Source organism: Actinomadura rugatobispora (assembly GCF_042656285.1).
Lineage (GTDB): Bacteria > Actinomycetota > Actinomycetes > Streptosporangiales > Streptosporangiaceae > Spirillospora > Spirillospora rugatobispora.
In genome coordinates, this window is sequence record NZ_JBHSON010000067.1 from 1 (window position 1) to 57,352 (window position 57,352).

The window sequence follows — 57,352 nt, forward strand, 5'->3', positions numbered from 1 at the left end:
GGTGATGCCGAGTTCGTCGGCTGCGATCTTGGCGAGGACCTTGGCGGCATTGGCGATGCGGGCCTGGGCGCCGGCGACGCGGGCGCGCATGGCGGCCGCCGCGGCCTCGAGAAGCTGGGCTCGGACCTCGGCGGCGGAGGGACCGGAGCTGCGCCTGGGGGCATAGAACCCGGGGGCCCAGCCGTTCGGGCGGCCGACGACCCTGTAGCCCTTGCCGTCCTTGGTGGGCTGGCGGTTGACGCCGTCGCCGTTGAAACATTCGATCTTGCCTTCGATCGAATGGCACATCAGCCCGTCGGGATCGGTGTTGGTGGCCGGGCTGTTGTTGGCGTAGGCGTAGCCGTTCAGTGATTGGGGGTCGCCGGCGTTGAGGATGGGGTCGACGGAGGCGAAGCGCCCGGTTTCGGGGTCGTATTCTCGGGCTCCGAGGTGGAGCATCGAGGTGTTGGGGTCGGGTGTGCCGCCGACGAACGCCTTGTTGCCCGGCCAGTCGGTCGGCGCGGTTCGCAGTTGTCCGAAGGGCAGGTAGCGGCGGCGGGTGATCTCCTGGGTCTTGGCGTCGATGGCGATCTGGGCGCTGCCCTGGCGTTCGGGGATGAGCCAGGACAGTCCTTTGGCGGTACGGACGGCGATGATGGAGTCGCCGTGGCTGTAGTAGCGCGTGCCGGTGACGGTCCCGGAGGCGTCGAGTTCGAGTTCCTGGCCGTCCAGGAAGAGGGTCCTGCTGCCGTCGGCGTCGCGGCGGATGAGCAGATTGCCGTTGGCGTCGTAGAGGTAGCTGCTGGTCTTGCCGTCGGGGTCGGTGACTTTGGCCAGGCGGCCCTCAGCGTCCCAGCTCAGGGTCTGGTCGTCTCCGCCGCGTTGGCGCAGGGTGGTGTTGCCGGTCTTGTCGTATTCGTAGGTGTTCTGCGCGGTGCCGCTCTCGGGGACGCCGGGTCCGCCCCAGGTGGTGGTGACCGAGGTGAGGGTGTGCGGCTGTCCCTTGCCGTTGCCGTCGTAGGTGTAGGTGCTGGTGTGGTCCTTGGTGGTGTCACCGGCCACGTCGTGGTTGGTGCTCTTGGTGCGATTGCCGGTGAGGTCGTAGGAGAAGGACTGCCAGTACGGCTGCGGGCCGCCGACGATCTGACCGGCGTTGTCCTTGGTGGGTTTCTGCCGGCAGTCGTCGGTGGCGGTCCAGGCCTGGGTGAGGCGTGTCAGGTAGTCGTGGTCGAAGCACTGGACGTCGGCGGGCGCGTTCGCGGGCGTGTCGGCGATCTTGGTGACGTTGCCGGCCGGGTCGTAGGTGTAGTTGACGTCGTCGTCGCCCGCGCCGATGTTCTCGCGGTCGGTGCGCGAGCGGGTGAGCCGGCGGGTGGCGTCGTCGTAGTAGTTGGTGAGCCAGGCCCATTTGGAGGTGTGGGTGCCCAGCGACAGCTGGGAGAGTTCGCCGAAGTCGGTGTAGGTGGCGCCTTGGGCGTAGGCGTCCAGGCCGTCGACGGTGGTGAGCTGGCCGAGGCCGTTGTAGCCGTGGTATATCGTCTCGCCGGCGAGGTTGCCGGCGGCGGGCATGCCGAGGGTGTCGATGCTGCCGTCGGCGTTGTAGGTGAGCTTGGTCTGGTAGGTCTTGGCCAGGCCGCCTTCGGCGGCGGGGATGGTGACCTGGCTCTCCAGCGGCCGGTAGGCGGCGTCGTACTTGGTGATCTCCTGCTTGTACGGCTGGTCGCCCACCCAGCGGATGGAGGCGGAAGGCTTGCCGAGGGCGCCGACGACCTTGTCGTAGGTCCATTCGGCGAGCTTGGTCTCGGTGCCGTCGTCGCGGACCTGGTGCTCGAAGGTGCGCCGGCCGAGCGCGTCGTAGGTGAACTTCAGGACGCGGCCCTCGGCGTCGGTGCTCTTGGTCAGGCCCCCTGCGGCGTTGTACTCGAACTGCGCCGGTCCGCGGTCAGGGTCGTCGACCGTCTTGAGGCGGCCGTGCAGGTCGTAGTCGTACTTCCACTGGTTCCCGGCCGGATCGGTGAGGGTCTTCGGCTCACCGGCCGGGGTGTAGGTGTATTTGGTGGCGTCGTAGTCAGCGGGATTGTCGCTGACGACGCCGTTCTTGTACTGGCGTAGCTCGGTCTTCTTGCCACGCGCGTCGGTGAGCGTGGTGGACAGGACGCCGCCCTGCGGTGGCGTGGCGGTGGTGCGGTCGCCGCCGTAGGCGGTGGTGGTCGCCCACTTGCGGGTGGCGAAGCTGTAGAGGGTGCTGGCAGTGGGACGTGCAGCGCCGTCGTAGGTCACCAGGGTTTGGCTTGGGACGGCGTTGTCCTGTACGGGGGTGAGCAGCGTGGTCCCGGGGGCGCCGGTGGTGTCCAGGTACGGAGCGTTGGTCTTCCAGGCCAGGCCACGGCTGTCGTAGTAGGTGTCGGTGAGGACTCGGCCTGAGCCGCTGGCCGGTCCTTGGGTCTGCCGTGCGCGCAGTTGGCCGTCGAAGAGTTGGTAGCCGGCCTTCTGCTGCCCGTTGGGCATCAGTTGTTTCGTGGTGATGACCGTGGGCGCGGTGGTGCTGATCTGGTAGGCGAACTCGGCGTTGGGTGTCTTGTCGGTTGTGCGGCCAGGTCCCCAGGCCTTCACCAGACGCCCGAGGGCGTCGTACTGCATGGTGCTGGTGTTGCCGTTGGCGTCCTTGGTCTGCGTGGGCAGGCCCCATGCGGGTTCGAGCGTCTGGGTGGCGGCATGGTTGAGCGCGTTGGTGACCGTCCGCCCTGTGACCACGCCGCCGGTGGCCGTGTACGTGGTGGTGGTCTTGTTGTTCAGCGCGTCGTAGGTTTCGCTGACGCGGCCGAGGCCGTCGTAGACCGTTCGCGAGGTGGTGGTGTAGGCCGGGGTTCCGTTGGTGTAGGAATCGACCTCTTCTGTCTTGAGTTGCTCGCCGTAGGCCAGGTCGTAGGTGGTCTTGACGTCGGAGACGGCGTCGGTGGGCAGGGACGGGGTCTCGCCGCAGGGTTTGGCGACCGTCCACGACCTGTCGACCAGGCCCCAGATTCCCTTCGCGTCGTTGCCTGTGTAGGTGGTCTTGGTGCACAGGTCGTCCCCGTCACCGACGGTGGTGCCGATGTCCCCCTTGTCCCACTGCTGTTTGACCGTGCCGTCGTCGTTGAAGTCTTTGACGAGTTCGGTACGGCGGTAGGAGCCGGGCGTGCTCAGCGCGGTGCGCGTGCGGATCTTGGCGGTATCGATCCGCCAGGCCTTGTTGCCACCGCGTTCGGCGGTCGGGCCGTGTTCCCAGGGGCTGTTGATCGTGGCGGACAACTCTCCGCCGGACGCCTGCTGGTAGCTGATCTGCTCGCGCAGGAACCCCTGCAACTGGTCGCGGTCGCCGATCTCGGTGCCTTCGGAGTCGGTGACCTTGACCGTTCGGGTCTCCGAGCCGTCGGCCTTGGTACGGTCGCCGTCCATGCCGCGGAAGTACAGCGAGTCGGTACGGGTCTGCATCGTGCCCGGAGCTCCGTGCAGGGTGCGGACCTTGGAGTGGCCGCGCCATTCCGACCAGGTCTTGTAGCGGGCCGGGACCAGGGCGTCGTCGTCGGCGTAGTGCCAGGCGGGCTGGTCGAGGTACTGGTACTGGGTGACCTCGGCGGGCGCGCCGCCGACGTAGTCGGCGTTGTTGACCTCTTTGACCACGTACTTGTGCATCCAGTCCGTGATCAGGTCGTTGGGATCGGTCGCCCCCGGGCGGGTGACGCGCTGCGGGAAGCACAGCCGGGTGTTGCTCGCGGGTGCGGGCAGCGACGAACCCGCGCAGTCGACGTCCGAGTAGGTGACGTTGGTGGCGCCGCCGTGCTCGTTCTCGATGCCGGTGAGGCGCCACTTGATGAACGCGGGCAGGCCGTCGCCGATGCCGTCCACCCGGTTGGGCATCTGGCTGTAGCCGAACTTGATCTTCGGCAGGCTGACGGCACCGCCCGTCACGCCGGCGCCGGTCGCCTTGCCGGTGTGGGTGATGCCGTTCAACCGGAGGGACGGGTCCGAGGTGTCCCCGGCGGCGACGATGGACTGGTCGAAGGTCCAGGTGTCGACCGGCTTGTAGGTGGTGCCGTTCAGCACCTGGGTGGTGATTGCGGCCAGGCGCTTGCGCGTCCAGAATGTGGGTGCGAACTTGTTGGTGCACGTGGCGTCCTTGGCGCAATGCTGGTCGACCGGGACGTCGGGCCAGTTCGCCTTGTTGGCCTCGGTGAACTTGCTGTCGACGCATTCGGTCGCCGCCTTGAAACAGCGCTCCTGGACATCGAAGACGATCTGCTGGGGGGCCTTCGCCGAGAAGATGGTGTCGCTGCGCTGACCGTAGTCGATCCGGGAGAGGTATCCACCGCGGATGTAGAGGGTTCCGGGCTTGGTGACCTTGTTCTTGGCGTAGTAGTTGGTTTCCGTGCCGTACCACAGCGACATCGCGTTGCCTCGCGGGTCGACCACGTAGTCCAGGTTCCAACGCCAGCCCTGGTCGCAGAACGAGTCGGCGAACCCGGAAGACCTGTTGCACGGCTCGTCGGTGTCGTCACCGGAGACGGGGACGGTCCAGGTGGATTTGGTCTCGGGGCTGTTGAGGGCCCATTTGGGGAGCCGGTTCAGGCCGAAGTAGTACTGGGTGCCGTCGGCGACGGTCACCCGCCAGTGTTCGCCGTTGTCGTCCCCGTTGGTGGCCCCGGTGAGCAGTTCGATCTTGGAGCCGTCATCGAGTTTCGGCCGCCAGACCCCGGTGTCCTCGTCCTTGATCAGTTCGGTGGCGGAGCCGTTGAGCGACATGGTCGCGTTGTCGCCGCCCCAGCACTGGTCGCCCGGCGGCGGGTTGCCGGTGTGACCGTCGTCCGGGCACGCCTTGTACTTGCGTTCGATGTAGCCGGGCCAGTAGTCGAAGCCCTCACCCAGCCAGGAGGTCTGGTTGTTGGTCGACGACGTGCGCCCATCGACCGCGGACGAGGAGTACGAAAGGCCGATCTTGGGTGTCGGACCGGACAACGACGGAGGCGTCCGCACCGGGTAGGACCAGGAGAACGCTCCGGACTGGGGAGACACCTGCCAGGTCGCCGACGCTGACAGCGGCGTGGCGGAGAAGTCGCCCGCCGCCCCGGACACCGAGGCGACAGCCGCCAGCAGCACGGGTGCCCCGCCCGCGGGGGCGAGTTCAACGTCCGCGCTCAGCCGGTTGGAATGCGCGTCGTTGCGGGACCGCGGGAGTGCTTGCGGCTGGCACTGCGGGTGGTCGGGCGTGGTCAGCGCACAGTCCGGCATCTTGACCAGCCGGAGGCGCTGTGCCCAGCCTGCGCCTCCCATGCTGCGGAATCCGGAGTAGTCGAGCTGCAACGAGATCGAACTTGCGCCTGAGGATGTGGTGGTGGACAGCGCGGTCGCGGAGGCACCCACTTTGATGAGAGCGCCTTGCACGCCCGCTCGGTCCGCGGTCTTCCGGTCGAGGACCTCGACGTCCACTTTCTCCGGCCGCGCTCCGGGAGCAGGTGTGCCGGCGCGCTGCCCGGCCGGTGGCTGCCCAGGGCCGATCCAGACAGGGAGGTCACCGGCCTGCACCACGGGAGTCGTCCGCTGGGCCGTCGGCTGCCGGTCAGCCTCGGCGGCCTCGGGTATCTCGACGACGGCCTTGCCGGCTTTCGGTCCCCGATCGGTCACCACCGGTCGATGGCCGTTCGAGGTCTTCATCCTGGATGACTTCGCCGGTACCTTGCGCGTCTTGACCGGACGTTGCTGCTGCGTCTTGGGACGCTGGTCACCGCGCGGTGTGGGATAGGCCGAGGCGGGCGTCGTCGCCAGCAACTCCGCGAGCAACGCAAGCGCGATAACCGAGGCCAGGAGGACCTTACGCCACCCCGACCACCAGGCACTGCTCAGCCAGCCACGCACGTTTCCTCCGAGGAAAATCCACGCATCGAGAACGCTGAACGGGACACGGTCGTGCTATCGGCGGTGCGGGCCGGGCATCCCTACCGACCCCGCCGTCCGTTACGGCTGACAATCAGGAGCCGGTCGGCGGAAGCCGCACGTTGGGATTGGCGTCCGCTCTCACCAGGCCCGCGAGCGTCCCGTTGAACGCTCCTGGGTATATGTGGACGTCCTGGATATAGCCGTCCAGGTAGTCGGTGTACTTGTCGTTGTACCAATTGCGCCCGACCTGAACGCTGCCGACAGCGTTCCAGTTCGGGCGGAACCCGTTCGGGTCGACGACATCGGTTTCTCCGACGTTCCTGCCGTTGACGTACAGGCTGAGCGTGCCCTCGTTGGAGTCATAGACCCCGGTGAGATGGGTCCACACTCCCTGTTGCGCCGGATACTCGCCATTGGATATCGACCGGCGCGCCTCGTAGTTCGGATCGGACGGCAGCGCATCGGTCTTGGTCATGAGGAATGACCAGTACCTCTCGGTGTCACTGATGTACTTGTAGTACAGCGAGAACCCGGGGCCATGGTTGCCGGACTGGCTCACCACGACCATGTTGTGCCGGGGCAGGCTCTTCAGATTGACCCACGCCGAGACCGTGAAACTCTGGTCGGTGCGGATCACGGGAACTTTGGCGCTTGGGTTGTTCGGGCAGGAGATGACCTGGGTGCTGGTGTTACCGCATGCGGCAAGGCCGTCGAAGCCGATCGCCTTGCCGAAGCCGGGCCGGCCCTCCGCCCAGAAGGCCGGAGCGCCGAACATGAGCGGACGGTTCTTGCCGGACATGTCCTGGCTCACCCCGCCGCTCCCCTCCCCCATCGTCCAGAAACCGGCGCTCATCTGCGGGCACGGCCGGTAAGCGCCCTCACCACAATCGGGGGCCTGCACATTGAAGGTGTAGGAGAACAGCGAGTGCCCAGTGTTGCCGGCCTGGCTGTATGCCTTCACGTACAGAACGGCAGGGCCGAACTGCGCGGGCGTCACACTGATCCGGGCGGTGCGGTCGGTGTCGGTGCCCGCGGTGACCCGGTTGGTCGGCTGGTCGCTGCCCAGTGACCACTGGTAATAGGCCACGTCGTTGGTCGTCCCGACCTGCGGAGCCTTGATCTCGAACCATCCCGCCCGGTTGATACCGCCGCCCCAGGTGTCCGCCCCGTACACAGGCGCCGTCTCCCCCTCGCCGGCGACCGGAGTGATGGTGACGACCTCGTCGGGCACCGCGGTGTCGACCTTGAAGTAACAGGGGTTGCTCCAGTAGCTGACGCCCTGCTCATCGGTCTGCCAGGTGTCGTACGAGCGAGCCTTGACGTAGTACGTCCCGTCGCTCAGGCTCTTCGACAGATCCTGAGGAATCGCGGTCTGCCACGTTCGGCCCGAGTCGTCATCATGCGTGTCGTGCGGGGCACCGACCTTCGTCATGATCTTGGTGGCGGGGTCGTAGGTTCCCCACTCGAACTCCATTGCCGTCAGCTTCTGCCCCTTGGCGCCGTCAGGATCGGTGCCGATGGCCGACACCACCGGAGCCTGACGCCCCGACATCTTCCCGATCAGCGGCCACGTGGTCGCCGAACACGTTTTGCCATTGACCTTGAGCTGGGACGGCTGGTTCGGGCGCTGGTTGTAGTAGACGGTCAGCTTCGGGTCGAGCTTGAAACGCATCCAGGAACTGTTGCTGTCCTCGCTGCCACTGGGTGCCTTGAGCCCCAGCGCCAGATTGTTCCATCCACCCGCCGCCGCGCGCCGGGTCGCGGCCAGCGCGTTGAACTCCAGCGACTTCGATCCGCAGTTGTCATGGCCCAGCGACGCGTTCTGCACGTCTTGCCTGACCAGCCAATGGTCGGATCCGGTGAAGTTGTTCCAGGTCTCGTTCCCGTTGACGGTGTAGGTCTGCCACAGTTCCACGTCGGGCTTGGCCGTGCAGGACCAGTCCGGAGTCCAGGTACCGGTGATGGAGAAGACCGCCTGCCCGACGAAGGAGCCCTTGGGCAGTGGGTCGACATCCATGAGGAACAGCGAGCGGATCGGCCCCGCGCCGTTATAGCTGCCCGACCTGGGCGGGATCGGGTCCCCGTCGCTGTACTTGCAGGAGTTGTCCCAGCAGACATTGCTGGGATATGCCTTGTCGATGTAGCCCCAGTGATTCCGGCCCTCGGTGAAGTCGGGGTCGATGTAGACGGGGAACCTGGTGGCCGGGTCCGTGAGCATCCGCTGATCCGGAGCGATGCTGATCGAGTCCGGCCCGATCTTCGTGGGCATCTCGACCGCGGGCTCGTCCGAGGCCGACACCGTGGTGCCCGACCGTTGCGCCGGTGCCGCACCACCGGAGTCCCACATCCTCGGCGATCCGGCGTGGAAAATCCGCCGGCCTGCCTCGTCGACGGCGTCGACGCCGTTGTGGCCGTCCGAACGCAGCGACACACCCTGTGTCCGCGTGCTGAAACGGATCTCGGCGAGCGCTGCGTTCTTGGCGGCCTCGGCGGTCTTGACGACCAGAACCTCGCTGTAGCCGAACACGGTCGCCGTGACCTTCAGGTCCACGTCCGGAAGCACTGACGCATAGGTGGCGGTCGCGCCGTTCACGGTCGGCTCGGGCAGCTCTCTCGTCCAGCCGAGCTGGATCGAACGAAGCCCGCTGCGGTCCGTGAAGGAGATGAGGGGCCCGCTGCCTCCTCCGGAGAATGCCACCTTCGCCGGACTCGCGACCGGCTCCAACGCGCCGTCGGAGCGCCGCTTGAGCGTGAGGTCGATTCCAGTCCACGACCCATCCGCGCGCCGTACACGCTGAGGAAGGCCTGTCACCTCCAGCTTGGCGCTGCCATCCGGGTTGACCCAGGTCGTCGAGGTTTCCGTGCGCAGTGCCGTCGCCTCAACGGGCTTCCCCGTTCTCGCCGCCTCAAGGCCGGCCGCCGCCTCCGAACCCTCGGGCGGCGCCGGAGGACCTGCTTCGGCGAATGCCGGAACTGTGGCGGCGGCCTGCAAGAAGGCGCCAGCAATACCGGCGACGAGCAGGAAGGCGACCGACCTGCGGCTAGTCCGGCGAGTGCGTGCGAAGCGACTCGGGATCCCATCGACTGCGGACACTGCACCCCCACCAAGGAGAACAGAACATGAAGCCCAAGCGACAGGATCCGACTTGAGCAGCGTGAACGTATCAAGCAGTGATCAAGTTCCCCAGAGGGCGATCTTGTGACATAGGCCACATGACCAATCGTGTGTCCACCGGTAAACCAAGTTGCCGATCAAGGAGTCAGGAAAAGAGGTATGCCATCCCGGCTGTCGGCTCGATAACAATTCAAACCGGCCGGTGCCGGCCACCCTTGAACTGGAGCCACCGGCTTACACTCCACGTTCGTGCGCCTCACATCCGTTGCGGTCGTCGCCGCCTGCCTGTCACCCCTGCTGGTCGTCGCCCAAAGCACTGACGGAAACGCATCCGCGTACACCCGGGCACGCATCAATGAACTCCCGCAACGCTTCGTGATCGCACACCGGGGATCAGGCGCTTTTCTCGCCCCGGAGAACACCACGGCAGCATTCGACCGGGGCGTGGCCGACCCCGACTCGCACATGCTGGAATTCGACGTCCAGGTACTCAAGGACGGCGCCGGGGCCGTCTGGCACGACCCCACCGTCGACCGCATCTCCACATCCACCGGCCCGGTCACCGATCTCGACAGCGCCGCGTTCAAGAAACTGGTGATCGACCCGCGTTCCTGGTTCGGCGGCACCGCCGCCGACACCCATCCTCTGCTGCTGAACGAACTCCTGGACCGTTACGCCGGCCTCAAGCCGCTGCTCGCCCACCCCAAGGACACCGCCGCCATGCGGCTCACCATCGACACGCTCACACGACGCGGTCTGCAGAACACGGTCCAGGTCCAGACCTTCTCCCGCTCCGACGCCGTCCTGGCACGCCGGGCCGGATTCACCGTCCAGGTCATCGTCGGAAACGCGCAGCAGGCCGCCATTGACACCCCGGAAGCCATCAAGGCCGACGGCATCGACCGCGTCTCCCTGTGGCAGGGCCTGCCCGACAGCACCATCAAGCAGTACGTGACCGCCGGACTCGTCGTCACCTGCTACGACGTCAACCGCCATTACCGCCGCGACCAGCTCTACGCCCTCGGCGTCCGCGGCATCGACAGCGACGACCCCACCTACGCCCGCGGTGACCATGCCCGCTACCGCCGTGCCGGCGACCCGTTCGCCACCCAGAACTGGTGGTACGGCCACCTCGGCCAGGTGCAGGCCGCCAACCGGCTCGCCGCCGCCCATCCCGACCGCGGCTCCTTCACCGCCCCCGACTGGTGGGGCGTGCCCCGCGGCAGCTACCCGATGTTCGTCCGCCAGGGCTGGGCCTCACCGGTTCCCAAAACCTACGAGCTGCGCGTCTGGATGAAGTTCACCGCTCTCGGAGCCGACAAGACACGTGGGGGCGGTGTCTACTTCTCCGCCGACCGCGACCACGCCTTCACCGACGCCGCCGCGGATCCCCACAACGCCGGATACAACCTCATCCTCCGCCAGAACGGCCAACTCCAGCTCTACCGCAAGGAGCCGAGCAGGACCGTCCTGCTGAAGAGCATCAACACCAAGGCCCCCGTCACCGGCACCTTGGCCAAACTGCAGATCAAGGTCACCGGAACCGGCATCTACATCCGCCGCTACGACGTCACCTCACCCGGTGCCACCGTCAACGACGCCAAATACCGCGGCCCCTACCTCTACCTCGGCCGATCCGCCTACGCGGGTCAACAAGGCCCTGGCCTCACCTTCAAAGCCGTCTACAAGTAGCCCCTCCCCGGCAGGTGGGAATCGTTCGGCGGCCGTGGCCGGCGCCGGGCCCCCCGAACGTCGGGTCAGGTTCCACTGAGCCGTACAACCGCCGAACGTCATGAAAGGACGTGGCTTGTATCAGGTCAAGGGGTTGCGGAGCCTCATCCGGACCGCGATCGTTGCACTCGTCATCGGATACCCCGGTCTCATAATGCCGGCCAATGCCGAGATGCGGGGATCGCCTGCTTGCCATCCGGCACTCGTCGGCCTGGAGTTGCCGAGCGAGAAAGTGCACTCGGGCGCTGCGGCACAAGGCAAGGTACGGCTGGATTGCGCGTCGCGCCGGGCCGTCACCGTGGCACTGGCCTCCGCGGACCCGACATGGGTGAGCGTGCCGCACAGCGTCACCGTCCCGGCCGGTGCCACCGAGGCCACCGTTCCCATCGGCACGCATCAACCGGACTACATCTACGGACCGTTCAACGTCGCCGTCACCGCGACCTTGCATGGCCAGGAACTCAGCCGACCGCTTGAACTCCAGCCCGGCCTGAAGTTCCTGTCGACCTCCAGTTCCGTCATAAGCGGCGATGCCGTCTGGCTCGACGTGGGCCTGAACGGCACCGCCCCTGAAGGCGGCATCACCATCACGCTGGAAAGCGACAACGACGCGCTCCAACTGCCCACGTCCATCACCATAAAAAGCGGAACTCTGGGGACTGCAGGCTCCTTCGGCAGGACCGTCCGTATTCCACAGGACGCCAACGTCACCGTCACCGCCAAACTACCGGGCCAGAACAGGTCCTCCGTAATCGCACTACGGGCGTGGACCTACGACCCTGGCGACTGGAGTCTGACCGGTCCGCAGGAGATGTACGGGAGCGGCGCATACGGTATGACCCTCAACCTACCCAACCCCGTCCCGCACGGGGGCGTGGAAGTCACTTTCTCCTCGGACAACCCGCGGCTCGACCTTCCCAGTTCCCGGACGCTGAACGAAGGGGTCGGCGGCACACTGAACTTCCAGTTTTCAGCGCCCTACGATATTGACGGCAATGCCACTGTCACCGCAGACATCGAGGGCGTCGGAAGCCGCAGTTTCAACGTTCGCGTACGGCCGGGTATCAAGGACGTCGAAATACCCTGGCCGCTGTACGGAGGTCAGACGTTCCAAGGGACAATCCATTTGGGCACCACTACCGATGTGCCCCTCACCATCAAGCTGAGCAGCGACAACCAGGTGCTGCAGGTCCCCGCGGAAGTGGTCGTTCCGGCAGGTAGCGCTTCAGCCGTCTTCACCGGCACGACCGCCGCTGTGGACGCGTTCGATTTCGCCACCCTGACCGCCCAACTGGACAGGTCACGCCTTGACCGGGACGTCTTCATCGATCCCCCGCCCTCCTAGGAGCCGTCACCTAACGCTTGTGATATCGCGCCCGGGGCGGGTGTGGGGGCAGCCATCCCCCGTGTAACTCCATGGCCACTCGGCTGGAGGAGCACCTCGCGACTCCGGTCATCCTCCCTGCGGCCGCGGCCGGCCTACGTTCTCGATCATGAATACACCGCCCTGCATTCACTGAACGGCTTGGCGTCGACGGCATCCGCGTCCTGCGCCGTGCTCGACTCGGCGGACTCATCCAGGCATGGGGTGACAGAGTCATCGGCACCGGCAGGCCCGGCCGGAGTCCGGTGCCGGACCTCTCTGGAAGCGCGGCGTCGGCGCCCCGGGCCTCAGGCCAGCAGCTCGCGCGCGGCACGGATGACGGCCTCGTCGACGAGGCGGCCGTCGTCGCCGACGAAGACGGCGGAGCCGGCGGCCAGCGCGGCCTCGTAGCCGGCCAGCATGGCGCGGGCCCGATCCAGCTCGGCGGACGAGGGGGTGAAGACCTCCGCGACGACCGGAAGCTGGGCGGGGTGAACGCAGGCACGGCCACGGAATCCGAGCCGTTTGAGGCGCAGCGTGGTCACGCGGAACGCCTCCAGGTCACGGAACTCGGTGGAGACCGGGGCGATCGGGGGGCGCAGGCCGGCCGCGGCGGACGCCGCGACCACCTGGGACCGGGCCCACAGCAGTTCGGACTCGTCCGGCCCGGGCGTGACACCGAGGTCGGCGGCGAGATCGGCCTCGCCGAGCTGGAGCCGGGCGACCCGCGGCGCGGCCGCGATCTCCGGCGCCGCCAGGACCGCCGCCGCCGACTCCAGCAGCGGGACGACCGGAAGGCCGGGCATGCCCGCGCCGGTGAGGACGATGTCCAGGGTACGCAGTTCGCCGGCACTCTCGACTTTGGCGACGCACAGGCCGTCGAGGCCGGCACCGGCGATCGCCCGGACGTCGGCGTGGCCGAGCTCCCCGGGGTTGACGCGGACGGTGACGGCCGGCCGGTCGGCGGGCAGCGAGCGGAGCCAGCCGGCGACCGACTCCCGGGTGCGTTCCTTCGCGGCGACGGGAACCGCGTCCTCCAGGTCGACGATCAGCTCGTCGGCACCGGTGCGCAGGGCCTTGGCGAGCCGGTCCGGGCGGTCGCCCGGCACGTAGAGCCAGGTGGTCGTCACCCGACCGTCTCCTTGCCGGAGGTCAGCGCCTTGGCGATCACGGTGCGCATGATGTCGTTGGTGCCCTCGCCGATGCTCATCAGCGGCGCGTCGCGGTAGAGGCGCTCGACGGCGAACTCCTTGGAGTACCCGTAGCCGCCGTGGACCTGCATCGAGGTCAGGGCGCACTCGATCGCGGCCTCGCTGGCGAAGGTCTTGGCCATTCCGGCCTGCATGTCGACGCGGTCGCCGGCGTCGGCCCGGGACGCGGCCCAGTAGACCAGGAGACGGGCGGCCTGGACCTTGATCGCCATTTCCGCGATCTTGAGCTGGATCGCCTGGAAGTCGTGGATCGGCCGGCCGAACGCCTCCCGCCGCGCCGCGTACCGCAGGGCTTCGTCGTAGGCCGCCTGCGCGATGCCGAGGGACCTGGCGGCGACGTTGATGCGGCCGGTCTCCAAGCCGGATAGCACCTGCTGCATGCCGCGTCCCTCGACCCCTCCGAGCAGGTTCCCCGCCGGGACGCGGACGGCGTCGAACACGATCTCGCAGGACTCGGTGCCCTTGTAGCCCAGCTTGGGCAGGTCGCGCAGCACCTCGAAGCCGTCCTCGACCAGCAGGACGGACATTCCCCGGTGCGCCGGGTAGGTCGCCGGGTCCGTCTTGACCAGGACGGGCAGCGGGCTGGCATGGCGCGCGTTGGTGATCCACGTCTTGCGTCCGTCGATCACGTAGTGGTCGCCGTCGCGGCGGGCGGTGGTGGTGATGCCCTGCAGGTCGGTGCCGCAGCCCGGCTCGGTGAGGCCGATGCCGGTACGGCGGCGGCCGGCGGCCAGGTCGGGCAGGAAGCGGTCCCGCTGCTCGGCGGTGCCGTGCCTGGCGATCATCCAGCAGGACAGCGAGTGGCTGCCGAGGATCCCGGCGATGCCCATCCAGCCCTTGGAGATCTCCTCGAAGACCAGGGCGAAGGAGACCATGTCGACGCCGAGACCGCCGTACTCCTCGGGAACGGTGAGCCCGAACAGCCCGAGCTCCTTCATCGTCTCGACGATCTCGGCGGGGTACCGGTCCGCGGCCTCCCATTCCCGGACCACCGGACGGATCTCGCGGTTCACGAAGTCGCGGAGGGTGTCGCGGAAGAGCCGCTGCTCCTCGGTCAGTTCGAAGTCCATCGGGCTTCCTTCATGAAGACGGGGAGGTTCCGGCCGTCCGGGAGCGGCCGCCAGCCGAGCCGGACGGGCTCGTCGCAGGTCCACGGCCCGGGGCCGTCCAGATGGGTGAGGATGATCGGGCCCTCGGCGAGCCGGACCCGCGCCACGGTGTACGGCACGTCCAGGTCGGGCGCGGGCGCGCGGTGCACGACGGTGAAGGAGTCGACGGTGCCGTGCCCCGAGGTGTCGGCGAAGGTGAGGGAGGTACCGCCGCAGCCGGTGCAGAGTTCGCGCGGGTAGTGCTGCACATGCCCGCACGGGCATCGCTGGACGACCAGGCGGCGCTCCCGGGTGGCGTCCCACCACTCGTCTTCGATCATCGGTCCGCTCCCAGCAGGACGGTGGCGTGGCTGGACAGGATGCCGCCGGTACCGTGCGCGAGCGCGATCTCGGCGCCGGGGACCTGCCGGTCACCGGACTCGCCGCGCAGTTGCCGGACGGCCTCGACGAGCAGCAGCAGCCCGTACTGGCCCGGATGGCAGTAGGACAGGCCGCCCCCGTTGGTGTTGAGCGGGAAGTCGCCGCCGGGACGGATCCGGCCGCCGGCGACGAACCCGGCGGCCTCGCCCGGTGCGCAGAAGCCGAGACCCTCCAGCGTCAGCAGGACGGTGATCGTGAACGAGTCGTAGACCTCGGCGACGTCCACGTCGGACGGCGTCAGCCCGGCCATCGCGAACGCCCGGCGCCCCGAGTCGAACGAGCCCGGCCGCAGCAGGTCGTCGGCGGTGGTCATGCCGGTGTTGGTCGTGGACTCGCCGTAGCCGAGCACGAGCGCGGGACGCCGGCGCAGGTCGCGCGCCCGTTCCAGGGAGGTGAGCACGATCGCGCCACCGCCGTCGGTGACCAGGCAGCAGTCGGCGGTGGTCAGCGGTGTGGAGATCATCGGCGCGGCGAGGACGTCCGCCGCGCTGATCGGCCCCTTGCCGTACCGGAACGCCTTGGGGTTGAGCAGCGCCCATGCGCGGGCGGCGACGGCGACCTCGGCGAGCTGCTCGCGGGCGGCGCCGTAGGTGTGCAGGTACCGCTGGGCGGCCATCGCGTAGTACGAGATCGGGTACAGCGGCGCGTACGGCGACTCGAAGATCGCTTCGGGGGTGTGCGCCTCGACGGCACCGCTCAGCGAACGCGACCGCGCGGATCGCTGGTCGGAGGCGAACGTGATGAGGACGGTACGGCACTGCCCCGCCTCGATCGCCTGGGCGGCCCGCGCCACGAACATCTCGAACGCGGATCCGCCGGCGAACGTCGAGTCCGTCCAGGACGGCCGGATCCCGAGGTAGTCGGCCATCTGGGTGGCGGAGAACCGGGAGACCCCGGTGGTGGCGATGCCGTCGACGTCGGCGAGCGCGAGCCCGGCGTCGTCCAGCGCGCGGGTGATCGCCTGTGCCTGGAGCCCGAGGATGGAGGCTCCGGTGACGCCGAGGTCGGATTCGGCGACGCCGGCGATGGCGACGGTCACGGCCGGACCTCGCAGCCCGCGGGCGCGACGGCGACGCGCCCGTCCTCCACCACCTCGATCTGCTGCTCGATGGTCAGCAGGCCGCCGCCGGTCGCGGTCACCGTTCCGGTGCAGCGGACGGTCTCGCCCGCGAACACCAGGTTCTTGAACCGGAAGCCGAGCTTCGTCAGCCGCGCGGACGGACCGAGCCAGTCCTGTACCTGCTCGGCGAGCAGCGCCCCGAACACCTGGCCGTCGACGACGGGGGCGGGCAGACCGCGCGGCTCCAGGAACGCCGGGTCGTAGTGCATGCGGTGCCAGTCCCAGGTCGCGCCGGCGTAGGCGACCATGTCGGCGAGCTCGATACGGCGGACCAGTTCGGGGACCGTGTCCCCCACGGCCGTCATGCGATCTCCACGTAGATCAGGGTCTCCTCGTTGGCGGCGAGCCGCTCGCCGTGCCGGTCGGTGTAGTCGGCTCTGGAGGTCACGACGAGCATCGCCTGGCCCCGGCCGGTGACCCGTTCGGTGATGTCGCTGATCCGCCAGGTCGCGGTGATCACGTCGTCCGGGCGGACGGGCCGGTGGAACTCGTAGGTGTTGCCGCCGCGCACCAGCCGGGTCCCGGGGACGTCCAGATGCCAGGTGTGCCCGGCGAAGCCGTCGTCGCCGCGGCGCAGGCCGGTGTACTGGTTCGTCTCGAAGATCAGGGTCGGCGGGGCGATCACGCCCGCGTACCCGTGCTCGCGCGCGTACGCGTCGTCGGTGTAGAGCGGGTTGCGGTCGCCGACGGCCTCGGCGAAGTAGCGGATCGAGGCGCGGCCGAGCTCTTCCGGCGCCGTGTAGACGACCTCGCGTCCGATGAGCGCCCGCATCTCCTCGGTCAGCAGGCTCACGCGAGCACCGCCGTGGGGACGACCTCGATCAGGAACTCGGGACGCAGCAGCGCGGAGCAGACGAGCGACGAGAGCGCGGGCGCGTCGCCGAAGTACGTCCGGCGGATCTCGGCGACCTGGTCGTAGCCTTCGACGGCGGCGGGAGTGATGTACTCGACGAGCCTGACCACGCTCCCGTAGGGAGGCCGGTCGCCGAGGCCCGCCTCCCGCAGCGTCGCGGCGATGGACGCGTAGGTGTACTCGGCCTGGGCGAGCAGGTCGCCGTCGAAGACGCTCTTCTGCGTGGCCGGTTCGAGCGCGCCGAAACCCGACAGGAACAGCGTGTCGCCGGCCGCCACCCCTGGCTTGTAGGTGAGCGTGTCGTACCGCTTCCAGCCGGGGTTGACGGTCCGCAGCTTCGCGGTGGAGGCGATCGCGTCCAGCGACACCATCGCGCCCGGCATCACCGGCCGGTCCACGATGATGCCCGCCGCGCCGGGGAACACGCCGTCCTCGGTGCCGAGCAGCTCCTTGCGGGGACGGCCGCAGCGCGGGTACTCCGCGCGGGTCGCGCTCGCGGTGTAGTCGATCGTCTGCACGAGCGAGCCGAGGCCGAGCCCGGCGGCCTTCAGCAGGTCGGCGGCCTGTTCCAGGCACTGCCGGTACTGGGAGCGGAAGTCGCCGCCGCGCGGATGGACGCTCGGCAGGTAGACGATGCCGCCGGCGATCCGGAGACCGCCGCGGTGCATGCCGTCGTCCGGGGCGGCCTCGATCAGCTCACCGCCACCGGGGTGGGCGGTCAGCTCGACGGCCAGGTCCTCCCCGCCGGGGAGCGCTTCCACGGCCACGGTCGCCACGGGCACGCGGTGGTCGCCGAGCGCCGCCCGCCGCGCGGCCTCGACGCCGGCGTAGGACCCGAGCGCGGCGGCGGTGGCGTACTCGATGACGTGGACGACGTCGCCCGGCACGGCGCCGGCCTCGGCCAGCGCCGCGAAGGCCCTCTCGTACGCGCTTGCGATCGTCCCCGTGCAGGCGGACAGGCGAACGGTCACTCTTCCTCCAGAACGGTGAGCAGCGGTCGAACCGACGCGAAGCCGGGCAGGCCGAGGATCCGGTCCACATGGTCCGCGGAACCGAGGTTGGCGCACGCCTTGTCCCGGACGGCGCGCTCGATGTCCGGGTCGTCCGGTCCGCCGCCGCTCCGCGGTACCTCGGCGAGGATCTCCCGGCCGCCGGGCGTGACGGCGCGCAGCCGTCCCGGCTGGTCGGCGGCGGCGCCACCGTAGCCGGCGACCTCCGTACGGACCCGGGCGGCCAGGTCGAGCACCTCGGGACGGTCGATCCGGTCGTAGGTCGCGGCGGTCACCGCACCGTCGACGATCATCGCCGCGAGGCTCCACGGCAGGCTGAACTTGGCGTCGTAGGACGTGCGCGGCCGTTCCTTGCCGTCCCCGCAGACGATGGACGCGGCGTCGGGATGCACCTCGGCGGTGACATCCGCGATCTCCAGTCCGTGGAGTTCGCGGGCGGCGTCAAGCTGCGCGTGCATGAGCTGGCAGGCGGGATAGGGCTTGACGGTGATCCGGGTCAGCTCCCACCGCTCGCCGAGCCCGCCGGTGATCGCCGCCGGCTCGACGCGACGGCCCAGCAGCGCTCCGTACAGGCCGTACTCGCCCTCGATCACGGTGTCCGGTCCGGTCGCGCCATGGGACGCCAAGGTCGCGGCGAGCACTCCGGCGCGCGCGGCGAAACCGGGGTGCAGCCGCTTGGTGGACGCTCCCGTGTTGAGGAACTCCAGCAGCCCGCCTGCCTGGCTGCCCGCGATGCCCAGCGCGTGAACGGTCGCGTCGGCGCTCAGCCCGCGCATCCGGGACGAGGTGAGCGCGGCGGCGAGGACACCGCAGGCGGCGGTGGCATGCAGACCGCGGGCATGGAAGCCGTGCGGTGCGGCGGCGCCGAGCCGGCAGATGGCCTCCAGCCCGGCGATGGTCCCGAGCAGCATGTCGGGCCCGCCGAGGCCGAGCGCCTCGGCCTCGGCCAGCGCGACGGGGACGACGGGCGCGGAGGCGTGCACGAGCCCGCCCGCGTGGGTGTCGTCGAAGTCGAGTGCGTGCGTCAGGACGCCGTTGGCGAACGCCGCCTCCGCGCGTGTCACGCGTACCGCACCGCGCGGCTGCCCGATGATGCTCGCCTCGGGGCGCCCTCCGCCCAGTTCGCGCGCGGTCAGGACGGCCGCGTCGGCCGCTCCTCTCCGGGCCGCCGCCACCGCGCAGCCGAGCCCGTCCAGGATGTGCCGGACGGCGGCCCGGCGCACGGGCTCGGGAACGGTGTCGAGTGTGAGCCCGAGCGCCCATCCCGCCAGGTCGCGGGCGACGGTCATGGGGCGCGCTCCGGCCCGAAGGCACCGGCGGCGGTGAGTTCGGCGACGCGCTCCTCGGTGAAGCCGAGGACCTCGGTGGTGACGTGCGCGAGGTCCTCACCGCACCGCGGGGCGCGGCGGTAGGCGGGCGGTTCGGTACCGGCACGGACGGGAGAGGCGAGGTTCCGCACCGTCCCGTAGCGCGGATGGTCGGTCTCCACGATCAGCCCGCGGGCGGCGGTGTGCTCCTCGGCGAGCGCGGCGGCCACGTCGTTGATCGGCCCGCAGGGGATGGACGCGGCGTACAGCGGTTCCAGCCACTCGGCGACCGTCCGGGCCAGGAACAGCGGTTCCAGCAGGCCGAGCAGTTCGGCGGCGTTGCGCTGGCGGTCGGCGAACGTCGCGAAGCGCGGGTCGTCCGCCAGCTCCGAGCGGTTGAGGACCGCCGTGAGCCGCCGCCAGAACTTCTCCTTCGCGCAGCCGACGACGAGCCAGCCGTCCTTGGCGCGGAAGTTCTGGAACGGCACCAGCGACGGGTGCGCCGAGTACCGGGTGCGGGACGGGGTGAACCCGGCGTTGAGGTGCCACACGCCCGGATAGGTGAGCATCGAGATCGCCGTGTCGTACAGCGAGACGTCGCAGTCCATGCCTACGCCGTCGCGGCGGGCGGCGTGCAGGGCGGCGAGCATCGACAGCACCGCGACGTAGCCGCCCGAGTAGTCCACGAGGGACAGTCCCGACTTGGCGGGCGGCCCGTCCGGCTCACCGGTCAGGTGCATCCACCCGGCGAGGCCCTGGAGGATGTAGTCGTAGCCAGGCTCCTCGGCGCGCGGCCCGGTCATCCCGAACCCGGTCAGCGAGCAGCACACGATCCGCGGGTTGATGTGCTTGATGTCGTCGTAGGTGATGCGGAGCTTGGCGGGCACGTCGCCGCGCAGGTTGGAGTAGACCGCGTCGGAGATCCGGACCAGTTCCTCGAACACCGTCCGCCCGGCCTCGGTGGTCAGGTCGACCGGCACCGAGCGCTTGTTGCGGTTGAACGCCTCGTGGAACAGCGAGTCCTCGCCCTCGGCGTACGGGGGGACGTAGCGGCCGACGTCGCCGCCCGTCCGGGGGTCCTCGATCTTGATGATCTCGGCGCCGAGGTCGGCCAGGTGCAGGGAGCCGAACGGTCCGGCGCCGTACTGCTCCAGCGAGACGATCCGCACGTCCTCCAGCGGCCTCATGGCAGCTCCTTGATCAGGTCGATGATCCGGGCCTGCGCGGTCCGGATCTCCCCGGGTGCGAGCCCGTGGACGGGGGGCGTCAGCTTGATCGTGGTGGCGTGCCCGGCGTAGCCGGCGATGCGCTCGGCGACCTGGTCGGCGGTGCCGGCGAGGGTGAGCGCGTCGACCATCCGAGCGGGCACGGCGGCGGCGAGACCGGCGGCGCCGGCGCCGGAACGGAACGCCTCGATCACCGCCTCCTGCTCGGCGGCGAGGTCGTGGAAGGCGAAGAAGCCGGCGTAGCTGCGGACCGAGGCGTAGAAGCCGGTGAGCCCGGCCGCGCGGCGGCGCGCCTCGGCCGGGTCGACATCGATCGAGCAGGCCGCGGACACGACGGCGTCCACGCCGGGACGCAGCAGCGGGAGGGCGCGCTCGCGCAGCCACGCGGGCGAGCACAGCTCGTGCGAGATCCAGCCGTCGGCGATCTCTCCGGCCAGCTTCGTCATCACCGGCCCCATCCCCGCGAGGTAGAGCGGGAAGCGGGTCGCCGGGAACGGGCGCCGGTAGCCGCGCACGCGCAGGCTTTCCAGTTCGCCCTCGACGGTCATCGGCTCGCCGGATCCGGCGTGCGCGGCGAAGTGCCGGATGATCGCCACGGTCTCGCGGAGCCGCGCGGCGGGAGGCTCCCACCGGACGCCGTGCCAGTCCTCGTTGAGCCGCTTCACGCCGGTGCCGAGGCCGAGGACGAACCGCCCGCCGGACATCTCGGCGAGGTCGAGGGCCTCCAGCGCGGTGGTCATCGGGCTGCGGGTGAAGGCCAGCGCGATCGCCGTGCCGACCTGGGCGCGGCCGGTGCCCGCGATGACGGCGGCGGCGGAGACGGTGGCGCTGCGGTGCAGTTCGGGCAGCCACAGCGCCTCGGCTCCCGCCTCCTCGGCGGCCCGGGCGGCGGCGACCAGTTCCGCCAAGGTCTCGCCCCACGGCCCGTAGGTGATCCTCATCCCGTCATCGGCCCGCTCTTGGCCGCTGGGAAGTAGTTCTTGTCGTGGGGAGCGCCGCGCTTGTAGACCATGACCGTCCGCGTCCAGGAGACGACCTCGTCGCCGTCCTGGTTCAGGCCGCGGGTACGGGCGGTGATGATGCCCGCGTACGGCCGGGACGCCGACTCGCGCATCTCGGTGATCAGCGACTCGGCGTACAGGGTGTCGCCGACGAACACCGGATGGGTGAGCCTGATGTCGGTCCAGCCGAGGTTGAGCAGCGCGGTCTGGCTGATGTCGATCACCGACAGGCCGAGCACGAGCGCGACCGTCAGGCCCGAGTTCACGATGACCTTGCCGGTGGGCGAGCGTCCGGCGAAGTCGGCGTTGAAGTGGTTCTGGTTCGTGTTCAGCGTGAGCAGCGTGAACCAGGTGTTGTCGCTCTCGCCGATCGTGCGTCCGAACGGATGCCGGAACACCTCGCCGAGGGCGAAGTCCTCGTAGTAGCGGCCGATCTGGGCTTCGTGGACGGTCAACCCGCGCCTCCTCCGGAAGGGCCCCTCGAGGGGCCCTTCCGAACCTAAAGGTCAGACTTTTAGCCCGTCAACCCTTCGCCCCTCGCGCACGGCCCATTGGTTCCGCTTACCGTGACGGCGTTCCGACAAGCTGAGGGAGGTGGAGATCGGCTTTCCGGCGGCAGTGGATCGGGAACGGCGCCCGCCACCGGTGCACCCTCATCGACGAGGTCGGGATCGGCTGCGCCCGGCGGGCCGGTCGAGTGCCGGTCAGGCGCCGGTCAGGCGGGTGCGATCGATGGTGGTGTAGGTCTCGCGCAGGTTCTCCAGATGCGCGTGGCACGCCTCCCGCGCGCCCGCCTCGTCCCCCGCCTCGATCCGGGAAAGGATCTCCCGGTGGTCGTGGTCGACGCGGTACCAGAACCGGACCGGCGCGTTCTCCCGCAGGAACCGCTCGTTGAGCACGCGGAACACCGGCTGCGTGACGACCTCCAGGAACGGGTTGCCCGCCATCTTCAGCAGCACCGCGTGGAAGTGCCGGTTGGGCGCGAAGATCTCCGCCGGGTCGAGCGCGCTCGGGTCGAACAGCGAGCCGCGCAGTTCCGCCCGGCCCGCCTCGTCGCCGCGCGCGGCGGCCAGCCCGGCGGCGGGCACCTCCAGCATCTCCCTGATCTCCAGCAGCTGGTCGACCGTGATCTTGGTGTCCAGGGTGAGCAGGTTGAGGCTGGTCGCCAGGTACTCGGTGATCTGGTCGGGCCGCGGATAGGCCACGAAGCTGCCGCCGGCGACGCCGCGGGTCGTGGTGACGAGGTTCTGGCTGGCCAGCAGCCGCAGCGCCTCCCGGACGGTGCTCCGGCTGACCCCGTGCTCGGCCGACAGCTCCGGCTCGATGGGCAGCCGGTCACCGGGCTTGAACTCCCCGGCGATGATGCGCTCGCGCAGCTTGGCCGCGATCCCGGCGTACGCCGGGACGGGAGCTGGCGGCCGGTCGGGGGCCCTGTCGGCGGTCACGCGCGCCATCGTACGTTAAACGTCAGACTTTCCCGAAGCCAGGCATTGACGAGCGATACGCACACCCGGCAAGCTCTCGGGTACGCACAACGGAACTCAATTCCATATTGTGGAACACGGATCCGCTGACCACGGAGGTGGTGTCATGGCACTACTCCCAGGCGGCGCGTCGCTCACGATGGCCGGGGGCGTGCGCGAGTTCGCCGCCTCGACGCCGGACACCGTCGCCGTCATCGACGGCGACCGCGGCCTGACCTACCGGACCCTGGACGAACGGTCGAGCCGGCTGGCGCGGGCACTGCTCGCCGGCGGGCTCCGGCCCGGCGACCGCGTCGCCGTCCGGCTCGGCAACCGCCTGGAGTACCCCGAGGTCATCGCCGCGGCGGCCAAGGCGGGACTGGTCCTGGTCCCCATCGGGACCAGGCTCACCGACGCCGAGACGACCCACATCCTGGAGCACTCCGGCGCACGCGCCCACATCTCCGACACGGAACCGCCGGTGCCGGTCGAGGTCGTCCTCCAGATCGGCGGGACGGGCGTCGCCTCGTACGAGCAGGCGCTGGAGTCCGCGCCGGCCACCGACCCGATGGTCCCCGTCGACGAGAACGACGCCTGCTGCCTCTACTACACCTCGGGCACCACCGGGAAGCCCAAGGGCGTCCTCAGCAGCCACCGCGCCCGGACGCTGATGTGCTACCTGTCCGCCATGGAATGGCGCCTCGGCGCCCGCCGCGTCAGCCTCGCCGTCGCACCGATGTACCACGGCGCCGGGATGGTCTTCGACTACGCGCCCGTCGTGGCCGGCGGCACCGTGGTCATGCTGCCCAAGTGGGACCCCGAGCACATGCTCGCGCTCGCCGAGCGGCACCGCGCCCAGTCCGCGTTCCTCGTGCCGACCCACGCGCAGACGCTTCGCGCGTCCGATGCCCTCGACCGGTACGACGCCTCCAGCCTCGACACCCTCTACTTCAACGCGGCGGCCCTGCCCGCCGTCCTCAAGGACTGGGTCATGGAGGCCTTCCCCCATGCCGGAGTCCATGAGCTGTACGGCTCCACCGAAGCGGGCATCGTCACCAACTGCCGGCCGGCCGACGCCGAACGCACCGGATCGGTCGGGCTGCCCTGGTACATGACCGAGGTCCGGGTCGTCGATCCCGCCGGCGAGCCCGTCGGGCCGGGCGAACGCGGCGAGCTGTTCAGCCGCTCCCCGTTCCTGATGAACGGCTACCTGCGCGACGACGCCGCCACCGGCGGCTGCACCACCGCTGACGGCTTCCTCACCAGCGGCGACATCGTCACCCGGGACGAGGACGGCTTCATCTACGTGGTCGACCGCAAGAAGGACATGATCATCTCCGGTGGGGTGAACATCGCCCCCCGCGAGATCGAGGACGTCCTCGGCACCTTCCCCGGCGTCGCCGACTGCGCCGTCGTCGGGCTGCCGGACGAGCGGTGGGGCGAGCGGGTCGCCGCCTACGTCGTCGCCCTCCCCGGCGCGTCCGTCGACGTCGCAGCGCTCGAGGCGCACTGCCGCGAGCGGCTGTCCGGCCCGAAGGTGCCGCGCAGCGTCGAGTTCCTCACCGCGCTTCCCCGCAACGCCGCCGGCAAGGTCCTCAAGCGCGAGCTCCGCGACCGCTGACCGCCCGGCCCGCCACCACCGATTCCCCGAATACGCCGAATACCGGAGAGGTGCCCTGATGCGACCCCACGTCGAGCTCATCCAGGAGAACGACTACGTCTGGCACGGCGCCGAACTGGTCGGCGGCGAGGGCCGGGCCAGCGAGCGCCGGCTGTCGGTCGACGAGGAGGACGGCTCCTGCTCCCTCCGGGTCGACTTCCACACCGACTGGGGACGCGGCCCCGGCATCCACCACGCCAACACCGAATACCACGTGCTCGAAGGGTCGATGACCTACAACGGCAAGGAGATCGGCAAGGGCGGCTACGTCTACGCGCCCAAGGGCGTCCCGACCGAGGCGATCACGTTCAGCGAGGGCACCCGCCTGCTGCACTACCGCGAGTACGGCGACGCCGGTTTCGACGCGGTGGAGAGCACCAGGGCGACGCGCTGGAAGGGTGCCCGCGAGGACGTCATCGTCATCGACACCGAGGCGATGACGTGGGACGCCGTTCCCAACCCCGGCCCGATGCCCGGCCTGTTCATCAAGTACCTGCACGTCGATCCGGAGACCGGCTTCTACACCCGGCTCGTGCACGCGCAGGAGGGATGGACCGACCACCGCCTCGCGCACCACCCGTGCTACGAGGAGGCGTACACCGTCCAGGGGCACATGGAGTACAACTTCGGCACCCTGGACCTCGGCACCTACTTCTTCCGTCCCGCCCGCGTGAAGCACGGCCACTTCACCAGCCTGGAGGGCGGCGCGACCTGGCTGCTGCGCTCCGACGGTGAGCTGTTCAACTGGTACACCCAGAGCGAGTGGGTCCGCTGGGGCGGCGAGGCCATCAACTACGGCCCGGGTGAGGGCCGCATGCGCTGGTCGACGTCCTCGCACGACCTGGGCGCCGGAGCCCCCGGCCGCAGCGACCGCGACCTGGCCGACCTGCGCGCCTCCGTCCGGTACCAGCGCGAGCAGGGGGAGATCGACGAGGAGTACGTCCAGCACGGTACCGGCACCGACAAGAGCCTCCTCGCCATCGCCAAGGCCGTGGACGCCGCCCGCCTCCAGGGCGGCCACGGCGACGACGACCACGAGCACGAGCACGCTCCGGTGAACGCGGACTGGGGTGCCGACCCGCGCTCCCTGGAGCACCCCGACGAGCGCACGGACGACCTCGCCTACGTCTGGGGCGCCGGCCGCAACTGGCGGAAGGGCGACCCCATCCCCGCCCCGATCCTGTCCAGCCGCCCCGTCCGCAGCCGCTCCGCCGGCCGCTGGAACGGCGACGGCATGTAGGACCGGATAGACGGGAGGGTATCTGCGCCTCGCCGCCGGACGGGGTGCCGCCTGCCTGGAGACGCCGTTCGGTGTGGTGGTCGGCGTCGCGGCGCCGTTGCCGTGCAGGGGGTCGGCGCCCTCGGCCGGCTCTCCGAGGACCCGGCCGCCCGTGCACCTGACGCCGGCCGGCGCCGCGTCCAGGTCGCGGGTGCGCACCGCCCAGCCGCTGCGCCCGAGGGGACGGCCCCCTGTTCACATCGTAGGTTCGTGTTCCCTTCGCGGTCGGCTACGGTTCTCGGAGGGGCAGAGGGCCCGCCCAGTGGAACGGAATTACACTTAACGAAACGAAACCGCCTCACGCCCGACCGGCGTGCGCCGATGTCCGGCCAGAGGATCTGGAAGGAACCACGTCCATGAGCAGCACCGTCCGCTCGAGCGAGCGCTCGCCCGGCGCCGAGGAGCGCGGAGGCACCAGCCAGACGATCTCCACGGTGGAGCGGGCCACCGACGTCCTGATGTATTTCGCGGAGCAGCGGTCGGCCACCCTCGGCGTCACCGAGGTCGCCAACGCGCTCGGGCTCTCCAAGGCGGCGGTGCACCGCATCCTCACCTCGCTGCGCGGGCACGCGCTGATCGAGTTGGACGAGGCGACGCGGCGCTACTCGCTCGGTCTCGGCGCGATGAAGCTCGGGATGGCGTACCTGGAGCAGATCGACGTGCGGACGGTCGCCCGTCCCGAACTGGTCGCGCTCTCCGAGCTCACGGTCGAGACCGCGACGCTGTCGGTCCGGTCCGGCTGGACGCGCTCCTACATCGACCAGGTGCTGCCGCGCCGCGAGCTGATCATGTCGGTGACGCTGGGCGTCCCCTACCCGCTGCACGCCGGCGCGTCGTCCAAGGCGTTCCTGGCCTTCCTGCCGGACGACGAGGTGGACCACTATCTGGCGCAGCCCGCGCTGGAGCGGCTCACCCCGGCGACCATCGCGAACGCTCCCGGGCTGCGGCGCGAGATCCAGGAGATCCGCGCCCGCGGCTACGCCCGCTCGACCGCCGAGCGGCAGGCGGGCGCGGCGTCGGTCGCCGCGCCGATCCTCGATGAGAGGGACCGGCCGATCGCCGTGATCAGCGTCAGCGGCCCGATCGACCGGTTCACCCAGCAGGCCGAGGCCTGCGCCGAGGCGCTGCTGCAGGCGGTGCGGCGGCTGTCGGAGCGGTTCGGCCACCGTCCCGCCTGACGAGCCCGGTATGACGGCGGCCCCACCCGGATTGCACGGAGGCGGCACGGCAGGCACCATGGAAGCCTGATCAATGGAACCTTGTTCCTTTATCCGGAACAAAGGAGCGGGTGTTGCCGATGCATCACCAGTACGACGTCGTCATCGTCGGAGCCGGCACCGGGGGCATCCCCTGCGCCGTCGAGGCCGCGGGCCACGGCGCACGGGTGCTGCTGGTGGAGAAGGACTCCAGGATCGGCGGCACCCTGCACACGAGCGGCGGCCACATGTCGGCCGCCGGCACCCGCAGGCAGCGCGAACGCGGCATCGAGGACTCCGTCCAGGAGCACATCGCCGACATCGAACGCATCAGCGGCGGCACCGCCCGCGCCGACCTGGTCGAACTGGCCGCCCGCCATGCTCCCGAGACCATCGACTGGCTGGACGGCCACGGGTTCGAGTTCGCGCCCGAGTCGCCCCGGCTGGTCTACGGCCACGAGCCGTACCGCGTCCCGCGCACCCACTACGGCAAGGACGCCGGCCTGTCCATCCTCGCCGTGCTCAGGCGCCTGCTGGACGAGCAGATCGCCGCCGGGCGCGTCGACCTGTGGCTCGGCAGCGCCGCGATCGGCCTCACCGAACGGCCCGGCGGCGCGCCGAGCGTCACCGTCCTGCGCGGCGGTGTCGACGAGGTCGAGGTGCCGGCCCCCGCGGTCGTGCTCGCCACCGGCGGCTTCGCCTCCGACCGGGAGCTGTTCGAGGAGCTCGAGGGAGCGGCCCTCGTCAGTGCCGCGCATCCGACGTCCACCGGCGACGGCATCGTCATCGCGCGGGAGGCGGGCGCGGCGATCGCCGGACGCGGCCTGTACCTGCCGACCTTCGGCGGGCTCCCGCATCCCACCACCCCCGGCAGGGCGTACTACGACGAGCGCCCGCTGCTGATCGCCTCCGAACGGCTCCCCTGGGAGATCTACGTCGACCGGACCGGGCTCCGGTTCGTCGCCGAGGACGAGACGAGCATCGACCTCAAGGAACGCGCGCTCGCCACGTCCGCCGACGGGACGTTCTGGACGGTCTTCGACGACAAGGCGCGGCGCAGCTCCGTACCGATGGTCGTCGGCTGGAGCCCGGACGACGTCTCGGCCAAGGCGGGCGTACGCGCCGGCGTCCACAAGGCGAACACGCTCACCGAGTTGGCCGCGCTCGCCGGCATCGCTCCGGACGGTCTCACCGCCACCGTCGAGCGCTACAACGAGGCGGTCACCGCCCGGCACGACGCCGAGTTCGGCCGCACCCACCTGCCCGCCCCGATCGCGGAACCCCCGTTCTTCGCCATCCGGAACCACGCCATCGCCCTCGTCACGTTCTCCGGCCTGGACGTCGACGAACACCTGCGCGTGCGCCGTACCGACGGCACCCCGATGGACGGGGTGCACGCCGCCGGCGAGGTGATCGGCGCCGCCGCCACCTGCGGCAACAGCTTCTGCGGCGGCATGCTCATCACCCCCGCCCTCACCTTCGGCCGCCTGCTGGGCCGTCGCCTGGCCGCCGGGCGGGCGCGGTGATCGCTCGCCCCTGGGCGGAGCCGGCGGGCGGCGTCCGACGGGTGCGCGGGAACGCGTCCGGGTGAGATGATGGAAACGTCGTTTCCATGGAGGTGGGCGTGCGGTACGTGATCATCGGGTGCGGCAATGTCGGGATGGAGCTCGCGCGGCGGTGGCGTGCGGCGGGGCATGCCGTCACCGGGACGACGACCTCGTCCGAGCGGGTCGGGGAACTGCGGAAGGTCTGCTCGGACGTCGCGGTGCTGCGCGGATCCGACAGCGCGGCCGTGGCGGAGGCGACGCGGGGCGCGGACGCGGTGGTGCTGACCGTGAGCCCGCGCCTGTCGCGCTCCTTCGACGCGGCGCGGCGGGTCGCCGAGTACGCCGACACGCTGGCGGCGAGCGCGCGGACCGCCGTGGCCGTCCATCCGCGGGTGGTGTTCACCAGCTCGACGTCGGTGTACGGGGCCGGGAGCGGATCGCTGATCGACGAGGCGACTCCCACGACCGATGACGCGGACGCGTCGCCGCGCAACTTCGTCGCGGCGGAGGAGGCGGTGCTGTCCTCGCCGCGGGGGGCGGTGGTACGGATCCCCGACGTGTACGGACATCCCCGGGACATCGACTACCCGGCCCGGGTCCGGTTCGCGCACGAGGTGCTGGGCGGAAGCGTGCCGTTCGCGGCGGAGTCACTGCTGTACCGGATCGACCACCGGGACGCGGCGCGGGCGCTCGAGTTCGTGGTGGAGCGGGAGCTCACCGGTGTCTACAACGCCGTCCCGGACGCGACGGTGCCGCCGACGAACGCGGCGGCGTTCGGGAAGATCTGCGCGGCCGAGGGGCTGCCGGAGCTGGTCTACCGGGGCGAGATCCGGACTCCGGCCGTACCGGTGACGTCGGGGCGGCTCCGCGCGGCGGGGTTCGCCTTCGCGCACCGAGTCGATGGAGGAGGCCGCGCGCATGACCGGTGATCTGGAATCCGACTACGAGGCGGCCGGCTTCGGCGGGACGCTGGCGCCCGGCGCCCGCCCTGCCGTCGTCGCCGTCGACATCGTCCGGGCCTACCTCGACCGGGGTTCGCCGCTGTACGCGGGAGTGGAGAAGGCCGTGGCCGCGGCGGCGCGGCTGGTCTCCGGGGCACGCGGCCGGGACGTGCCGGTCCTGTTCACCCGGGTCGAGTTCGATCCCGGCGGCCGGAACGGCGGGCTCTTCTACCGCAAGGTCCCGGCGCTGGCCTGCTTCGAGGCGGGCAACCCGCTCGGCCGATTCCCGGCCGACCCGCGCCCGGAACCGGACGAGACCGTCATCGTCAAGCAGTACGCCAGTGCGTTCTTCGGTACCTCGCTGGCCGCCACGCTGACGGCCATGCGCATCGACACGGTGCTGCTGTGCGGGCTGTCCACGAGCGGCTGCGTGCGTGCCAGCGCCGTCGACGCCGTACAGCACGGATTCGTGCCCCTCGTGGTACGGGACGCCTGCGGGGACCGCGATCCGCGCCCGCACGAGGCGAGCCTGTTCGACCTGCAGGCCAAGTACGCCGAGGTGATCTCCCTCGACGCGGCGCTCGCCTACCTGGCCGAACCCCGCTGAGCCGGGGCTCCCGGGGGCCGGGGGAGCGCCGGCCCGCGGGAGCGCCGGTCGTCAGCGGACGTACTGGACCGTGACGGCGTCGTCCACCGAATCCCCGACGTTCCAGAGCCAGACTCCCGACCAGGCGTCGCCCAGGACCGTCCGGAGGAACATGGCGCTCCAGCGGGCGGAGGCCTTGACGCTGGTCTCCTGGGACACCGTCTGCGGGGACGGGTCGGGAAGGGCGCCCGCCGGGTTCTGCGTGCCGGTGATCCCGTAGTGGTTGGCGCCCGTGACGGACACGAGCATCTTGGGCGGCGACTGCAGGGCGCCGTAGGTGCCCTGGGCCGCCGCCGGCGGTGCCACCCCGTCCGCCGTTCCCTGGACCAGGGCGACCGGGACGGTGTTGGCGACGGGCGGGTTGCCCGATCCGCCGGGCGGGGTGTTGTTGGTACCGAAGAACGCGGCGCCCTTCAGTTCGGCCGGCTTACCCGCGGGCGTACCGCAGAACGGGGGAACGCAGGCGCCGGTGGTCAGCGTCAGCCCGGCCGCGCCGCCGAACGAGTGGCCGAGCAGCACCAGCGAGCCGGTGTCGATCTTGCCCTCGAGCGGCGATCCGCTCCGTCCGTCCTCGCCGCGCGCCCAGGCGACGGTCCAGGTCGCCTGGGCCTCCTCGGCGAACAGGCCCGGCTGCCCGAAGACCACCCGGTGGTGGTTGGGCACCACGACGGTGAAGCCGTACCCCGCCACCGCCCTGGCGTACGCCGCGTACGCGGACTTGTCCACGTTGGCGCCCTGGAGCAGCAGGGCCACCGGCAGGTCGGCCTTGATGTCGCCGGGCGCCGGCGCGTACACGTCGGCCGGGTCACCGTTCACCGTGGTCGTGTACGTGATGGGTCCGGGCGCCGCCGCGGCCGCGGCCGGGAACGCGGCGGCCGCGAGCAGGGCGCCGGCGAGAGCGGCCGCGGCCGTCCGACCCCGCCTCACGATTCGTTCCTGCGGCGGCGCGGGATGATGAAGAGGACCGCGCCACTGGCCATGATCAGCGCGGAGGCGATCAGGGCGTAGGTGGGCAGGCCGTCGGGGCTGCCCGTGTTCGGCAGGGCGCCCCCGTCGCCACCGCCACCACCACCGGTGTCGCCGCCGCCAGTGCCGTCTCCACCGCCTCCGTCTCCTCCGCCGCCGCCGGTGAAGGTGAGCGGGATCTCCGCGGTGTTGGCCGCCATGTTGGCGCCGAGCGCGGTGACGGCGACGACGCAGGCGCCCGCCTTGGACGCGCACGTGACGTCCCCGGCCTTGGCCACCATCTTGAGCTTGGCCTCCTTGGCACCGGCCTGGGTCAGGAAGTTGCCGCCGCTGTCCGAGGTGCCCTGGATGGCGGCGCCGGTGGACTGCGCGGCGCAGTCGGTCGGCAACTTGGGCTTGGGTTCGCACAGGCCGAGCGTCACGAAGGTCTCGCCCGGGGTCAGGCCGGTCACCGTGACGGTGATGGTGTCCCCCGCTTTGAGCCCGGTGGTCTTGCTCGCGTCGATCTTCGGTGCGGCCAGGGCGGGCTGGGCGAGCGCCAGCAGGCAGGCTCCGCTGAGCGCGGCGACGGTACCGGCACGCTTTCTGATGGCGGTCATGGATCGCTCCTTCTGGTCATCGGCTGCGGCGTTGGACGGCGGCGACAGCGGCTCCGGCAAGGATCAGCAGGGCCGCGGTGGCGGCCCAGAGCGCGATCGACGGGCCGCCCGTATCCGGGGCCGCGGACGGCGCGGGCGCCGCCGCGGGCGCCTGGGTGGCGCCGCCCTTGAACGACGACCCCTTGAAGCCGACACGGACGACCGCGGTGTTGGCGTTGACGACGGCGGGCGGGTTGGTGGTGGGCAGGGGCGCGGCACCGATGACGCACTGGCGCGCCATGCAGTCGATGCCGTTGAACTTCACACGAGCCTTGAGCTTCACGGTGGGGAAGGCGCCCTTGGCGTCGATGTTGACGAAGGTGGCGCCGCCGCCGAGATCGCAGTCCCTGAGCCCGTTGGTGTAGCCCTCCCGGCACAGCCCCACGGCCACCGACTTCAGCCCGGGACGGAAACCGCTCCCGGTGACGGTGATCGCGTCGCCTTCCGAGAGGTCGGTGCTGCGGCTGACCCGGAGCGCCGGCGCGGCGGCCCCCTGTGCGGGGACGGCGGGTGCGGGGACGGCGAGCGGGGCCGCCACGAGCGCGGCGAGCACGATCGCGATCACAGGGCGGGACCTCCGGTGCTGGAGGCCGCCGGCGACGGCCGGCGGGCCTCGGCGGGTGCGGGATCGGGGAGTTCGGTGACGCGGTCATGGCCGACGGCGCAGACGCGGCTGGCGAGTGCCCTGGTTCCGGGTCCCGCCGGTCCGGCGAGCACGACGGCGGTGCCGGTGGCCGCCAGGCGCCGCAGAACGGCGTGCGCGGCGCCGGCGCAGGGCCCGTCGGCGATGCCGTCCACCAGCAGCAGCCCGGGGCGGGCCAGCAGGGCCTCGGCGAGCGAGAGCAGGCTCCGCTCGGGCGCGTCCAGCGTCCCGGCGAGATCAGCGCCGCGCCCGCGCAGTGCCGGGAACACCTCCAGTACGGAACGGGCGGCGTCCTCCGGCCGGACGGCCCCCATCGCGCGGGCGCGGCCGGCCAGTCCCTCGGCGATCGGCAGCGCGTCCGGGACGCCCGGATCGGGGCCGGCGAGGTGGCACAGCCCCCGCCCCGTCCGCCGCCGGGCGGCCGGCGAGGCGAGATCCGCGCCGCCGAGCAGGACCTTGCCCCGGGACGGGACCCGGCCGGCCAGGGCGGCCAGCAGCACCCGCGCGCCGGGGCCGGTGAGCGCGACGATCTCCCCCGCCTCCACCCTCAGGTGGATCCGGCGGAGCCGGACCGGCCCCCGCGGTACCACCAGGGCGCGGACCTCCAGAAACGGCGGCGGCCGCCGCGCCTCCCGGCCGCGTACGCGCAGGGCCGCGAGGGCGGCGAGGATCGGGGGGACGGCCGTCAGCGTCAGCGCGGATCCCTCGGCGAGCATCCCGCGCAGGGCGGTGACGCAGCCGTACCCCGCGAGGCCGCCGGCCACGGCCGCGACCGCGGTGAGCCCGGCGGCGGGCAGGTGCCGCTCGTACGGCAGCGGGCGCAGCACGGCGGTGTCGAGCGCGGCGACGGCCAGGCAGGCGGCGGCCGCGGCGACCGTGAATCCGGCGGCGAGGAGCACCGGCCCAGGGGCGGTCGCCATCAGCACCGGCGCCGCCGCGCCGGCCAGCAGGAGCCACGGTAGGGTCCGCGCCGCCTCCGCCGTCCGGCGCCCGAGCACGACCAGCACCACGGCGGGCGGCAGCGCCCAGGCCAGATGCCGCACGGGCTGCTCACCGACCAGGTTCCAGCGGAAGAGCAGCAGGTGCAGCCCGCCCATGAGCGACGCGCCGACGACCCAGCCTGCCGCCAGGTAGGCGGGAAGGGCGGCGCGCACGTCCCCGCCGGCGACGTCCCGGAGCCGGGCCACCGGCCGGGCGGGCGGTGCCGGGACCGTGTACGGGACCGCGATCGAGGCGAGCGCCAGCAGGGCGGCCGGCAGGCCCGCGAAGAGCAGTGCCGTACCGGGCTCGGCGGAGTGGGCCGTCGCGAGCCAGGCGGCGACGGCCGCTCCGGCGAGCGCGGCGGCCTGGCACCAGGCCGGCGCCCCGGGCGCCCGGACGGCCTGCGCCCGGGGCACCGCGAGCAGCGGGGCGGCGAGGAGGCCCGCCAGCATCACGCCGGTGGCGAAGACCGGGACGGCGGGCACCGATCCCGCCAGCGCGATCGCGAGGCAGGCGAGCGCGCCGGCGACCGCGGTCGCGCCGTGCGCGGGCATTCGCCGCGCCTGCCACAGCACGGGCGGTAGCCCGGCGCACGCGAGCAGCAGCCCGGTGAGCGCCATGTAGGTCACCACGTCGCCGGGAACCTTCACGACGCCGCCGAGGGCGTCGGCGAGCAGCAGCACGGTGCCGCCCGCGAGCGTTCCGGCGGCGGGCACGGCGAGCCGGCCGGCCGCCGCGACGGTGGCGCGGCCGCGCGGCGGCGCAGGCCCGGTGGTCATCGGCCCGGTGGTCATCGGCCGGGTGGTCATCGGCCTTCCTCCCCGGCCGGGGCGAGGAACCGGTCCAGCGCCTCCAGGTCGACGGCGTCGGCGGCGCCGCCGCGCCGTCCCTCCAGGTAGCCGATCAGCTCGTCCCGGTCGACCACGTACGCTCCCGACGGTGAGCGCGCCGCCGAGTCCAGGTAGCCGATCAGGTCGGTGACCTCGACCACGGGCCCGGTGTCCGGAGCCGCCTGGCGGGACGCCGCCGGGACCGCCGCGAGACGCCGACGGCGGCGGGCCGCCGCGCGGCGGCCCAGCGCCAGCCGGATCCCGAGGAGCAGGAGCAGCGCCGCCAGCAGGTTCACGCCGAGCAGTCCCCACGGATAGGTGCTGAAGGAGCTCTCGAACGGGACCGAGCCCGCGTACCGGCCGCCGACCACGAAGCGTCCGAACGAGGCGGGCGGCAACTGGACCGGAACCCGGTACGTGGCGGTCTGGCCGGGCCGGAGGGTACCGGTCGCGGGCGCGTCCAGCGGGCTGTCGGCCGTGGCCCCGGCGCCCCATCCGACGACCAGCGGCGCGTCCACGATGGGTTCCGGGCCCGCGTTGCGGATCCGGAGCACCAGCGTGCGGCGCGGCGTGCCGCCGAACAGTTCGCCGCGTTCCCCGCCGCCGACGATCTCCATGCCGACCACGTCGGCGCGGACCGGCACGGCGTCGCGGACGATGCGCTCGACGCGGTGCCCCTCGACGGTGAACGGCGCGGTGGCGGTGGCCGGAGCGGCGGTACCGCCCGGCATGGTGGCGACCCGGACGACGCAGGGGCAGGCGGCGGGCGGTGCCCCGACGGTGAGGCCGGCCTCGAACGTCCCGGTGGGGGCGACCATCGCGGTGACGCCGCGCTCGGTGTCGCAGTCGGCCGAGCCGTGCACCGCGCCGGCACCGCAGATCTGGATCTGCACGGTCGTTCCGGGCGTCCACTCGCTGCCGCGTACCCGGGCCGCGGTGCCGGCCGCGGCGCCGGTGGGCTGGACGCCCACGCCGGGGGCGGCGGCCCGGATGACTCCGGGCACGGCCTGCGCCGGAACGGCCGACGCCGGGACCGCCAGCCCGGCGGCGAGCAGCACCGCGAGCGCGTGGATCCTCACAGGAACACCCCCGTCTCGTCGGTTCCGCCCAGGCCGGCCCGTTCCCGCCAGCGGCGGATCAGCCGGGGCAGCACCGACCACACCAGGAAGATGGAGCCGGCAAGGACGATCAGCACCGCCCAGGGCACCGTGGTGAAACCGACCTGCGTGCGGGCTCTGATCCCGTCGCCGTCGGTGAGTTCCACGCGGACGGTCACCGCGTCGATCGGCGGGGTGCCGTTCCACGGCAGCGTGATCTCGGTGCGCTGGCCGGGCAGGATCTCCGGCAGCCGCCGGTCGGGCCACTGCTCGATCCGGCGGCCGAACAGCCCGGTGGCCCAGACCCGCGCGGTCGGCGTGATCCGCTGGTTGCCGGTGTTGACGACGGTGTAGCGGATCGTTCCCCGCCCCTTCCGCAGGAACGGGACCAGCGGCTCGGTCCGGGCGACGGTGAGCCCGTCAGGGCGCAGGCCGGGGGTCAGCGGCCCGCTGACACGCAGGTAGACGCGGGCACCGACGGCCCGCCGGATCCCGACGCGGGCGCCGCCGCTCTCCTGGACGCTCTCGACGGCGGTGTTCAGCGCGACGATGCCGCCGATGTGCTCGCCGGGGGTGGCGTGCGCGGGGACCTTCACGGTGAAGGGGACCTCCTTCGCGGTACGCGCGGGGACCTTCAGCGTCGTGCTCTTCAGGGCGATCCAGGCGCCGACGTCCTGGGCCTTCTCCTCCGCCGTGCGCAGCGCGAATCCCGCGTCCCTGGGCGTGTTGTACGCGTCGGCTCCGTAGAGGCGGAAGGTGATGGGGGCCGCGGTCAGGTTGGTGATCCGCACGGCGTCCCGGACGGTCTCCCCGGGCGGTGCCTCCAGCGCGAAGTTGGGCCGCGCGGCCAGGGCCGCGCTGCGGTTGACCGGGCCCACCGACCAGGACCCGTTCCCGTTCGCGGGCGCGGGCGCGGGCGGCGCCGCGGTCCCGGCCGGCGCCGCCGCGAGGGCGGCACCGGGCGCGGTGGCCAGGGCCGGCGACGCCGCGGCGGCGGCGATCCGGGATCGCGGGCTCATCGATCACCTCGGGTGGCGTCGAGCGGATGCGGGACGGTCAGGACAGGGTGAGGGTGAGGATGGCGGTGTAGCGGCCGGCGCCGGTCGTCGGCGGGATCTTGAGGTCGAGGCCGGCATCGGCGGTGAAGGTGCCGCCGGTGATCTTCCCGGCGCCGTCGGGCGCGCGGCACAGGGTCGCGGCCGTGGTGGTGCTGAGCGCGCCCGCGCTGCCGGGCGTCACGGTGCCGGCACCGGGGCCGGCGGTGCAGCGGGGGGTCCAGGACAGGTTCCCGGCCGGGATCTTCGTGCCGGCGGCGGAGCCGAAGTCGGTCAGCGTGCCGGTGAGCGACCATCCGGTGGTGCCGCCCCGAGCGTCGACGACCTCGACGTCCTTGAGCGAGCCGGTGGCGTTCTGCTCCGTGCCGTTCAGCGTGACCGGGGTCAGGTCGACCTCGCCCGGCTGCCGGGACATGGTGAGCGGACCGCCGTTGACGGTCAGGTTGATCTTCTGCTCGCCGCACTCGGAGGCCGGCTTGTCGCCGCATCCGCCGTCGGGCGGCGTCACCTTCTCCGTGACGGTCAGGGCGAGTCTCTTGGTGACCGCGCCCTGGGCGATGATCAGGGTGCGGGCACCGACGGCGGCGGACTCGGCGATGCTCCCGGACGCGGTCAGCCTGCCCGCGGTGTCGGCCGAGGCCGTCACGCCGGTGAGATCGTCCGGCTCGCAGGCGGCGCCGTTGGCGTCGCACAGCGTCAGATCCGCCGCGCCCGGCCGCCAGCCGGTGCCGGAGACGGTGAACGCGCCGCCCTGGACGACGGTGGGCGGTTCGACCGAGGCGTCCGGGCCGTCCTGCCCGCCCTCCTCGACCTTGATGGTGGCCAGTGGCGCGGGGGTGGTCACGGGCGTGCAGGCGATGGTCGCCTGGGCGCCGGCGTCGGCGAGGATCGACAGCCCGGCGGGCGCGAGGCCGACGTCACCGGGCGCGCTCAGCGTGAGCCTGCCGGAGACCTTGCCGATCGGGAGCGGTCCGTAGGCCGGGACGGGGCCGGTCCGTTCGGGCGCCTTGATCGGGAGGGTGCCCGACTGCGCCCCGGAGACGGTCACCGATCCGGAGGTGGTCCATTTCTGGACGGGCAGCGGCGCGACCCCGGGGAGGTCGGAGAAGTCGACGTCGACGCTCACCTCGTCCCCGACCTTCGCCGCGGCCGGGGCGGTCACCGTCACGGTCGCGTTGTAATCGAACCGGGTACCGAAGATCTGGCACTGGTAGGGGATCTGTCCCGTGCCGGCGTACGCGGTGCCCGCCGCGACCGGGATCGCGACGGCGCCGGCCGCGGTGATGGCCGCGGCCGCGCCGCGCAGAGCCGTTCGTGAGCGTCTCATCGTGTGTCGCCACTCCTCTCCGCCGCACTCTGTTTCGCATAGGGAAACATAGTTTCGCAACGTGGACATAGCGAAGCCGTGCGGGCGCACGATGTCAAGGGATGGCCCGCGCCGGAAACAGAATCGTTTCATTGTGGGGATCGCCGTTTCCCTTTTTCCGGGTTACGGTTCGTGGCCATGCGCACGGTCCTGAGGAGCCTTGCCGAGATGTCGCTGACGGCCGGCCTCATCCTCGCCATGTTCGTCGGCTACCTGTCCTGGGGGACGGGCGGGTTCACGCAACGGCGGCAGGGCGACCTGCACGACGATCTCGAACGCCGGTGGAACTCCGAACGCGTGCGGGCCCTGGCCGGAACGGGCTCGGACGGCGGCGGCGGGCGGGGCGCCGCGCCCCCGGCCGTGCCGGAGGGCGACGCGTTCGCGCTACTGCGCGTGCCGAGGTTCGGCTCGTCGTACCGGTACGCGGTCGTGGAGGGCGTGGGCGTCGCGGACCTGCGCAAGGGACCCGGCCACTATCCCGGGACGGCCGGTCCGGGCGAGGTCGGGAACCTGGCCGTCGCCGGGCACCGCACCACCTACGGCGGGCCGTTCGAGCGCAACGGCGAGCTGGCGCGCGGGGACGAGATCCTGGTCGACACCGCGACCACGACGTACGTCTACAAGGTGACCGGCCGGACCATCGTGCGGCCGAGCCGCACCGACGTGGCGGCGCCGGTGCCGATGAAGCCGGGCCGCAAGCCCCGCAAGGCGATGCTGACGCTCACCACCTGCCATCCGAAGTTCTCGGCCGCCTACCGGCTGGTGGTCTTCGCCGAGCTGGCGGGCCGGCGGGCGCGCGCCGCCGGCACCTGACCGGCACGTGTTAACGTTCCCCACAACGAAACTTCGTTTCCAAAGCAAGGGGATGGTCGTGGGGGCTCACGCGCACGGCTGGTGGATCCTGCTGCACCTGGTGCTCTTCGTCTTCTGGCTGGGCGGCGACCTCGGGGTCTTCTACTCCAGCCGGTACGTGCTCAAGCCCGATCTGGCCCCGGCCGCCCGCGCCGCCGCGCTCAGCGTCATGAGCGGGCTCGACCTCGGCCCGAAGGTCTGCCTGGTGCTGTTCCTGCCGAGCGGGGTGACGCTGATGGCGTTGGATCCGCACGGCGCCGAACTGTTCGGCGCGCCCGCCTTCGGCTGGTGGCAGGTCACGCTGGTCTGGATCTTCGCGCTGGCCTGGCTGGCGGCCACCGTCGCCGACCACCGCACGCACGGCGGGTTCCCCTGGGTGCGCCGCGCCGACTGGGCGGTGCGGATCGCCCTGGTGGCGGCGCTCGCCGTGGTCGCCGGCTACACCCTGCTCGCCGACCGCCCGTTCGGTGTCGGCACCGACCCGCGCTGGCTCGGCGCCAAGCTGGCCCTCTACACCCTCGCCATCGCCTGCGGGCTGGGGATCCGCGTCACGCTCCGCCCGTTCGGTCCCGCCTTCGACGCGCTGCTGGGCGGCGGCTCCACCCCGCAGGTCGAGCGTGCGCTCAAGCGCTCGGTGGACGGCTGCCTGCCGTACGTGTTCGGAATCTGGGCGGCCGTCCTGGGCGCGGCCGCCCTCGGCGTGTTCAAGCCCGGCGCCGACCTGTGAGCGGTGGCCGCTCCCTCAGCCGTCGTGGCCGAGCCGGCCGGAGATGCGGCTCGCGGCCTCCAGCAGCGGCGGCGCGCACTCGGCCATCCGCGCCTTGAACCGGGTCAGCGGGCCGGCCACGCTCAACGCCGCGATCACCCGGCCGTCATTGTCGAAGATCGGCGCGGCGATCGACGCGGTGCCCTCCTGCCGCTCGCCCTGGGACGAGGCGTAGCCGCGCTTGCGGATCGCCGCCAGTTCCCTGCGCAGCCGGGACTCGTCGACGATCGTCCTGCCGGTGAGAGCCTCCAGCCCGTGCCGGGCCACCAGGCCATCGACCTCCACCGGGTCCAGGAAGGCCAGGATCGCCTTGGACGAACTGCCCGCGTGCAGCGGGTACGGGATGCCGAGGCTGACGTCGACGCGCAGCTCGTGCGGCGGAACGACCTGGTCGACGTACAGCCGGGTGTCGCCCCGGCGGATCGACAGGGTGGCGGTCTCCCCCACCTCCTGGGAGAGGCGGCGCAGTTCGGGGGCGGCGATCGCGCGCAGGTCCATCCGGGCCAGGTAGGCGCGGCCGAGCCCGATCGCGGCGTGCCCGAGCGCGTACCTGCGGCTCACCGGGTCGACGGTGATCAGGTCGCGGCTGCGCAGCGCGGTGAGGATGCGGTGCACGGCGGCCTTGGTCAGGCCGAGCTCGGTGGCGATCTCGGTCACCCCCAGGTCGGGCCGGGCGCTCCGGCCGAACAGCAGCAGCACGTCCATCGCGCGCTCGACGGCGGCGATCGAGCGGCTCTGTCCCTCGCCCTCCTCGGCGGCGGGTGCGGGGGCGTTCTGGGAGGTCGCATTGCGCGACACGGCGGTTCCTTCCGACGGACCAGGGTGGGCCAGTCGCAGTCTAGGGCATGGCGTTTCCCTTAGGGAAACACCTGCGGCCCGCTCGGGCGTTGACACCCGATCCGGCGATCGTTACCGTGAGCGTTACAATGTTTCCTCTAGCGAAACGAAGGAACGATGCCGTGGCGGTCGACGCGCAGACGTTCCGGGCGGTGCTGGGCCAGTGGCCGACCGGCGTCGCGGTCGTCACCACCACCGCCGGAGACCGCTGGCACGGCATGACGGCCAGCTCGTTCAGCAGTGTCAGCCTCGACCCGCCGCTGGTCCTGGTCTGCCTCGCCAGGGGCATCCACACGCACGAGCTGATCGAGCGCAGCGGCGTCTTCGCCGTCAGCTTCCTCGGCAAGGACCAGACCGGCATCGGCCACCGGTTCGCCGGCCGCGACCGCGGCGACCGGTTCGCCGGGCAGCCGTGGACCGCCGCGCCCACCGGCGCCCCCGTGCTCGGCGGGGCGCTGGCCTGGCTGGACTGCCGGGTCGCGCACGCCTATCCGGGCGGCGACCACACCATCTTCGTGGGCGAGGTGCTGGCCGCCGAGGTCTCCCGCCGCACCGCGCCGCTGCTCTTCCACTCCCGCGCCTGGGGCCAGCTCGCCGACCCGCTGCCGGACGAGGTGACGCTCGCGGACACCGGCCTGGCGGCCGCGCTGGACCGCCGGCTGCGCGGTTTCGGCTCCGCCCGGACCCGGGTCACCCCGGCCGGGGCGGCCCTGCTGCTGGACTCCGTCCACGCGGCCGGGGTCCGCGTCCGGGTCCCGGCGACCGCCCTGCCCTCGGCGGTCCAGGCCGGTGCCGACCAACCCGGTGCCGACGAACCCGGTGCCGCCGTCCCCCGCCGCCCGTCCTGGTCGACGCTGGTCGAGGAGCCGGCGCGGCTGCCCGTGCTGCCGCACGGCGCCCCGATCATGGTCGAGGTCACCGACACCCCGGGCGCCCTCCGCCTGATCGGCGCGGCGCGCGAGCGCGGCCTCGGCGTGGTGGGACGGGTGCCCGACGCGTTCGCGCCCGCCAGGGAGACCGAGGTGCTCGCCGCCGCCGACCGGCTGGTCGCGGCCGGCTGCGCCGAGGTCGCCCTGGACGAGGGCCCGGACGCCGCCTCGCCGCTGCAGGTCCGCAACCTGCTCCAGGAGGCGGTGCCCCGGGTCCGGCCGGTGCCCCTGCGCGTGCGGCTGCGCGAGGCGTACGGCCTGGGGCCGGCCAACGCGCTGACCGCGATGAAGAGCGGCGTGCGGCACTTCGACGCGACACTCGGCGGCATCGACGGCGGGCTGTGCGCGGAGGACGTGCTGTTCCTCGCCGCCCGCCTCGGCGTCGCCGCACCGATCGACCGGGCCGCACTGGTGACGGCCGCCACGGACCTGGAGGCGATATGGGGCTCGGCACTGCCCGGACGCACCTACCGCCTCGACCGCCCCGCATCCGGACCAAGCGAAGGGGGACCGTTCCGATGACATCCACAGGCGAACGGCTCGTCGAGAACATGACCGCGGCCGAACGCGAACGGGCCGAACGCGTGGAGTCGGTCCTGCCCGCGCTGCGCGAGGCGGCCGCCGCCGCGGACGGCGCCGCCGAGTTCCCGATCGGGCACGTGGCGCTGCTGCGCGAGGCCGGGCTGCTCGGCCTCGTGGTGCCCGCCGAGTACGGCGGGCTCGGCGGCGGGCTGCGCGACCTGGCCGCCGCCACCTACGCGATGGGCACCGCCTGCCCGTCGACCGCCCTGGCGTACTTCTTCCACAACACCAGCGCCTCGCGCGGCCTGCTCCCGCTGGAGGCGATCGAGGCCGGGCTCTTCACCGGCGACGAGGAGGTCAAGCCGGTCCGGGCGTTCGCCGAGAAGGTACTGAACCGGATGGCCGCCGGGACGTGGATGGCCAACTTCGCCAGCGAGGAGGTCAAGAGCTCCGGTGCGAACATCGCCATCGCCACGACCGCGGTCCCGGCCGAGGGCGGCTGGGTGCTGAACGGGGTGAAGTCGTTCGGCTGCGCCACCGGGGTCGCCGACACCTATCTCGTGACCGCCCGCCTGGACGGCACGTCCGACGCCGACGGGCTGGCCCTGTTCCTGGTACCGCGCGAGGCGCCCGGCGTCGCGTCCCGCACCCCGTGGAACGGGCTGGGCATGCGCGCGTCCAACAACCACGGGGTGACGCTCACCGACGTGTTCATTCCGGCCGAGGAGGCGCTCACCGTCCCCGGCGCCTTCGTGCGGATGCTGACGATGAGCCGGGGCAGCTTCGTCGGGAACCAGGTGGCCATCTCCGCCTGCTACCTGGGAGCGGCGCGGACGGTGTACGACTTCGCCGTCGACCGGCTCACCCGGAAGACCTTCGCCGACTCCGGGCGCCCGATCGCGTCCTCCCCGATGCACCAGGTGATCATCGGGGACATGACCGAGCGGCTGGAGACGGCCTGCCTCTGGATCCGCCGCCAGCTGGAGCTGGAGACCTCCGAGCCGCCGCTGCGGCCCAAACCCGAGGTCTACCGGCAGTGGCGGATCGCCAAGGGCGACATCGCCGAGGCGTGCTTCCAGGTCGCCCTCGGCGCGTTCAAGGCGTGCGGCACCTCCACGGCGACGATGGACGGCATCGTCGGGCGCGCGCTGCGCGACCTGGCGATGGGGCTGGTCATGACGTTCCCGGCCGAGCGCGGCCGGCTCGAAGCGGCACAGATCATCACCGAGAACAAGGAGAACGAGCTGTTCGCGAGCGTGCCCGAATGACCCCGCCGCATCGCGATCTGGTGGCCGGGGAGTGGGCCGCCTCCCCGGCCGGCACCGGCCCGATCCTGGAGGACCCGGCCACCGGCGAGGCACTGGGCCCGGCCCCCGTCACCCCGGAGGAACGCCTGGAACGCGCGCTGGCCGCGGCCGAGAGCGCGGCGGACGGCTGGGCCGCCGTCCCGGCCGCCGAACGTGCGGACCTGCTGGACGCGGTCAGCGGCGCCCTGGAGCCCGTGGCCGCCGAGATCACCGCGCTGGAGGCCGCCGCCACCGGCGTCCCGATCCGGCAGGCGGCCCCCCTCGGCGTGATCGTGACCGGCGCGTTCCGGCTGGCCGCCGAGCAGTTGCGCGGCGGCGGCCTGGACACGGCCCGCACCCGCGAGGACGGCCGCCCGGTCGAGGTGCGGCGGCTGCCCTGGGGTCCCGCCCTGTGCCTTGTCCCGTGGAACGCCCCCGCGCCGATGGCCGCGCACAAGGTCGCCAACGCGCTGGCCGCCGGCTGCCCGGCGATCCTCAAACCCAGCGAGTACGCCCCGTACGGAAGCCAGCGGTTCGCCGAGGCCGTCGCGGGCGCGCTCGCGGAACGCGGCGTCCCCGGCGGCGCCTTCCAGCTCGTCCACGGCGACGCCCGCACCGGCGCGCGGCTGACCGGCGATCCCCGTGTCCGCGCGGTGTCGTTCACCGGCGGGACGGCCGGCGGCCGGTCGGTGGCCGCCGCCTGCGCCGCCGGGATCAAGCCCGTTCAGCTGGAGCTGGGCGGCAACAACCCGCTGGTCGTCATGCCGGACGCCGACCTGAGGCGCGCCGCGCGCGCCGCCGTCGACCTGCTCACCACCCTGAACGGCCAGTGGTGCCGGGCCCTCGGCCGCCTGATCGTGCCGGCGGGCGCCCTGGACCCGCTGCTGGAGGCGATCGGCGAGCGGCTCGCGGCCCTGCGCGCCGGCCCGCCCCTGGATCCGGAGACCGATCTCGGGCCGCTGGTCCACTCCCGGCACCGCGACCGCGTCACCGCCCGCCGCGACGCGCTCGGCGGCCGGGTCCGGTCCGCCACCACGGTGCCCGACCGGGGCAACTACCTGGCTCCCGCGCTGGTCACGGGGGTGGATCCCGTCGACGCCACCGAGGAGATCTTCGGGCCGGTCGCGACCGTCCACCCGTACCGGACGCTGGACGAGGCCGTCGCGCTGGCCAACGGCACGGCGTACGGGCTGGAAGGGTATGTGACCGGCACCGACGAGGACGCGGCGCTGGCCGTCGCCCGCCGGATCCGCGCCGGCGAGGTCAAGGTCAACGGCTCCAGCGTGCTGAGCCTGCACCTGTTCGCGCCGCGCCCCGTGTGGGGGGCGTCCGGGCTCGGCGAGGAGGGCACCGCCGAGACGCTGCGCTTCTTCACCAACCCGCGCGTGGTCGGTGTCGAGGACGGCTTCGCGCTGCACTCCCGGGACACGCCGCAGTCCAGGGACACGCCGTGACGCGGGTGCTGGTCGCCGGGGCGGGACCGGTCGGGCTGACCGCCGCGCTGGCCCTGGCCCGGCGCGGCGTACCGGTCACGGTCCTGGAGGCGGGCCCGGAGCTGGCGGCGCAGTCGCGCGCCTCCACCTTCCATCCGCCGTCTTTGGAGATGCTGGCCGATCTCGGCGTGCTCGACGACCTGATCGGGCGCGGCCTCGTCTCGCGGACCTTCCAGTACCGGGAACGGCGCGGCGGGATCATCGCCGAGCTGGACCTGTCGGTGCTGGCGGGCGACACCCCGTACCCGTTCCGCGTGCAGTGCGAGCAGAGCAAGCTCACCCCGCTCCTGCGGGACCGGTTGCTCGCGGCGGGCGGCGAAGTGCGTTTCGGCGCGGCCGTGCGGTCGGTGCTGCCGCACGCGGGCGGGGTCGAGGCGGCTCTGGCGGACGGCGGCCGGGTGCGCGGTGACTGGCTGATCGGCGCGGACGGCGCGGGCTCGGCGGTCCGGCGCGCCCTGAAGGTGCCGTTCGAGGGCATGACGTACCCGGAACGGTTCCTGGTCGCCTCGACCCGTACCGACGTCGCGAGGCTGCTGCCCGGCATCGCCGCGGTGAACTACGTCTTCGACCCGGCCGAGTGGCTGGTGCTGCTGCGCACGCCCGACCACTGGCGGGTGCTGTTCCCGACGCCGGAGGGCACCGACGACGGCGACGAACTCAAGCGGCTTCCGGACCGGCTCCGCGGCGTCGCCGACACCGCGTGGGACGTCGCGCACGCCACCCTCTACCGGGTGCACCAGCGGATCGCCGGAAGCTTCCGCGCCGGCCGCGTGCTGCTGGCCGGGGACGCCGCGCACGTCAACAACCCGCTCGGCGGCATGGGCATGAACAGCGGCATCCACGACGCCGTGCTCATGGCGGGGGCCCTCGCCGCCGTGATCGAGGGCGGCCCCGAGGAGGCGCTCGACGCCGTGGCGGAAGCGCGCCGCGAAACGGCCCGAACGTTCGTGCGGCGGGCGACGCACGCCAACTGGGAGCGGCTCCGTTCCGGCGATCCGGGCGAGTACCACGACGAGCTGCGGAGGCTGGCCGCCGACCCCGTCGAGGCACGGCGGTACCTGCTGCGCAGCTCCATGATCGCCTCACTGCGCGACGTCGCCTGATGCCGGCCGAGATCGTCCGGGAGAATCCGGCCCGGCGGGCGGAGATCGTGGGCCGCGTCCCGGTGGCGGACGCGGCCGGGGTGGACCGGGCCGTCCGCGCCGCCGCGGACCGGCAACGCTCCTGGCGCGAGGTCCCCGCCGGGGAGCGGGCCGCGGTCCTGCTCCGGGCCGCCGACGCCGTCGAGGCCATGCTGCCGGGCACGGCGGTGCTGCTGGCCCGCGAAACCGGCAAGCCGCTGGCCGACTGCGCGGGCGAGCTGCGGTTCTCCGTCGCGTACCTGCGCTGGGCCGCCGCGCGGGCGCCCGCCGCCTACGCCGACCGCGAGACCGACGACGCGGCCGGGCGGCTGGTGCTGCGGCGCCGCCCGTACGGGGTGGTCGCGGCGATCACGCCCTGGAACGCGCCGGTCATCCTCGCGCTGCTCAAGGTCGGCCCGGCGCTCGCGGCGGGCAACACCGCCGTGGTCAAGCCGTCCCCGCTGGCACCGCTGGCGGTCACGCGGGTACTGGCGGCGTTCCCGCCCGGACTGGTGCACGTCGTGCACGGCGGGGCCGAGGCGGGCGGCGCGCTCGTGGGGCACTCTTCGGTCCACCGGGTCGCCTTCACCGGCGGCGCCGCGGCCGGCCGCGCGATCGGGGCGGCGGCCCCCGCCGCGCTCACGCCGGCGGTGCTCGAGCTGGGCGGCAACGACCCGGTGGTGCTGCTGGACGACGCGGACCTGTCGGACGCGGCGATGGACCGGCTGGTGATGGCCTCCTTCGCCACCGCCGGGCAGGTCTGCATGGCGGCCAAGCGGCTGTACGCGCCGCGGTCGCGGCTGGCCGAGGTCCGCGAGGCGTACCTGGCGGCGGCGGAGCGGGCGCTGGTGCTCGGCGACCCGCTCACCGAGGGGACGACGGTCGGCCCGGTCGTCTCGGCGGCGGCCGCCGAGCGGGTACGGGCGCTCATCGCGGATTCGGCGGAACGGGGCACCGTCACCGGGCTGGGCGCGGTGCGCGTCGACCTGGAACGGGGCCACTTCGTTCGTCCGGCCCTTGTCACGGACGTGGCCGACGACGCCCCGGTGGTGGCGGAGGAGCAGTTCGGCCCGGTGGTGCCGCTGCTGCCCTATGACACCGAGGACGAGGCGGTGGCCCGCGCCAACGCGGGCGAGCTCGGCCTCGGCGCCTCGGTCTGGTCGGCCGATGAGGAGCGCGCGTTCGCGTTCGCCCGCCGTTTCGAGGCTGGCTTCACCTTCGTCAACACCCACAACCGCACCGGGATGGCGCTGCACGCCCCGTTCGGCGGGGTGAAGCGCAGCGGCCATGGCCGCGAATACGGCGTCGAGGGGCTGCTGGAGTACGTGCAGACGTGCGCCGTCCACGCCCCCGCCGCGTTCCGCGCGGGCGGCGGCGGGATGGACGCGGGCGCCTACCCGCTGTGACGGCCGCGAGAGCGTTACCGAATCGCGTTCCACGCCCCGTTGCCTTCTGCTCCGCGGGACCGCTTAATGAAGGCAATATTGGAAACTCCGTTTCCTCTAGAGAAACGGGGTTGGTTGCCTTCGGAGGCAGCATGCGCGTCCATGCCATCCGCACCCTCGCCGCCACCACCACCGCCGCACTCGCGGTGACCGCTCTCGGCCCCATCGCCCCCGCCCAGGCCGCGGTCACCCGCGTCCAGACCACCGTCGAGATCCGCTGCGCGTTCACGATGCTGAACCAGAGCGCCGACTGGTACCTCCCGGCGGGTTCCCCGAAGGGCCTGGTGTGGCTCCAGCACGGCTTCGCCCGCGCCAACGACCACATCGCGGATCTGGCCGGGAAGTACGCCTCGGCCGGCTACCTGGTCTTCGCGCCCACGCTGCCCTCGGCCCACCTGCTGGGCTGCACGCTGCAGAACATCGGCAACAACACCGACTTCCTCGGCAACGTCGCCGATCTGTTCGGCAAGATGGCGGATCCGTCCGACAAGCTCGGCCGGAGCTTCGCCAAGGCGAAGGCCGAGGCGGGCCGGCCGGAGCTCACCCTGCCGGACAAGCTCGTCTTCTCCGGGCACTCGGCGGGCGGCGAGGCCGTCACCTACGTCGCGGGCCGGATCCGCGGGAACCACCCGGCCGCATGGGCGCGAGTGCGCGGCCTGGTCCTGCTGGACCCGGTGAAGTCGTTCATCGGCGGCAACCTCGACACCGGCCTGGACGCGCTGCGCGGGACCGGGCGCACGGTCCGTACGATCTCCGCGCCCGACGGCATCTGCAACAACAGCGGAAGCGGGACCGACGCCGTCCAGGCCAAGGTGAGCGGACCGTTCGTCGGCGTCCGCCTCACGGGCGGCGCGCACACCGACGCCGAGGGCGCCAGCACCGACGCCGTGGGCACCGTCGCGTGCGGCACGCCCAAGGCCACCGACATCGCGGCCCTGCAGACATTCGCGGGCGCCTGGGTCAAGGACGCCTTCGACGGCACCCAGACGGCCGCGTACCTGCCCGGCGGTTCCTACTACCAGGGCCTGCTGAACGCCGGCCAGATCGAGACGCTGACCGGCGCCTCCTGACCCGGCGCCCCCCGACCGGGGCCACCGCACCACCCGCACGCTGTCTCCACCGAGAGAACGGGGCACGATGACCGCCACCACCGAACCCTCACCGGCCCCGCTCCCCAGGATCACGGCGTATGCCGGGCGGCCGCCGGTCCCCGTCGATCCGGGGCGGGCCGCCCCGTTCGGCTGGTGGCCGGCGGTCTGCGTCGCCCTGGTGGCGCTGATCGACCGGGTCGAGGCCAACCTGATGGCCGGGGCGCTCCCCCGGATCCAGGAGGAGTTCGGCTTCTCCGACACCGCCGGCGGCGCCATCGCCACCGCCGCCGCTCTGGCCGGGGTGATCCTGCTCATCCCGGCCGGGCGGCTCGCGGACCGCACCCGGCGGACCTGGACCATCGCCGCCGTGGTGGCGGTCTGGTCGCTGCTGACGCTGGGCAGCGGCCTGGTCCAGTCGTACGCGACGCTGTTCGCGGTCCGGGTCTTCCTCGGCGGGGCGGGACTGCTCTACAACCCCTCCGGCTCCAGCCTCATCGCCGACTACTACCCCGGCCCCGGCCGGGCCCGCGCGTACGGGCTGGAACGCTTCGCCTACTACTCCGGCCTGCCACTGGGCATCATGGCGGGCGGCGCGCTGGCCCAGGCCTTCGGCTGGCGCATGATGTTCTTCCTGGTCGCCGTGCCGGGCGCCGTCATCGCGCTGCTCTGCCTGACCGTCCGCGAGCCGGTGCGGGGCCTGGGCGACCGCATCGAGGCCATGCGCGCCGGCCGTGCGGACGCCACGCCCGGCACGCCACCGGACCCGGCACCCGACACGACACCCGACACGACACCGGACCCGGCACCTGCACAGGCGCCGGGCACGGCGGGCACGGCGGGCACGACGGGCACGACGGGCACGACGGGCACGACGAAGACCGCGGGAGCGGCGTCCCCGGAGCCGGTGGCCGCGCAACTGCGCACCCTGCTGGCCATCCCCACGCTGCGTTCGGTGGTCCTCGGCCTGACGATGCTGTTCTTCGGGCTCGGCGGCCTCTTCTACTGGATGCCCAGCTACTACCAGCGCGCCTACGACCTGGCCGAAGGGCCCGCGGCCGCCATCGCCGGGGGCGTGGGGCTGGCCGGAATGGTCCTCGGCACGCTGCTGGGCAGCCGGTACGGGGACCGGCGGCACGGCCTGTCCCCCGGGTGGCGGGTCCACATCGGCGCGATCGGCCTGGCGATCGGCACCGCCGGCCTGGCGGGGGCGGTGCTGATCCCGGCGCTGCCCGGGCAGATCGCGTTCTACTTCCTGGCCAACACCGGCTTCTCCATCGCGATCCCCAACCTGACGGCGGCCACCGCCGACGTCGTCAGCGCCGACCGCCGGGGGCTGGGATTCGCGGTGCTCCAGTTCCTGATCACGCTGGGCGGCGCGGCGGGACCGCTCCTGGTGGGCGCGGCCTCCGACCTGACCGGCTCGCTGCGCGGCGCGTTCACCGCACTGCTGCTGCCGCTGCTGGCGGGCACCCTGGTCACCTTCGGCGGGCGGCGGCACTACGACGCCGACGCCGACGCCGCGGCGGCCCGCGCCGTCCCGCCCGCCGGTCAGCCCTCGTGATCGCCGCCTTCGTAGTCGACCACGGAGCGGGCGGCCAGCCGCGGCCGGAGCCAGCCGGCCGCCTCCAGGTGGGCCGGATGCTCCTGGTAGCCGCGCAGTGCCTCCGCCGAGTCATGGGTGGTGGTCATGCACAGGTCGAAGGACGCCTCCGTGCGCAGAACGTCCAGCCCGACGGTGATGGAGCGGATCTCGGCGACCCTGCCGGCCAGTCCTTCGAGCAGTTCCTTGGCGTGGGGGGCGTCGGCCGGGTCGGTGAACTTCATCAGGACGACGTGGGTGAGCATCCGCGGGCCTCCGGGCTGGTCGGGTGAAGTTTCCGCCTCGGGGATCTGGCGGGCGGGTGGACCGCGATTGTAGAGTTTGGAAACGCCGTTTCGCTAGTGGAACCAAGTCCGCAGAACCGCCCTTCGAGAGCCGGGAGGCCGCATGGGATCGGTCCGGGTCGCCGCCGTCCAGTTCGCCGCCGGCCTGGACGTCGCCGGCAACCTCGCCACCTGCCTGCGGATGGCCGACCGGGCGGCGGCGGAGGGGGCGCGGCTCATCGCGTTCCCGGAATTCTGCAACCGGCTGTCCTGGTACGAGGACCGCGCCAGCGCCCGCCGGCACGCCTGCACCCTGGACGGTCCGTTCCTGACCGCGATCGCCGCCAAGGCCGCCGAGCACCGGGTCCATCTCAAGATCAACGTGACGCTGGCCGAAGCCGGCCGGGTCACCGTCGCCGGCCTCCTGTACGGCCCGGACGGCGCGCTGCTCGGCCGGTCCGACAAGCTCACCCTGATGGGCGCCGAGGGCGACCACCTCGATCCCGGCACCACCGCCGGACCCGTCATCGCCACCCCGCACGGCAGGCTCGGCCTGTACTCCTGCATGGAGGGCGTCACCAGCGACGTGCCCCGGGACCTCGCGGTACGCGGCGCGCAGGTGCTGCTCAACAGCCTCAACTCCTTCGCCACCGACGAGGCGAGCCTGCACGTCCCGGTCCGGGCCGCCGAGAACAGGGTGTGGGTGGTGGCCGCCAACAAGGTCGGCCCGCTGCTGCCCGCCGACCTGCTGCCCGCGATCGCCGGGCGGCTCGGCGTGCCGCCCGGCCTGCTGGACGGCGCGGGCGAGAGCCAGATCGTCGCCCCCGACGGGACGGTGCTGGCCAAGGGGCCGCGCACCGGCGAGGCGGTCGTCGTCGCCGACATCGACCCCGCGCTGGCCGACCCCAAGACCCGCCCGGACGGCACCGACGTGTTCGCCGCCCGCAGGCCGAGGCTGTACGCCCCGATCGTCCGGCCGCCGCTTCCCCGCACCGCCGCGCCCGGTGCGGGGAAGCTGGCGGCCGCCGCCGTCCGCTCCCCCGACCTGACCGGCGAGACCGCGCGGGCGGGCGCCGAGCTCATCGTCCTGCCGGAGCTGGCGTTCGGCACCGGCGCCGACCCGGCGGCCGTCGTCGAGACCCTGGCCCGCGCGGTCGAGGGCACCTCCGCGCATGTGGTGACGAGCGTGCGGGCGGGCAGCGCGCACACCGCCTACCTGGTGAACGCGGACGGCCTGGCGGGCGGCCAGCCCCAGCTGCACGCCAGCTCCCGGCACGCACCCTGGGCCACCGAATACGGCGAGCGCCTGGAGATCTTCACGCTGCCGTGGGGACGCCTCGCGCTCGTCGTCGGCGACGACGCGCTCTACCCCGAGACGTTCCGGCTCGCCGCCATCGCCGAAGCCGACGCCGTGGCGGTGCCGTTCACGCCGCTGGAGGAGTGGGAGACCGCGCTCGGCCTGCCCGAGCGCGCCGCCGAGAACCGGCTGAACGTCATCGCCTCCGGTCCGGAGGACGGCCTCGTCCTGGCCCTCCCCGCCGACTTCACCCTGTGGACCTCCTGGGACGGGCCGTTCGAGGGCCGCATCAGCCATCCCGTGGTCACCCGCGCCTCCCGCCCCGTCACGATGGCGGCCGTCCACCCCGCCCAGGCCGTCAACCGGCTCGTCTCCAAGAACACCGATCTGGTCGGCGGGCGTCCCGCGCACGCCCTCGCCGCGCTGGCCGCGCCGGCCGGCGACGCGCCTGCCGGCGAAACACCCGCCGTCACGCACTGAGCGGAGCCCCCTTTGAAGGAAACCCTGCGTCACGTCGAGCAGATGCTCGACGAGTCCCCCGTCATCGACGTGACCGAGACCCTCCACCGCTACGAGTCCATCCTGACCGGGCTGAAGGCGAAGATCGACGCGCGGTTCGAGCTGTCCCGGGACCCCTCCACCGAGGCCCTGGAGTCGTACGGGAACCCTCCTGAGAGCCCCGGCGGGCGGCTGGCCGCCTACAGCGGGCCCGAGGTCGACTGGATGGTGCATTCCTGGCTCGGCGATCCGACGGCGGGGTTCGCCAATCTGCACCTGACCGTGTGGCTCGGCCCGCACATCCGGGTCCCGCACCTCGGCATCGCGCTCCTGGTCTGGCCGGAGGGCTGGTTCTACGTCGACTCCGTCCCGCGTACCAACCTGCTCGCCGACGGCGCGTACTACGACGCCTACTACGGGCCCCTCGACGAGGCGTGGCTGGCCGTACGGGAGGAGAACCCGGAACTGGAGTGGTTCACCAGCCGCGCCGGCTTCATCCGGGCGAGCCTCTCGCCCACCGCGCACTGCTATTCCTTCCCCCGTTCGGAGAAGAACATCGACCTGGTCGAGCGGCTGCTGGACGAGCACGTGGACCGCTGGCTCGGCTGGGTCGACGAGGCCGCGCCCGTACCCGGGGAGGAACGGGCCGCGCTGGCCGCCGCCGACCTCGCCGCCCGGCGCAACATCGCCGAACGCGACCCCGCGAACGTGATGGGCGTCCGCTACTTCGGCGAGGAGACCACCGACCGCCTCGTCCGCGCCCTGTGGGGCGGCGACCGAGAACTGCCGCGCCCATGAACGTGCGTTCCCTGTGGTGGCCGGCCGGAACCGGCGGCCCCTCGCCGTTCGGTACCGCCCACCTGAAGGTCTACTATCCGGCCCGGGCCGAGGGCACCGACGCCGAGCGGCTCACCGGGGTGTTCCCGCCCGATCCGGCGGGCGCCCCGTACCCGGTGGTGCTGTTCTGCTCCGGCGTGAACGTCGAGCAGGCCGCCTACCGGCCCCTGGCGGCCGGCATCGCCGCCGCCGGCTTCGCCGTCGTGACCTTCGACCGGGTCGCCGAACTGTTCGGCGGGCAGTACGGGCTGACACCCGGCGTGGACGTGGACGCGGCCCGGCCCGACGCGTACGGCACCCGTCCCACCTGCCCGGCCATCCCCGCCGTGCTGGACGCGCTGGGCGGGATCGACCTGCTCAAGGGGGTGCTCGACCTGGACCGGATCGCGCTCGGCGGGCACTCGGCCGGCGGCACCGTCGTGCTCCAGTCGGCCCGCTTCGTCCCCGGTGTGCGGGCCTGCTTCGCCTACGGCACCCACACCATGGTCGCCACCATGCTGGGCTGGCCGCCCGGCACCGTGCTGCCCGCCCAGGCCGACTGCCCGGTGCTGCTGGGCGTCGGCACCCGGGACGGCGTGATCGCGGGCAGCTCGGACCGGTACGGCGAGCCGGTCCCGTCCGACCCGGTCACCCGCACGTTCACCGAGGCGCTGGCCGGCCCCGGCGACCTGCTCGCCGTGGTGAAGGGCGCCAACCACTTCGCCGTCGCCGACCCGGTCGACCCGACCGCGGCCCGCGCCTTCCTCGACCTGGACCCCGACACCGACCCCGGCGAGAGCCGCCGTGCCTTCACCGACCTGGTCGTGACGTTCCTGCGCGCCCACGTGCGCGGCGAGGACGTGACCCCGAACGCCGACCCGGCGCTCATCGACCTGCGGCGCCGATAGGGAGCCCCATGCTCAAGAACTTCTGGTACGCGGTCGAGTTCGCGCACGCGGTCACCCGTGCCCCGACGAAGGTGACGTGTCTCGGCCAGGACTTCGTGCTCTACCGCAAGCGCGACGGGAGCGTGGTCTGCCTCTCCGATCTGTGCGTGCACCGCGGCGCCGCCCTGTCGGCGGGCTCGCTGGTCGGCGACCGGATCGCCTGCCCGTACCACGGGTGGCAGTACGAGCCGGACGGCGCCTGCGCGAAGATCCCGGCCAATCCGGAGGGGCGCGGCATCCCCAAGAAGGCCCGGGTCGACTCCTACCCGGTCCGCGAGCAGGCCGGGCTGATCTGGGCGTTCCTCGGCGACCTGCCGGCGGAGGAGCGCCCGCCGATCCCGGCGTTCCCCGAGCACGAGGACCCCGCGTTCAGCACCGTGTACGTCGACATGGTCATCGAGGCCAACTACGAGCGGACGTTCGAGAACGTGGTGGACGCCGCGCACACGCCGTTCGTGCACGGCACCCGGTTCGGCAACCCCGACAAGCCGCAGATCCCCGACTACGACATCACCGAGGACGACTGGTCGGCGGTGGCCGACATCCGGCTCAGCCCGCCGCCGGCCCGGGGTCTGTGGAAGCGGCTCTACAAGGAGCGGCCCGCGGAGGTCGTGGTCACCAACGGCTGGTACCTGCCGAACATCGTCAAGCTGCACGTCCGGCTGCCGTTCGGCGACATGATCCTCTACGACCACAACATCCCGCTGAGCCGGGACCGCACCCTCGTCAAGATCGTCGGGTACCGCAACTTCTTCACCGGCAGGTGGGCCGACCGCGACGCCCGCAAGCGGATCCGCAGCATCCTGCTGCAGGACAAGCCCGTGGTGGAGAGCCAGCGCCCCGAACTGCTGCCCTACGACCTGCCCGACGAGCTGCACCTGCGCAGCGACGCCCTCCAGGTCGCCTACCGGCGGCGCCGCCAGAAGCTCATGGCCGACGGCTGGTGGGTCGGCGACGACGACGCGGCGGTGGCCGGCGGCCGGGCCGGGAACGCCGCCGTCATCCCCTCCCCGGCCCGCCGGGAGAACCCCGAGCTGGCACGGGCCTGGCAGCACCGCGCCCGCGGCGCCGACCCCCGCCCCCGCGAACGGACCACCGAAGGAGAGAGCGAGTGAGCGTGTCGCGGCCCAAGGCCCTGAGCGACCGGACCATGGCGGCGCTGGCCGGCATCGAAGAGCTGACCACCGTCCGCGCGAAGGACCTGACCGGACCGATGTCCCCCGAACCGGTCGGCACGCTGGAGGTCCTGCGCGGCGAACGGATCGCCAAGATCGTCCGCATCGGCCTGACCGTCGAGGCCATCGGCATGGACAGCCACATGGTCTTCGCCTTCACCGGCACGGAGTCGGCCGTCCCGCACTTCACGCTCGACGCGGTCATGGCCGGCGGGAACCTGGCGTACCACATCGACCTGGTGCCGCGCGCCGACCTCGGCGCGCACCTGGAGTACGTCAACGCGGTGTTCCAGCCGCTGACCCCGGCCTACGAGGAGGTCCGGGAACGGTTCGGCCCGTCCACGGCCGCGATCGGGCCCCGCCAGCACGCCATGATGTCGCCCTGGATGCTCGTCGACCGGGCCACCGAGGAGCAGTTCGACCAGATCGGCGCCTACCTCGACCGCTACTTCGAGCACTGGCGCGAGCTGCTGGTGAAGGGCGTCCCCGACGACGTGCTCGGCACGCTCTCCGACACCGGCCTCGCCGCGCGCGACGCCCGGAACCGCGCCGCCCTCTTCAGCCCGGAGGTCGACCCCGTCTGGGCGAACGTCGCCCGTCTCCTCGGCGACGAGCAGGCCGAGGAACTCCGTGCCGAACTGCTCACCAACGAGACGGGGGCCTCCCATGGCTGAGCCGAGCGAGTGGCAGACCCGGATCGCCGGCGAATGGCACGGCCGCCCGTCGCTGTTCGACGCCACCGGCACCTGGCAGGGGTACGAGGACATCCGCCGCTCCTCGGTGTTCGAGAACGGCAGCACCACGTACTACATGGACGGCGGGCTGGAGGGCGGCGGCCCGCTGGCCGGGAGGTTCCGGCTGGGGGCGCCGTTCGCGTTCGGCGTGGTCGACTCCGACAGCGACCGGGTCTACACCGGGCCCGACTTCCACGGTACGGGGCAACCGTACGGCGGGTTCGTGGACGCGCACTACTACGGACCGGGCTGGCAGGTGGACCTCAACACCTGGAACCACGTGCTGCCCGACGGCGAGACCCAGGTGTACTCGTCCACCCTCTACCAGGGGTGGGCTCTGGTGGGCTGCTTCAACGGCGTCTACAGGCGCAGCACCGACTACGACACCAACGCCGGGACCCGGGCCGAGATCGAACGGTTCCTGGACGGCGAGACCCGGAACGGGCCGGTCCCGTACGTCCTCCCGACCAAGGCGAGCGGCGCGTACAGCGGAACGTGCGAGCTGTGGGGCGCCGACCAGAAACCGGCCGGTGAAGTGGCCGTGTCGATCGAGCTGGAGCCCCTCGACCTGCTGCGCACCCGCCATCGCGTCACCTGGTCCGGCGCGCTCGACCGGAACCACACGGTGGACGTCCGGCGGGACGGGTTCCGCTCCTTCTACGAAGGGCCGGGCGCCTGGGGCAACGCCCAGGCGTTCGGGCGCGCCAACTACCCCGTCCTGCACTTCGGCGACGTGTGGAAGGCCAAGGGCCGCGAATTCATGATCGACGCGCGGCCGGGGATGTCCGCCGGCGAGACGCTCGCGGTCGTGTACGAACTGTTCAAGGGCAACGTCCTCGCCGGCGTCCTGCACGGCGTGCTGGCCTGGGAGGCGGCATGACCGGGAGCGGGCCCGCGGTCGTCGTCACCGGCGGCACCCGCGGCATCGGGCTCGGCCTCGCCCGGCAGTTCCTGGCCAGGGGCGCCCGGGTGGCGATCTGCGGCCGGTCGCCGGAATCGGTCGGCAAGGCGCTGGCCGAGCTGGGCGACGGCGCGGTCGGGGCCGTCTGCGACGTGGCCGACCGCGACCAGGTGCAGGCTCTCTGGGACGAGGCCGCCGGGGCGTTCGGCCGGATCGACCACTGGATCAACAACGCCGGGGTCTCCACCGCCCGGCGCCCCCTGACCGAACTGCCGCCGGACCAGCTGGAGACGGTCGTGTCGGCCAACCTCCTCGGCGTCCTGCACGGCAGCGCCGTCGCGGTACGGGGCATGACGGCCCAGGGCGGCGGCACCGTGTGGAACATGGCCGGACTCGGCAGCGACGGGCGGACCGTGGCGGGGCTCATCGCGTACGGGGCCACCAAGCGCGGCAGCGACTACCTCACCACCGGCCTGGCCAAGGAGGTCAAGGGCGGGCCCGTGAAGGTGGCGCACCTGTCCCCCGGCATGGTCGTCACCGATCTGCTGATCCGGGACTACTCCCCCAAGGAGCTGGCGAAGGCCAAGAAGGTCTTCAACATCCTCGCCGACCAGGTGGAGACCGTGACGCCCTGGCTGGCGGACAAGGTCCTGGCCGGTACCCGCAACGGCGGCACCGTCGCCTGGCTCACCACCCCCAAGATCATGGGACGGTTCGCGCTGGCCACGTTCCGGAAGCGCGACCTGTTCGGGGACGCGGAGCGCCCGGCATGACCGACTACCCGATCGCGCTGGCCGCCGAGGACTTCGTCCCGGTGGCGCTCACCGCCGCCGGCGTGATGCTGCTGCGGCACCGGCACCCCCTGGTGCCCGCTGCGGCGGGCCTGCTGCTGGCGGGCGGGTTCGCGAAGGCCGGCTGGAAATTGATCGTCGCGCTCGACGGCCCCGACCTGCCATGGCTGTACCACGCGCTGTTCCCGCTGCTGGCCCTCGGCTTCACGGTGCTCGCGTACGCGCTGTCGCGGGACCTGCGCCGCACGCCGCACGCCGCCGTGCTCGCCGTCCCGCTGTCGGCGGTGCTCGCGGCCGCTGCCGTCCTGCGCGACACCTGGCC

48 protein-coding genes (1 of these 48 cut by a window edge) are annotated in these 57,352 nt (G+C 72.2%); 25 read left to right on the forward strand and 23 right to left on the reverse strand.

What is annotated here, in order from left to right; all coding sequences use genetic code 11:
- Together ACFPZN_RS37160 and ACFPZN_RS37165 are read right to left on the reverse strand one after the other, a co-directional pair.
- A partial coding sequence (locus ACFPZN_RS37160) for an RHS repeat domain-containing protein (RefSeq protein WP_378287178.1) occupies positions 1 to 5,289 on the reverse strand: 5,289 nt, incomplete at its 3' end.
- Positions 5,290 to 5,983: 694 nt separating this feature from the next.
- A complete protein-coding gene (locus tag ACFPZN_RS37165; RefSeq protein WP_378287179.1) occupies positions 5,984 to 8,986 on the reverse strand; it encodes a LamG domain-containing protein in 3,003 nt (1,000 codons plus the stop codon).
- 396 nt (positions 8,987 to 9,382) lie between these two features.
- On the opposite strand from ACFPZN_RS37165, the gene ACFPZN_RS37170 reads away from it, so the two are divergent.
- Positions 9,383 to 10,699 carry a glycerophosphodiester phosphodiesterase gene (locus tag ACFPZN_RS37170; protein ID WP_378287180.1) on the forward strand — a complete coding sequence of 439 codons (1,317 nt, stop codon included), beginning with the start codon at positions 9,383 to 9,385 and terminating at the stop codon, positions 10,697 to 10,699.
- Between the two features lie 115 nt (positions 10,700 to 10,814).
- Positions 10,815 to 12,083, forward strand: coding sequence for a hypothetical protein (locus tag ACFPZN_RS37175; protein WP_378287181.1), 1,269 nt, complete (start codon positions 10,815 to 10,817; stop codon positions 12,081 to 12,083).
- 326 nt (positions 12,084 to 12,409) lie between these two features.
- Here the strand turns inward: ACFPZN_RS37175 and ACFPZN_RS37180 are convergent, their stop codons facing one another.
- The 12 genes from ACFPZN_RS37180 to ACFPZN_RS37235 all read right to left on the reverse strand — a co-directional run bounded on the left by ACFPZN_RS37180 (position 12,410) and on the right by ACFPZN_RS37235 (position 22,803).
- Positions 12,410 to 13,231, reverse strand: coding sequence for an HpcH/HpaI aldolase/citrate lyase family protein (locus ACFPZN_RS37180; RefSeq protein WP_378287182.1), 822 nt, complete (start codon positions 13,229 to 13,231; stop codon positions 12,410 to 12,412).
- Positions 13,228 to 14,382: an acyl-CoA dehydrogenase family protein gene (locus ACFPZN_RS37185; RefSeq protein WP_378287183.1), complete on the reverse strand. Its 1,155-nt coding sequence runs from the start codon at positions 14,380 to 14,382 to the stop codon at positions 13,228 to 13,230. Before ACFPZN_RS37185 ends, ACFPZN_RS37180 begins: the two co-directional genes overlap by 4 nt.
- Positions 14,367 to 14,741: a Zn-ribbon domain-containing OB-fold protein gene (locus tag ACFPZN_RS37190; protein ID WP_378287184.1), complete on the reverse strand. Its 375-nt coding sequence runs from the start codon at positions 14,739 to 14,741 to the stop codon at positions 14,367 to 14,369. The genes ACFPZN_RS37185 and ACFPZN_RS37190 overlap by 16 nt, the downstream gene beginning before the upstream one ends.
- On the reverse strand, positions 14,738 to 15,880 hold the full coding sequence (locus ACFPZN_RS37195; protein WP_378287185.1) for an acetyl-CoA acetyltransferase: 1,143 nt from the start codon (positions 15,878 to 15,880) through the stop codon (positions 14,738 to 14,740). Before ACFPZN_RS37195 ends, ACFPZN_RS37190 begins: the two co-directional genes overlap by 4 nt.
- Positions 15,877 to 16,266: a MaoC/PaaZ C-terminal domain-containing protein gene (locus ACFPZN_RS37200; RefSeq protein ID WP_378287186.1), complete on the reverse strand. Its 390-nt coding sequence runs from the start codon at positions 16,264 to 16,266 to the stop codon at positions 15,877 to 15,879. The genes ACFPZN_RS37195 and ACFPZN_RS37200 overlap by 4 nt, the downstream gene beginning before the upstream one ends.
- Positions 16,263 to 16,754 carry an FAS1-like dehydratase domain-containing protein gene (locus ACFPZN_RS37205; RefSeq protein WP_378287187.1) on the reverse strand — a complete coding sequence of 164 codons (492 nt, stop codon included), beginning with the start codon at positions 16,752 to 16,754 and terminating at the stop codon, positions 16,263 to 16,265. Before ACFPZN_RS37205 ends, ACFPZN_RS37200 begins: the two co-directional genes overlap by 4 nt.
- Positions 16,751 to 17,785, reverse strand: a complete 1,035-nt coding sequence (locus ACFPZN_RS37210) for a RidA family protein (protein ID WP_378287188.1) — start codon at positions 17,783 to 17,785, stop codon at positions 16,751 to 16,753. Before ACFPZN_RS37210 ends, ACFPZN_RS37205 begins: the two co-directional genes overlap by 4 nt.
- Entirely contained in the window at positions 17,782 to 19,113 is a 1,332-nt protein-coding gene (locus ACFPZN_RS37215; RefSeq protein WP_378287189.1) for an MmgE/PrpD family protein, read from the reverse strand. Before ACFPZN_RS37215 ends, ACFPZN_RS37210 begins: the two co-directional genes overlap by 4 nt.
- A complete protein-coding gene (locus tag ACFPZN_RS37220; protein ID WP_378287190.1) occupies positions 19,110 to 20,318 on the reverse strand; it encodes a CaiB/BaiF CoA transferase family protein in 1,209 nt (402 codons plus the stop codon). The genes ACFPZN_RS37215 and ACFPZN_RS37220 overlap by 4 nt, the downstream gene beginning before the upstream one ends.
- Entirely contained in the window at positions 20,315 to 21,298 is a 984-nt protein-coding gene (locus ACFPZN_RS37225; RefSeq protein ID WP_378287191.1) for an LLM class flavin-dependent oxidoreductase, read from the reverse strand. Before ACFPZN_RS37225 ends, ACFPZN_RS37220 begins: the two co-directional genes overlap by 4 nt.
- Positions 21,295 to 21,813 carry a MaoC family dehydratase gene (locus tag ACFPZN_RS37230; protein WP_378287192.1) on the reverse strand — a complete coding sequence of 173 codons (519 nt, stop codon included), beginning with the start codon at positions 21,811 to 21,813 and terminating at the stop codon, positions 21,295 to 21,297. The genes ACFPZN_RS37225 and ACFPZN_RS37230 overlap by 4 nt, the downstream gene beginning before the upstream one ends.
- Positions 21,814 to 22,062: 249 nt before the next feature.
- On the reverse strand, positions 22,063 to 22,803 hold the full coding sequence (locus ACFPZN_RS37235; RefSeq protein WP_378287193.1) for a FadR/GntR family transcriptional regulator: 741 nt from the start codon (positions 22,801 to 22,803) through the stop codon (positions 22,063 to 22,065).
- Positions 22,804 to 22,948: 145 nt separating this feature from the next.
- Here ACFPZN_RS37235 and ACFPZN_RS37240 point away from each other — a divergent pair, with 145 nt between their 5' ends.
- The 6 genes from ACFPZN_RS37240 to ACFPZN_RS37265 all read left to right on the forward strand — a co-directional run bounded on the left by ACFPZN_RS37240 (position 22,949) and on the right by ACFPZN_RS37265 (position 30,051).
- The gene (locus tag ACFPZN_RS37240; RefSeq protein ID WP_378287194.1) at positions 22,949 to 24,442 is read left to right on the forward strand and encodes a class I adenylate-forming enzyme family protein; all 1,494 of its coding nucleotides are present in this window, start codon (positions 22,949 to 22,951) and stop codon (positions 24,440 to 24,442) included.
- 58 nt (positions 24,443 to 24,500) lie between these two features.
- A complete protein-coding gene (locus ACFPZN_RS37245; protein ID WP_378287195.1) occupies positions 24,501 to 25,721 on the forward strand; it encodes a DUF4437 domain-containing protein in 1,221 nt (406 codons plus the stop codon).
- A 395-nt stretch (positions 25,722 to 26,116) separates the two neighbouring features.
- Positions 26,117 to 26,938, forward strand: a complete 822-nt coding sequence (locus tag ACFPZN_RS37250) for an IclR family transcriptional regulator (protein ID WP_378287196.1) — start codon at positions 26,117 to 26,119, stop codon at positions 26,936 to 26,938.
- A gap of 119 nt (positions 26,939 to 27,057) precedes the next feature.
- Complete coding sequence (locus tag ACFPZN_RS37255; RefSeq protein ID WP_378287235.1) at positions 27,058 to 28,482, forward strand: FAD-dependent oxidoreductase; 1,425 nt, start codon at positions 27,058 to 27,060, stop codon at positions 28,480 to 28,482.
- 86 nt (positions 28,483 to 28,568) lie between these two features.
- Positions 28,569 to 29,432, forward strand: coding sequence for an NAD-dependent epimerase/dehydratase family protein (locus ACFPZN_RS37260; RefSeq protein WP_378287197.1), 864 nt, complete (start codon positions 28,569 to 28,571; stop codon positions 29,430 to 29,432).
- The gene (locus ACFPZN_RS37265) at positions 29,422 to 30,051 is read left to right on the forward strand and encodes an isochorismatase family protein (RefSeq protein WP_378287198.1); all 630 of its coding nucleotides are present in this window, start codon (positions 29,422 to 29,424) and stop codon (positions 30,049 to 30,051) included. Before ACFPZN_RS37260 ends, ACFPZN_RS37265 begins: the two co-directional genes overlap by 11 nt.
- A gap of 51 nt (positions 30,052 to 30,102) precedes the next feature.
- Here the strand turns inward: ACFPZN_RS37265 and ACFPZN_RS37270 are convergent, their stop codons facing one another.
- The 7 genes from ACFPZN_RS37270 to ACFPZN_RS37300 are packed head-to-tail and all read right to left on the reverse strand — an operon-like array spanning position 30,103 to position 37,627.
- Complete coding sequence (locus ACFPZN_RS37270; RefSeq protein ID WP_378287199.1) at positions 30,103 to 31,017, reverse strand: alpha/beta hydrolase; 915 nt, start codon at positions 31,015 to 31,017, stop codon at positions 30,103 to 30,105.
- Positions 31,014 to 31,655 (reverse strand): neocarzinostatin apoprotein domain-containing protein, encoded by a 642-nt coding sequence (locus tag ACFPZN_RS37275; RefSeq protein ID WP_378287200.1) that lies wholly within the window; start codon positions 31,653 to 31,655, stop codon positions 31,014 to 31,016. Before ACFPZN_RS37275 ends, ACFPZN_RS37270 begins: the two co-directional genes overlap by 4 nt.
- Positions 31,656 to 31,671: 16 nt before the next feature.
- Entirely contained in the window at positions 31,672 to 32,259 is a 588-nt protein-coding gene (locus ACFPZN_RS37280) for a neocarzinostatin apoprotein domain-containing protein (RefSeq protein ID WP_378287202.1), read from the reverse strand.
- Positions 32,256 to 34,127, reverse strand: coding sequence for a hypothetical protein (locus ACFPZN_RS37285; protein ID WP_378287204.1), 1,872 nt, complete (start codon positions 34,125 to 34,127; stop codon positions 32,256 to 32,258). The genes ACFPZN_RS37280 and ACFPZN_RS37285 overlap by 4 nt, the downstream gene beginning before the upstream one ends.
- Positions 34,124 to 35,227, reverse strand: a complete 1,104-nt coding sequence (locus tag ACFPZN_RS37290; RefSeq protein WP_378287205.1) for a hypothetical protein — start codon at positions 35,225 to 35,227, stop codon at positions 34,124 to 34,126. The genes ACFPZN_RS37285 and ACFPZN_RS37290 overlap by 4 nt, the downstream gene beginning before the upstream one ends.
- Positions 35,224 to 36,264, reverse strand: a complete 1,041-nt coding sequence (locus ACFPZN_RS37295) for a WxL protein peptidoglycan domain-containing protein (protein WP_378287206.1) — start codon at positions 36,262 to 36,264, stop codon at positions 35,224 to 35,226. The genes ACFPZN_RS37290 and ACFPZN_RS37295 overlap by 4 nt, the downstream gene beginning before the upstream one ends.
- A gap of 37 nt (positions 36,265 to 36,301) precedes the next feature.
- The gene (locus ACFPZN_RS37300; protein WP_378287207.1) at positions 36,302 to 37,627 is read right to left on the reverse strand and encodes a WxL domain-containing protein; all 1,326 of its coding nucleotides are present in this window, start codon (positions 37,625 to 37,627) and stop codon (positions 36,302 to 36,304) included.
- A 177-nt stretch (positions 37,628 to 37,804) separates the two neighbouring features.
- Here ACFPZN_RS37300 and ACFPZN_RS37305 point away from each other — a divergent pair, with 177 nt between their 5' ends.
- Together ACFPZN_RS37305 and ACFPZN_RS37310 are read left to right on the forward strand one after the other, a co-directional pair.
- The gene (locus ACFPZN_RS37305) at positions 37,805 to 38,479 is read left to right on the forward strand and encodes a class E sortase (protein ID WP_378287208.1); all 675 of its coding nucleotides are present in this window, start codon (positions 37,805 to 37,807) and stop codon (positions 38,477 to 38,479) included.
- Positions 38,480 to 38,531: 52 nt separating this feature from the next.
- A complete protein-coding gene (locus ACFPZN_RS37310) occupies positions 38,532 to 39,245 on the forward strand; it encodes a hypothetical protein (RefSeq protein WP_378287209.1) in 714 nt (237 codons plus the stop codon).
- Positions 39,246 to 39,260: 15 nt separating this feature from the next.
- On the opposite strand, the gene ACFPZN_RS37315 is transcribed toward ACFPZN_RS37310, so the two are convergent.
- Positions 39,261 to 40,082, reverse strand: coding sequence for an IclR family transcriptional regulator (locus ACFPZN_RS37315; protein WP_378287210.1), 822 nt, complete (start codon positions 40,080 to 40,082; stop codon positions 39,261 to 39,263).
- Between the two features lie 161 nt (positions 40,083 to 40,243).
- Here ACFPZN_RS37315 and ACFPZN_RS37320 point away from each other — a divergent pair, with 161 nt between their 5' ends.
- The 7 genes from ACFPZN_RS37320 (at position 40,244) to ACFPZN_RS37350 (ending at position 49,569) form a co-directional block, all read left to right on the forward strand.
- Complete coding sequence (locus ACFPZN_RS37320) at positions 40,244 to 41,572, forward strand: flavin reductase (RefSeq protein WP_378287212.1); 1,329 nt, start codon at positions 40,244 to 40,246, stop codon at positions 41,570 to 41,572.
- Positions 41,569 to 42,840 (forward strand): acyl-CoA dehydrogenase family protein, encoded by a 1,272-nt coding sequence (locus ACFPZN_RS37325; RefSeq protein ID WP_378287213.1) that lies wholly within the window; start codon positions 41,569 to 41,571, stop codon positions 42,838 to 42,840. Before ACFPZN_RS37320 ends, ACFPZN_RS37325 begins: the two co-directional genes overlap by 4 nt.
- Positions 42,837 to 44,312: an aldehyde dehydrogenase family protein gene (locus ACFPZN_RS37330; protein WP_378287214.1), complete on the forward strand. Its 1,476-nt coding sequence runs from the start codon at positions 42,837 to 42,839 to the stop codon at positions 44,310 to 44,312. The genes ACFPZN_RS37325 and ACFPZN_RS37330 overlap by 4 nt, the downstream gene beginning before the upstream one ends.
- Positions 44,309 to 45,454: an FAD-dependent oxidoreductase gene (locus ACFPZN_RS37335; RefSeq protein ID WP_378287215.1), complete on the forward strand. Its 1,146-nt coding sequence runs from the start codon at positions 44,309 to 44,311 to the stop codon at positions 45,452 to 45,454. Before ACFPZN_RS37330 ends, ACFPZN_RS37335 begins: the two co-directional genes overlap by 4 nt.
- Positions 45,454 to 46,878: an aldehyde dehydrogenase family protein gene (locus tag ACFPZN_RS37340; RefSeq protein WP_378287216.1), complete on the forward strand. Its 1,425-nt coding sequence runs from the start codon at positions 45,454 to 45,456 to the stop codon at positions 46,876 to 46,878. The genes ACFPZN_RS37335 and ACFPZN_RS37340 overlap by 1 nt, the downstream gene beginning before the upstream one ends.
- Positions 46,879 to 47,009: 131 nt before the next feature.
- Positions 47,010 to 47,987, forward strand: a complete 978-nt coding sequence (locus tag ACFPZN_RS37345) for an alpha/beta fold hydrolase (protein ID WP_378287217.1) — start codon at positions 47,010 to 47,012, stop codon at positions 47,985 to 47,987.
- A gap of 67 nt (positions 47,988 to 48,054) precedes the next feature.
- The gene (locus ACFPZN_RS37350) at positions 48,055 to 49,569 is read left to right on the forward strand and encodes an MFS transporter (RefSeq protein ID WP_378287218.1); all 1,515 of its coding nucleotides are present in this window, start codon (positions 48,055 to 48,057) and stop codon (positions 49,567 to 49,569) included.
- On the opposite strand, the gene ACFPZN_RS37355 is transcribed toward ACFPZN_RS37350, so the two are convergent.
- Positions 49,557 to 49,853, reverse strand: a complete 297-nt coding sequence (locus ACFPZN_RS37355; RefSeq protein WP_378287219.1) for a Dabb family protein — start codon at positions 49,851 to 49,853, stop codon at positions 49,557 to 49,559. The genes ACFPZN_RS37350 and ACFPZN_RS37355 overlap by 13 nt on opposite strands.
- Positions 49,854 to 49,995: 142 nt before the next feature.
- Here ACFPZN_RS37355 and ACFPZN_RS37360 point away from each other — a divergent pair, with 142 nt between their 5' ends.
- The 8 genes in view from ACFPZN_RS37360 to ACFPZN_RS37395 are tightly spaced (at most 12 nt apart) and all read left to right on the forward strand, a layout consistent with a single transcriptional unit that may run on beyond the window.
- Positions 49,996 to 51,648 (forward strand): nitrilase-related carbon-nitrogen hydrolase, encoded by a 1,653-nt coding sequence (locus tag ACFPZN_RS37360; RefSeq protein WP_378287220.1) that lies wholly within the window; start codon positions 49,996 to 49,998, stop codon positions 51,646 to 51,648.
- Positions 51,649 to 51,660: 12 nt separating this feature from the next.
- A complete protein-coding gene (locus tag ACFPZN_RS37365; RefSeq protein ID WP_378287221.1) occupies positions 51,661 to 52,464 on the forward strand; it encodes an oxidoreductase in 804 nt (267 codons plus the stop codon).
- Positions 52,461 to 53,390, forward strand: a complete 930-nt coding sequence (locus tag ACFPZN_RS37370) for an alpha/beta hydrolase (RefSeq protein ID WP_378287222.1) — start codon at positions 52,461 to 52,463, stop codon at positions 53,388 to 53,390. Before ACFPZN_RS37365 ends, ACFPZN_RS37370 begins: the two co-directional genes overlap by 4 nt.
- 8 nt (positions 53,391 to 53,398) lie before the next feature.
- A complete protein-coding gene (locus ACFPZN_RS37375; RefSeq protein ID WP_378287223.1) occupies positions 53,399 to 54,544 on the forward strand; it encodes an aromatic ring-hydroxylating dioxygenase subunit alpha in 1,146 nt (381 codons plus the stop codon).
- Positions 54,541 to 55,278 (forward strand): hypothetical protein, encoded by a 738-nt coding sequence (locus tag ACFPZN_RS37380; protein WP_378287224.1) that lies wholly within the window; start codon positions 54,541 to 54,543, stop codon positions 55,276 to 55,278. Before ACFPZN_RS37375 ends, ACFPZN_RS37380 begins: the two co-directional genes overlap by 4 nt.
- Positions 55,271 to 56,218, forward strand: a complete 948-nt coding sequence (locus ACFPZN_RS37385) for a hypothetical protein (protein ID WP_378287225.1) — start codon at positions 55,271 to 55,273, stop codon at positions 56,216 to 56,218. The genes ACFPZN_RS37380 and ACFPZN_RS37385 overlap by 8 nt, the downstream gene beginning before the upstream one ends.
- Positions 56,215 to 57,012 (forward strand): SDR family oxidoreductase, encoded by a 798-nt coding sequence (locus ACFPZN_RS37390; protein ID WP_378287226.1) that lies wholly within the window; start codon positions 56,215 to 56,217, stop codon positions 57,010 to 57,012. The genes ACFPZN_RS37385 and ACFPZN_RS37390 overlap by 4 nt, the downstream gene beginning before the upstream one ends.
- On the forward strand, positions 57,009 to 57,352 hold the 5' portion of the coding sequence (locus tag ACFPZN_RS37395; protein WP_378287227.1) for a hypothetical protein. It continues 280 nt past the right edge of the window; 344 of the gene's 624 nt are visible here — the first part of the coding sequence; it begins with the start codon at positions 57,009 to 57,011; its stop codon lies beyond the right edge, outside the window. Before ACFPZN_RS37390 ends, ACFPZN_RS37395 begins: the two co-directional genes overlap by 4 nt.

Excerpts from the sequence above, each read along its gene's own strand:
- ACFPZN_RS37185 (WP_378287183.1), bottom strand. The coding sequence starts at position 14,382 with ATGGACTTCGAACTGACCGAGGAGCAGCGGCTCTTCCGCGACACCCTC.
- ACFPZN_RS37190 (WP_378287184.1), bottom strand. The coding sequence starts at position 14,741 with ATGATCGAAGACGAGTGGTGGGACGCCACCCGGGAGCGCCGCCTGGTC.
- ACFPZN_RS37200 (WP_378287186.1), bottom strand. The coding sequence starts at position 16,266 with ATGACGGCCGTGGGGGACACGGTCCCCGAACTGGTCCGCCGTATCGAG.
- ACFPZN_RS37215 (WP_378287189.1), bottom strand. The coding sequence starts at position 19,113 with ATGACCGTCGCCCGCGACCTGGCGGGATGGGCGCTCGGGCTCACACTC.
- ACFPZN_RS37220 (WP_378287190.1), bottom strand. The coding sequence starts at position 20,318 with ATGAGGCCGCTGGAGGACGTGCGGATCGTCTCGCTGGAGCAGTACGGC.
- ACFPZN_RS37225 (WP_378287191.1), bottom strand. The coding sequence starts at position 21,298 with ATGAGGATCACCTACGGGCCGTGGGGCGAGACCTTGGCGGAACTGGTC.
- ACFPZN_RS37240 (WP_378287194.1), top strand. The coding sequence starts at position 22,949 with ATGGCACTACTCCCAGGCGGCGCGTCGCTCACGATGGCCGGGGGCGTG.
- ACFPZN_RS37245 (WP_378287195.1), top strand. The coding sequence starts at position 24,501 with ATGCGACCCCACGTCGAGCTCATCCAGGAGAACGACTACGTCTGGCAC.
- ACFPZN_RS37250 (WP_378287196.1), top strand. The coding sequence starts at position 26,117 with ATGAGCAGCACCGTCCGCTCGAGCGAGCGCTCGCCCGGCGCCGAGGAG.
- ACFPZN_RS37255 (WP_378287235.1), top strand. The coding sequence starts at position 27,058 with ATGCATCACCAGTACGACGTCGTCATCGTCGGAGCCGGCACCGGGGGC.
- ACFPZN_RS37260 (WP_378287197.1), top strand. The coding sequence starts at position 28,569 with ATGGAGGTGGGCGTGCGGTACGTGATCATCGGGTGCGGCAATGTCGGG.
- ACFPZN_RS37265 (WP_378287198.1), top strand. The coding sequence starts at position 29,422 with ATGACCGGTGATCTGGAATCCGACTACGAGGCGGCCGGCTTCGGCGGG.
- ACFPZN_RS37275 (WP_378287200.1), bottom strand. The coding sequence starts at position 31,655 with ATGACCGCCATCAGAAAGCGTGCCGGTACCGTCGCCGCGCTCAGCGGA.
- ACFPZN_RS37285 (WP_378287204.1), bottom strand. The coding sequence starts at position 34,127 with ATGACCACCCGGCCGATGACCACCGGGCCGATGACCACCGGGCCTGCG.
- ACFPZN_RS37295 (WP_378287206.1), bottom strand. The coding sequence starts at position 36,264 with ATGAGCCCGCGATCCCGGATCGCCGCCGCCGCGGCGTCGCCGGCCCTG.
- ACFPZN_RS37300 (WP_378287207.1), bottom strand. The coding sequence starts at position 37,627 with ATGAGACGCTCACGAACGGCTCTGCGCGGCGCGGCCGCGGCCATCACC.
- ACFPZN_RS37305 (WP_378287208.1), top strand. The coding sequence starts at position 37,805 with ATGCGCACGGTCCTGAGGAGCCTTGCCGAGATGTCGCTGACGGCCGGC.
- ACFPZN_RS37310 (WP_378287209.1), top strand. The coding sequence starts at position 38,532 with ATGGTCGTGGGGGCTCACGCGCACGGCTGGTGGATCCTGCTGCACCTG.
- ACFPZN_RS37325 (WP_378287213.1), top strand. The coding sequence starts at position 41,569 with ATGACATCCACAGGCGAACGGCTCGTCGAGAACATGACCGCGGCCGAA.
- ACFPZN_RS37330 (WP_378287214.1), top strand. The coding sequence starts at position 42,837 with ATGACCCCGCCGCATCGCGATCTGGTGGCCGGGGAGTGGGCCGCCTCC.
- ACFPZN_RS37340 (WP_378287216.1), top strand. The coding sequence starts at position 45,454 with ATGCCGGCCGAGATCGTCCGGGAGAATCCGGCCCGGCGGGCGGAGATC.
- ACFPZN_RS37345 (WP_378287217.1), top strand. The coding sequence starts at position 47,010 with ATGCGCGTCCATGCCATCCGCACCCTCGCCGCCACCACCACCGCCGCA.
- ACFPZN_RS37350 (WP_378287218.1), top strand. The coding sequence starts at position 48,055 with ATGACCGCCACCACCGAACCCTCACCGGCCCCGCTCCCCAGGATCACG.
- ACFPZN_RS37355 (WP_378287219.1), bottom strand. The coding sequence starts at position 49,853 with ATGCTCACCCACGTCGTCCTGATGAAGTTCACCGACCCGGCCGACGCC.
- ACFPZN_RS37360 (WP_378287220.1), top strand. The coding sequence starts at position 49,996 with ATGGGATCGGTCCGGGTCGCCGCCGTCCAGTTCGCCGCCGGCCTGGAC.
- ACFPZN_RS37370 (WP_378287222.1), top strand. The coding sequence starts at position 52,461 with ATGAACGTGCGTTCCCTGTGGTGGCCGGCCGGAACCGGCGGCCCCTCG.
- ACFPZN_RS37375 (WP_378287223.1), top strand. The coding sequence starts at position 53,399 with ATGCTCAAGAACTTCTGGTACGCGGTCGAGTTCGCGCACGCGGTCACC.
- ACFPZN_RS37385 (WP_378287225.1), top strand. The coding sequence starts at position 55,271 with ATGGCTGAGCCGAGCGAGTGGCAGACCCGGATCGCCGGCGAATGGCAC.
- ACFPZN_RS37390 (WP_378287226.1), top strand. The coding sequence starts at position 56,215 with ATGACCGGGAGCGGGCCCGCGGTCGTCGTCACCGGCGGCACCCGCGGC.